Origin of the sequence: Coleofasciculaceae cyanobacterium (genome assembly GCA_036703275.1) — a bacterium.
Lineage (GTDB): Bacteria > Cyanobacteriota > Cyanobacteriia > Cyanobacteriales > Xenococcaceae > Waterburya.
On record DATNPK010000053.1, the window covers coordinates 1 to 56,703 of the forward strand.

The window sequence follows — 56,703 nt, forward strand, 5'->3', positions numbered from 1 at the left end:
CTGAGTTTGGGTAAAATCTGTATTTAAATCCGCGTATTTGTTTCATGCTATGATTTTACCATGAAACTTACTGCGTTGTAAATTTATCGCGCCTTATATCCAACGCTTAAAAGACGTTGGTTTTACGGCGTTTTCTATAAATTTACTATACTTACTATTTGTCGTTATTTCGCCAAGTGCCATGAAAACTGTGGGGAATGATCCCAGGTAGTGCTAAACGACACACGGGTGCTTCAGATAATTTGTCGCTTTGATAAATTCTGACTTCACTTTTATCGCTATTGCCGTCGTAGACTACGGTTAATAGCCAGCCATGTTCGGGGCGATCTTGACTGGGGACTAAAATTGGTTCGGAAGGATAGATGTTTTCTCCTAAATCGGCGATCGCCTGTTCTCCAGTTTCTCGATCAAAGCGAGCGATCGCATTAAATAATTCTTCGCCATGCTTTACGGCATCACGATGCACGTTGAGGTAGGTATAACGCCAATTTTTTCCGACTTTTGCGGGTGATACCAAGGGAAATTCACCACAGGCAGGCAATATCTGCTGATTACTAATTACTTTGGCAGTTTGAGGTTCGATTGTAAGTGACCATAAAGTTCCAGGTGCGGGAGTTTCGGTATAGCCAGAGGCAACTTCCTTTAAATACTGATTAGTATCAAAGTCTTCATAGCGCGTAAACTCAGTTACGACATTCCCGTCTGGGTTGACGTAACCGTTAGCAAAATGCCACTGAAACCAAGGATCGGTTTGACCACGACTGATTAAAGATAAACTATCGCGATCGAAGATTAGAATCTCAGTGCCTAATTCTGGTTTCCACTCCAAAGCATCACTGTAACTTTTTTGTCCTAACAGAATAGGAAGCAAGTTTACCCTTACTGGTGAGACTAAAAAGACGAGATATTCTCCAGCAAAACAAAAATCATGAATTAAAGGTAGTCCAGAGAGGGTATGAGAATTTTGTTGCTCTAGTTTGCCTGTAGAATTGCAGCGATAAAGATTGAGAGTAGCATTTGCTCCTGCACCTATTCCATGATTAAATATATTGCCCGTAACGGGATCGACTTTTGGATGAGCTGAAAAAGGTTGTTTGTCGGTTAACTTATCTAAGTTATCCATGCCGATAGTCGCTAAAGTTTCTAAATCTAAAGCGTGAGGTTTGCCTCCTTCCCACAAAGCCAATAAACGGTCTGGTAATGCTAAAACCGAAGTATTAGCTGCATTTTTAACTGGTTTGAGCCAATTATTCCAAAATGCTCCCGCAGCAGTCCTGCCATAGTTAGGATAAATAAAAGCTGCTGCCTCTTGCTCATCTTTATATCCTGGAGTTTGTACGTAGCGATACACCCCAACAGCTCCTGTATCGGTAAAATGGACTGCTAAAATAGCTCCATCGCCATCAAACCAATGTCCTACTCGTCGATCGCCTCTCGATAGCCTCGCAGGACCATTACGATAAAGTGAGCCTCGTAAATCAGAAGGTATTTCTCCTGCGATAATTGATAAAGGAGTTGAGTCAAATTCTGTGGCGGGTTCGGCGATCGCTTTAGACCAAGCTTTTAATTTAGATGCAGTTATCATCGGTTTTTTTAAAGTTTATATAACTAATTCAAGACAATCGCGATTAACGGACAGCGATATACTATCAATGGTAAGCAGTAAAAAAATGTATAAGCTCTCTTATTAGTCTGAGATTAGCTTAATCCAATACAACATACAAAATATGAATTCAGGAATCGATTTACAAGGAAGTTTTAGCGAAACTCTACAAGGGTTCGGGCTTTCAGCTGGTTTGGCTAAAGCGATTTGGCTACCGTTACCGATGTTGTTGATGATTATTGGCGCAACTGTTGGAGTTTTGGTAGTAGTTTGGCTGGAGCGAAAAATCTCGGCTGCTGCTCAACAGCGAATTGGACCTGAATACGCAGGGCCTTTGGGAGTATTACAGCCAGTAGCCGATGGCATTAAGTTAGTTTTTAAAGAGGACGTTATTCCTGCCAAAGCCGATCCCTGGCTATTTACTATCGGACCTATATTAGTTGTAATTCCCGTATTTCTGTCCTATCTAATTGTACCTTTTGGTCAGAATCTAATCATTACCGATATCAACGTGGGCATATTTATTTGGATTGCCCTCTCTAGTATTGCGCCCATTGGCTTGTTGATGGCAGGTTATGCTTCTAATAATAAATACTCTTTGCTAGGTGGTTTGAGAGCAGCAGCTCAGTCCATTAGTTATGAAATTCCGCTAGCATTATCAGTATTGGCGATCGTCATGATGTCCAATAGTCTTAGTACCATTGATATCGTCGAGCAACAGACAGGCTATGGCATTTTGGGCTGGAATATTTGGCGACAACCTGTCGGCTTTATTATTTTTTGGATTGCCGCACTAGCTGAATGCGAGCGTTTACCCTTCGATTTACCAGAAGCGGAAGAAGAACTAGTCGCTGGTTATCAAACAGAATATTCAGGAATGAAGTTTGCTCTTTTTTATCTAGGCTCTTACGTTAATTTAGTGCTATCGGCGTTAGTTTTTGCTGTTCTCTATCTCGGTGGTTGGGAATTCTTTATTCCCCTAGATCATTTAGCTGATTGGATTGGTGTTGCTGATACAACCCCTTGGTTGCAGGTATTGACTGCTTCTTTAGGCATTCTCATGACCCTGGTTAAAGCTTATTTTTTAGTATTTATTGCCATCCTATTACGTTGGACTGTACCCCGGGTTCGGATCGACCAATTGTTAGACTTAGGGTGGAAATTCCTCTTACCAGTTTCTCTGGCTAATCTTCTGATCACTGCTGCCTTGAAATTATCTTTTCCCGTAGCTTTTGGTGGTTAATTAGAGCAAAAAGGATTTAACTTAAAAATAAAGCACAGCAAACATCATGTTTAATATTCTCAAACAAGTACAAGACTATGCCAAAGAGAGTTGGCAAGCAGCAAAATATATCGGTCAAGGTCTTTCAGTAACCTTCGATCATATGCAGCGTCGTCCTGTCACCGTTCAATATCCTTACGAAAAAGTAATTCCTTCCGAACGCTATCGCGGTCGAATCCACTACGAATTTGACAAGTGTATTTCCTGTGAAGTCTGCGTTCGTGTCTGTCCGATTAACTTACCTGTGGTTGATTGGGAATTTGATAAAACAGCCAAGAAGAAAAAGCTCAATCACTATAGTATTGACTTTGGTGTCTGTATTTTCTGCGGTAACTGCGTAGAATATTGCCCGACAAACTGTTTATCTATGACAGAAGAGTATGAATTATCTTCTTATGACCGTCACGAGCTTAATTATGATAGTGTGGCTCTAGGACGCTTGCCTTATAAAGTAACTCAAGATCCAATGGTTACTGCTCTTAAAGAGTTTGCTTACTTACCTCAAGGTGTAGTCGATCCTCATGGCTTACCTGAAGGATCTCAGCGTGCTGGTAAACGCCCAGAAGATATTTTAGAAGAAATTGAAGCTGCTAAACCCAAAGAAGAAGTTGCCAGTGAGTAGCTGAAGCTGGTCTGAATAATTAACAAAATTAAGGACAACAAGCTTCATAACAATATCGATCGCATAACTATAACAAGAGGAAGAAAAAGTGAATTTAGCGGAAGGAGTGCAGATAGTTTCTTTTGGCATCTTGGGGGTGATGATGATTGGGACAGCCTTAGGGGTTGTCCTATTACCCAAAATTGTCCATTCTGCTTTTTTATTAGCTGGAGTGTTTATTAGCATCTCTGGTTTGTATATTCTGCTCAACGCCGATTTTGTAGCAGCAGCGCAGATCTTGATCTATGTCGGTGCAGTTAATGTGCTAATTTTGTTTGCCATCATGCTGGTTAACAAACAAGAGAACTATGCACAACTACCTGGTCGTAAGCTGCGTAAAGTGGCGACTGCGGTAGTCTGTTTTGGTCTGTTTGCTCTGTTGGGGACAATGGTTTTAGCAACGCCTTGGTCGTTGGATACTAGTTCTCCCATGATTGACAACACAATCATCGCTTTGGGCGAACATTTCTTTAGTGATTATTTGTTGCCTTTTGAGTTGGCTTCCGTACTACTATTAATGGCGATGGTAGGGGCAATTATTCTGGCTCGTCGCGATCTAATTCCTGAATCTTCAACTTTGCCAGAAAGCTTTACTACCGGCCTAACTTTGCCAGAGCGTCCTCGCGAATTAGCTAGCCTAAGTGGTGATAGCGAAGCGCTCGGCAACAAATAATTAAGGAGTGAGAATTAAATGCAACTAGAATATTTTTTGCTGTTAGCAGCAGCATTGTTTTGTATTGGAATTTACGGTTTAATTACTAGCCGTAATGCGGTGCGAGTTTTAATGTCAATTGAGTTAATGCTCAATGCCGTTAATTTAAATTTAGTCGGATTTTCTAATTATTTAGATCCAAGTAATATTAAAGGTCAGGTGTTTACGGTTTTTGTAATTACAGTAGCAGCAGCCGAAGCAGCTGTAGGTTTGGCAATTGTGCTAGCTATTTATCGTAATCGAAACACCATTGATATGGAACAATTTAATTTACTCAAATGGTAGTAGATAAATAAATTATTCATGGTCTAGCTTAAACTAAAAAAGCCGAGATAACTCTCGGCTAGTTTGAGATTTGCCAACAAGAGCGATCGCGCTTCGCCGAGATTCTATGACTGCGGCAATTTCTCTTAAACGTACAGTTAGTGAGGCGTTAATCGTAAACAACCACAGTGCAGTCTGCACTAGGCGCATTGGCGTAGTTTATGGAGATAGTCCTAAAATCTTATTTTAAAGAATAAGTACGGCTATGGCGGAAATGTTAAATTTCATAAGCTTTGGTTTCTCACAGACTAACCAACTGATTTTGAATACTGTGATTGAGGGCTTGGCGACATTTTCATACCCACACTCAGTAGCATCAGCATTTGTGTATCGTTCGGCTTACGCTGTTACGATTTTTGTCCGACATAGCTATAAATACTTATTTGGATAGCCAGCGCAAAAACGCTAATGTTCAAGCGATCGCCTTGGGCTCGATCCCATCTTGTCGAGCTAAATTTCAACTTTGCTCTACATAAATACAGGCTTTTCGATTTGCTTGCATTTAAAACTTACATTTAAAAATAGTTTCAGCCCCTGAAGAATGTAACATAGTTTCAGTAATAACCTAGACTACTCAGACCTCCATGTCGTTAGCCAAGCCTAAAAAACAGACGCTTAATTTATCGTTCTCTGCGCTCTTATTATGGTTGGGAATTTTCTCAATCGTAGTCTTTTTTCTGGCACCGATTCTCTGGCAAATACTTACCTCTGTGAAGGTTAACGAAGATATTTCGGCAATTCCTAATGTTTATTTGCCCAGCCAGATTACTGTAGAACACTACACTCAGCTGTTTAGCCGTCGTCCTTTTTTAATCTATATATTTAACAGTGCCTTAGTAGCCAGTATTTCTACTGTTTTATGCTTAGTTTTTGGTTCTCCCGCCGCCTATGTTTTGGCCAGAATGAATTTGCCAGGCGAAAAATTTATCCTGACAGGGGTTTTAATTATTACTCTGTTTCCTTATGTGCTGCTATTTTTGGGATTACTAGAAATAGTTAAAGCCGTGGGTTTAGGTAATAATTATCTCGCTCTGATTATTCCTTATACTGCTATCAACTTGCCTTTGACTATCCTAGTAATGAGAAGTTTTTTTCAGCAGCTTCCCAGAGACTTAGAGGATGCTGCCAAAATAGATGGTTACAAAACTTTGGGAATGCTAATTAACATTTTGCTGCCTATGACTTTGCCAGCATTAGCAACCACTGGTATTTTGACCTTTATTTTTGCCTGGAATGAATACATCTTTGCTCTGACTTTTATCACTGAAGAAGTGAAAAAAACTATTCCCGTAGCTACGGCACAATTGGGAGGAGCAAGTTTGTTTGATATTCCCTATGGACCGATCGCAGCTGCGACAGTTTTGGGTACTCTACCATTGGTGATTCTCGTCTTAATTTTTCAGCGTCAGATTGTTCAAGGGTTAACAGCAGGTGCAGTAAAAGGTTAAACCAACACAATTGACCACAGCTAAGCCTTTTATATGACAAGTCCTATTTGTGAAGTAGATCTAGATCCTTATGTATATATCCGAAAGCGATAAGGCAATCATTCGTCAGCTAATCGAAAAACAACTTCAGGCATTTCAACAAAACGATGAAGAAACAGCTTTTTCCTTAACTAGTCCAACTATCCAAAGAAAATTTGCTCAGCAAGATTTTATGAACATGGTGAGCGATAAATACGGCGCGATAATCAAGCCTCGCTCAATTATGTTTCGTGGGTTTACTTTGATCGACGATTTCCCTGCCTTAGTATTGACGATTATGGATCGAGAAGGTAGCTTAGCTCAAGCAATTTTTATCGTGCAACATCAACGAGACTATAGCTGGCGCATTCATGGTTATGAGCTTGTTTCTATAGATGAAAAAATAATTTGATTTGGATAGACTAGGTTGTCTGCTAATCGAACCAGGATAAGATTTTAGAGCGATCTTGCTCAAGACTAGCTATTTTAAGTTTATGCTGAGCGATAGTATCCTTTAGTTGCTCTAATCTGATGTGGGCAATAGCGATCGCTTTTTCTAATTCTTTCTCATATAGCTGACTTTCTCGTTCCAAAGCGACAATCAACTTTTGAACTGATTGGTCGATTACTAAACGAATCAAGTTTTGATAATTGCGATCGACAATTCGTTTAAGCTCTTTTGAATGTTGCTTTAGTTTTGCTGTTTTTATATTTTGACCAGTAATTAAATTAATGATTTGGAAAAACAGAATTGCAAATCCAATGTATTGCCCATTGCCAAAATATATCCAGGTCAACAAGTATATTGCTAAACCTGCTAACAGTGAAATAACTAAGCGAAACCAGCTACTTTGAGTAAAATGATAGTCAAAACTGATTCTACTGTTAAATTTTAAACAATTAGAATCAATGATCTGTTCCAAGTTTAAACTAGGATATTTTTCAGGAATAGCTAATACTGGTAATTCAATTTCTGAAGTTAGCAGTGGACTAATAATATTTAATTGAGCGTTAATTTTAGCTATTAAAGCCTGTAGTCCACCTTCTGCATAGACATAATTGATCTGTGACCATTGCCAAATCATCAGCTCGTCAACTTTTTGCTGGCATAATTCTATGATGTAATTATGAATATATTCAGCCTTAAATGAGTTAGCTAAAGTAAGGTAAATATAAGTATCTTCGGCTTCTTTAACAATCTTAGTTTGAGAGGTATAAATCATTTCTTGAACCCTAGAGATCAGACTATTTCCTAAAAAAGGATTGAGTAAATCAGCTTTAGAATGATTAATATCTAACTGTATTGCTTTGATTATTTGCTGTTTTAATTTATTTAACTGATTGATATTTTGTCTGAATTGTTGCTGATAGCAAGAAGGCTGTAAATTTTGTAAATACCTGCTTTTTAGGTACTTGACTTCTTGCCTAGCGTCTTTAATTTTATGATTAATAAAATGCTCAATAGTAGCCTTTGCTGTTTGCTTACTTCTAGCGGTAAGCCGATCCATAGCTAATTCTGACAGATCAACAAGTAACTGTTGATAGATGCCGATCTGCTGATAATTATTTAAGTCGATAAAATTATTTAATGGTAATTGCACCCGCTCTTCTAATGTATAATTTTGGGCTGTCAGCCAGTTTGATAAAGAAGCACCTTGTGTGTGTTTTTTTGGCTGTTTAACCAGAAGAACTAAGCTGATATTTTCTTGTCGAGCAAGCTCAATTAATCGCTGATGATGTTTAACAATATTGTGTTCAAAGTAATAGATTAAACAGATTAAATCGCAGTTTTGAACGATTCGGCGTAGGTTGGTAATTGGTGCTACAGCTTGAAACTCATACAGCGATCGCAGCTTGACGTTTGCTTGATTTTTTGCCTGGAGGTTGTTGGCTAAAGTTGCTGACGGGCTGACAATCTTGACTACTGGTTTGCTAGCAGTTTTAAGCTTAGCTACAGCTATATTTAAAGTTTTAATCAACTCCCAATAGGCAGGTTCAGCCTTAGCTTGCTGAGTCAGATAGCCCTTAGTTTGCTCGACATTACTAATGATCTGGCTAATTTCATCCATTAAGCTTCATTCAACCACCGCTGACGGGAGGAATCAAGACTATCTCATCTCCATCTTGGAGTACGGTATCAGATTCAACAAACTGCAAATTCACGCCAAAGCGCGTAACTTCTTGCCATTTCGCCAAATAAGGCTGTTGCTGAATTAAAGACTCTAAAACATTACCTACAGTTGTCTGTCGCGGAAACATCATATCTAATTCTGATGTCTTAAAAGCCTCTTGATAAATAGCAAACAGTTTAACTTTTATCTTTATATCTTCTTGCGCCATAAAACTTCTGATTTGTACAAGGCAGTACCTTGCCCCTAACTGACTTTTGACTTAATCTTCAACCTGATAGCCAAACTCTGCCAATCGTAACCGAGACTGTCGCCATTTAGGTTCAACTTTAACAAACAATTCTAAATGTACTCTGCCTGAAATTAGCTTTTGAATTTGTTGGCGTGCTGCTGTCCCGATAGTTTTTAGCATACTGCCTTTTTTACCGATGATGATACCCTTTTGCGAGCTACGTTCAATATTAATTGCCGCATTAACTTTGGTTAGGGTGGGTGTTTCTTCGATCTTCTCGATGGTAATTGCCACGGAATGGGGAATTTCTTGGCGAGTGTGCAATAAGATTTGTTCCCTAATTAACTCTGTCATGATAAAGCGTTCTGGTTGGTCTGTTACCAAGTCTGGAGGAAAGTAATAAGGACCAGTTTCTAACTGGTTAATTAAAGCCTGTTGGAGGTTTTCTGTACCTGTACCAGCAGTTGCGGAAAATTTAACTGTAGACCAATTAGTGTCGGCAATTAAATCGGCATAAGTATCATCAATAAACTGATAATTACCTGGCTGCAAATCAACTTTATTTAAGCCGAGAATTACAGGTGTACCTATTCGTTGAAGAATATCAAAAATAAAGCGATCGCCTGTTCCAGCTTCGGTCGAACCATCTACCACAAACAAAACTAGATCTACCGACTTAATTGCTGTTTTGGCATTTTGCACTAACACTTTTCCCAGTTCATGATGTGGTTTATGAATCCCTGGAGTATCGACAAAAATGATTTGTGCTTCAGACGTAGTGAGAATTCCCTGTAGTCGGTTACGAGTAGTTTGTGCCACAGGTGAAACGATGGCAATTTTTTGTCCGATCAAATGATTCATCAAAGTAGACTTCCCGACATTAGGTCTACCGATAATGGCAATAAAGCCAGACTTAAATCCGGCGGGGGCGATCGGGATCGTAGCAAGCTGATTATCTAAATTTAATTCTTGATTCATGAAGCGATAGGAGGTATTAAATTTATAGTTATAGTTAGTACTTTGGTTTGATTTTCATAATTCTGTAGAGTGGCAAAAATTAATCTGCTGACTCATTGCTCGTCTGCGATCGCCAATTTTTATTTACGATAAAGCTCTAGCTTACCAAAACACGATAACCACTGAACTAGCAATCGAGAATATCCATGACATATTCGCCTTGATTGACACATTGATTCGTAGATAGATCAAAGACTATTCCTTTCGTTTCGGCGCAAACGTCAACTATTTCTGGTGTTTTTCCCTGCTTATTAAAACTTAGAAGCTGATAAATGCGATCGCCAGGATTTACTCTAGTTTCTAGCGGTAATCTAGACTGAACCATTCCGCCTGTTGGCGCATAGTAGCTATTGATTCTACTTTTCGATATTAGGGTAACTTCCGTAGTCGTAATTTCCTCAGGCAAAGACAAAATCTGTTTGTGAGCTAAATAATTTTTAATTCCTGCTAGTCCTTTGGCTACCGACTTGGGGTTCATGACCATTCCTGCACCCAATTCCAAAGTCCAAGACTCTAGGTCAAACCTAACTTTTCTGCCTAAATTAGCCAACTCTTTTTCTAAAGCTAGCCATGGCTTGAGAAATGCCTCATCAAAGGCATCACCGTCATATTCATCCATTAGAACACAGTATTCCAGCAATAAATATTTGGTGCTAGCAATTCTTTCTTTAAAACCAAAAGTATAGTCAAGTGCCTGATTGCTGGAACTATGAATATCAATCACGTAATCTGCGTCTAAACATAAAGACTGTAGCTGATAACGATATTGACGGCTGATGGGGAGACTACTTGGTCGATTGATGCGGTCGAATTCTTTAGCCCATGCTTGTTTAATTTTAGCTAAATAATTACTACGGATAACTTCGGGAGTATGATTCAGCTGTGATTGAGCAAATTCGGTTAAATCTTCTACCTCTGTTTCATAATCCCAGAAAATACGATTCCAGTTTTTACCATCGTAGCTATTAAATCTTCCCGTCGAAAAAAAGTGCGATCGCTGATTTACGCCTAAAGGGTTACAAACAGGCACTAACCAAATCTCGCCCTGTAATTGAGATTGGTCTAAAGTCATTAAATCGGCAATTAATTGCTGAATTACGGCATTGCCAACAATTTCCGCACCGTGTAGATTTGCCTGGATATATGCTTTCTTGCCCGACTGTCTACCCACAAATTTATATATTTGTAAAGATAAAACATCACCAGAAGCCAGCTTAAATAAATCTATATTTGAGATCAGGGGAATCATGATGTTAAATTGGTGCAGATTCGGCAATATAGCAACAATTTAAGATAGCAAATTTATTACGACCAAGATTCTTGATCATATTGCTACTTGCCTAATAAAATCTGTAAGTTAGTTTGAATACTAGTAAACTGACACGGCTAATTTGAGGCATTAGAATTGTCCGCAGATAAACACAGATAATTTGTTGGTCTACCAACAAATTTTGGACTTTTGATAAGCATAGATAGCGATAGGCTTTCATGGTACTTTATTGCACTATTTTAGCTGTGTCAGTCTACTAGGTCAGATCTAGAAATTCTGTTTGGAGTGGAAAGTATTTTAAGGTTGAGGTTGAGGCGCAAAAACCTTTACAGCAGCGCGATATGAGTTCTGGTTATCAGACCAAAACTGCTGTAGCTCAAATAAATCCTTAGTATCAATTTGCAAATCCTCCGTGGGGAAATTTTGCATCGCCTCAATTACAGTCCAACCATTAGAATTATTGGGTAAGTCGGCAGCTTCAATTAAAGCCGAACGAACTGCATAAAACCCATTACGTTCAGGATGAGTCTTAATTACCGTACCCAACTGCTGCAAAAACTCTTCTCCCGCTAGGGTATTAGCAAATTGATGGATCGCCACGCGATCGCACGCAAAACGGTTGTTTAGCCAATAACGTAATTGAACTAAAGTTTGCTCGTCCACAAATTGAGAATAAAGGCTAAATTCACGACTCATCTCTCCTGTAGCTGCATATCTAGCCAAAGACTCGACCGAAATTTGGCCTTGAAACGGTCCATAAATTAACTTGACTTGTTCTGCACCCAAAGCCGATTTAGATTTAAAGGCTAAAACTGATAATCCTAGACTCAAAGTAATTAAGCAGCGTAAAACCAATGTTAATTTAAGATTTTGTTGAAGATTCATAATTCAAAATTCAAAATAGCGTTAACAAACGTTCCAAGAATCGAAATTTAAAATAGTTTGAATAATATTTACGTCGAAAAGATTATTACCAATACTTATTGTTCCCGATTAAAACTAAAACGAATCAGGCTAAATTAAACTGAGCGAAACTTTTATAATCTGGATAGTTCTATTTAAGAAAGTATGATGAATCAGTTTGAACAATTACGAACTTTAACAGTAGATATTGGCGGTAGTGGGATTAAAGTAATGGTTCTAGATCCTCAAGGTCAACCTCTTAGCGATCGCCAACGTCTTAAAACTCCCGATCCAGCAAAACCAAAACAGGTAATAGATACCATTTTGACCTTAGCCCAATCACAAGAGTTCGATCGCGTATCGGTTGGCTTTCCAGGAGTGGTGCAACTTGGTCTGATTAAAACTGCCGTTAATTTAGACCCTGATTGGCTGCAATACGACTTGGCTAGTAATTTGTCGCAGTTATTAGCCAAGCCAGTTAAGGTAGCTAACGATGCCGATATTCAGGGGTTTGGGGCGATTTCTGGCAAGGGAGTAGAGCTGGTGCTGACCTTGGGAACGGGATTTGGTTCAGCTTTATTTGTCGATGGTAAATTAGTGCCTAACTTGGAAATGGGACATCATCCGTTTCGTAAGAAAGAAACTTATGAACAGCAATTAGGTAGAGCAGCCTTAGAGAAAGAAGGGCAAAAGAAATGGAACGATCGCTTGGCAAAAGCCCTAGCTAATCTAGAACATCTGTTTAACTATGAACGGCTTTATATTGGTGGAGGGGAGACTAAAAATATTAACTTTACTTTGCCTGACAATGCCACCATTATTCCTAACATCACTGGCTTACTCGGCGGTATTAAACTTTGGACTAACTAAAGATAATAAGTAATAAGTAATGAGATTATCCTACGTACTTACAGACATTGAATGCTCAATGCTCAATGTTCAATGTTCAATGTTCAATGTTCAATGTTCAATGTTTAATGTTCAATGTTTACAGACTACTGCTCCAATTAATTGGTAATGGTAAGGGATTTTCTTGATTTTGTTCGACTTGAGGATTAATTTCAGTGGCTCGATCTAGCACGGCTTCAACGCGATCGTATATTTGCTGCGCTTCTGACAAAGAGTTGCCAATACTGGTTAAGCCTAACTTGCCAAATTCTGACAACGCACCCATAAGATGAAACACTGTTCCCGTCTGACTGCCACTATCAAAATGTAGTCTTTCCTGAGCAACAATATCCATCAAATCAGTAGGCAATAAACCCCGATACTGTTCTTTTTGTAAATTATCTGTAGCAATATAATATTTTTCCTGACCTTGCTGACTCAAGAATCTTCCTGTATCGTAATCAAACGTGCCGTTCGTCAACAATCTCAAGGTCATAAAGGGGTGGGTTGTGCCACCCTTACGTAAGTTAATTTCGATCGCCTGGATATCCCATTTTTTGGTTTCGGGATGCTGCACGACAATAAAATCTACTCCGTAACGTTCTATAGCACCTTTGGCTGCCAAGATTTCTCCTACTCTCAAGCCAAGTTCCTGTAGTTCATAGCGATAGTCAGCATCAGCCGGGAAATAGCACCCTTCGTAAACTTGTCCATTAGCACCGCCTAAAATTTGATCGTGGGTAGAGATAATTTCTACTTCTCCTGATGGTCGAATATAACCTTGAACACTAGGCGATCGTTTAATCTCTCCTTCGACAAAAGCCTCAACAATTGCCCCTAATTCGGGAATACGACGCGAAAAAGACAACCAGGTTTCTCCTTTCCCCTGAAAGCTCATTTTTTCTAACTGTTGACTCAAAGCAGCTTTGGTTTCTACTGCACTACATAGATTGGGAGCATAGTTTTGAATTGGTCTTAAGTCTAATACAGCGTTGCCTTCACCAGAGAAACCTTCGTTTAGCTTGACAACAATTCGTTGCAGCTTAGGCTGCCTTTGCCAGAGTAGCCATAGCTCTTCTAGCAAATCTGTCGCATTGGTAACGGTGTAGCTTCCGTCAGGATGAGGAATTTTCGCCTCGGCAAAAATTTGACGACTACCGCTTTTTGAACCCCAATTGAGTACTTCAGGAGATGCTGCCAATAGAGGAATGCCTAGTTTTAAAGATAGACGCTGCTCTAAATCTGTGGAATTGTAGCAAACCATGTATGATTTATTGGGGCGCAAAGCACGGTGAATTTTATCAACCAGCCGAGGACGGTCTAAAATCTTTTGGGTTAAAGGTTTGAGAGAACCATCGTAGGTGCTGATTAGTAATAAGCGATCGCGAGCATGAGAGAATGGAATTCCTGGCAATAGTTGCAGATAATAATCAATTACTATCGGACATAAAGGCAAAGCAGTAATATAAATTACCCTAGTTAAAGGATTGCGTAAGCGAATCAAAGAAAATAGCAACCTTTCTTCGTAGTGCAAAAATCCTGATACTTTATCTCCTACCTGCTGATCGACGCTAAAAGAAGGAATAACCAATATGTCGAAGTTATCTTGGTCGAAAATATCAATACTTTGCCACAGCTTCCCCTCCTCAGGTGATTTTGTCCATTCTCGTAGCTGATTTTGTAGCTGTCTAAAACGCTTTGCCGCTGCTTCTGAATGAAATGTATCTACCATGTTTAAGGAAAGTAACAACACTGTCAAGAAAACTCTAAGAATTATAGTAACTCGCTATGAATGTTGATTTTAATCTGTTGGAATAATTCATCATTAAAAAGTCCGAAAAGATTGATAGTAAACGCAACAATGCTTAACATAAGCTGGTTTATTAAAGATTTACTGGTCAAAAATGCCTTTATAGCAGTACAAAATTAGATTAGGACACAAAACCGACATCACGAGCTTTTGAGGAACCTCAAAAGACGTGTCCTCAACTATTGGCTCGTAAGTAGTAAGTAGTAAGTAGTAAGTAGCAATCAAATACAAGCGAAAAATTGTTACTTTTAGTTGAATAAATCTACCATGTTTTGGCTGTTTACTCGAAAGTTGAATGTAAAACCGATTAAAGGGTGGTATTGTTTTTGTGTGTTTAGAGATTTAATTCAAACTCATATTTATTGATAAATAAGCCAATTACTAGATCATGCATTTCTTGTGATTTTGAAAAGCAAATTGTTTTTCTCGCTAAACGTTTAATTCTAGTTCTCAAGCGAATATGTTTTTGCTCGCTCTTTTGAGTTTTCTTTTTACCAATTTCGTGTTTATCTTCTGACAGATGCCTTCTATAAGCTCCTAATCCATCAGTACAATGATGCTTGATTGCAAATGGTTCTAAAAGTTTCTTTAGTTCTAAAAATACTTTATCTTTTCTTCTGCCAAAGACATAAGCTAAGATTTTTCCTGTCAATCTATCTATGGCGTCCCACAGCCATCTTTGATTTTTCTTGTTACCCACGAAGCTCCACATTTCATCTAGCTCAGAATCTTCAATTCCTGCTTCAGAATCCTGTTCGATTTCTGACCTTAGCTTAATTTCTACTTCTATTTCTTCAGGATTGATTGTGTTTAAAAGAGGTTCATTTACTGTTTTGATGAACGGGGATTTTTTTTAAGTTCTTTAATTACTGTTTTGTACTGATATTTAGTACGCAAGCTGTATCTCTGATTCCACTTGCATTGTGCGACATTGACACTATTTTTTGCTTGACTTCTTTGGTTCTTCCTAGATGGAAATGATTGAGAATAAAAGTTCGACGTTTACATTCATAATTTTCGCAACGATATCTTTGTTTTCTATCTCTGTAAAACCCATGTTTGAAGACATTATCGGACTGACAATCACGACAAAGTACGGGAATAAAAGCTGCCATTATTTTTCAATTTATTTCCATCCTAACTATCTTAAGTTAATTTCTACTTTATCACCCTTTAACCACACAAAAGTTACATCACCCTTTGGGCAAATTAACTGGTTCTGAAGAACAATCATCAACCACAATTACTCCAAAGTCTTCTATAGTTTGAGCCAAAGCACTATTGACGGCGCGAAGTAACAACTTAGGACGATTATAGGTAGGAATTATGATGCTTAATAATATCTCTCTCATGATTTAGAGATTAATAACAATTTGTTGACTGTTGTCAACTAATTAATTGAAGTGAATACTACCTATCAAACCGTGAAAAATTTATTGAGAAACAGCGTAAGTTTGTTCGTCTCTGTTTTCTAGTTTAGAGTAAGCATTTTTGCTATTAGTAAACTCTTCATGATAGGAACGTTCAACATTGACATTCCAAAGATCGTGTTTCTCGCCCAAAATATTTTTGGCGGCTAGCAAACCAGTCAACATCGAATGATCGCTGTTATTGTAGCGATGCATTCCATTGCGACCAATAGTTTGCAGATTTTGGAAGGCTTGAATGTATTTTTGAATAATTTCTACGTTGCAACGATATTCATCGTCGTAAACAGGATAAGCTTTATATTGACGAATTACCGTGCCGTCTTCAATCTTAACTTCTGGATCTACTAGTCCCAAAGCCTTTACTTCACGGCTGGCTAGTTCGACTAGTTCGGCGTTAGACATTTCCCATAATTTATCACCTTCGTTGCAAAAATATTCCATTCCCAAACAAGTTTTGCTTTGGTCGGGAACCATTGCCTTGCTCCAGTTTTTAAAGTTTTGGATTCTACCAACCTTAAATTCAGGACTATGAATATAAATCCAGTTGTCAGGAAATAGATCGGCGCGATCTACTATTAGCGAAACAATTAGAAAATCGCGATATTTTAAGCTATTAGCAGCTTTGAGTACAGCTTCTGGTGGTGCAGGGTTGAGCTTCTTTAGTAGTAAGGATACGGGCATACTAGAAACATAGTTTTCTCCCCTAACTTTGCTAGTTTCACCGTTTTGCTGAATCGTAACCCCAGTAATGCGATCGCCATATCGTTCTACTTCGATTATTTCTGTATTAAGATGTACGGGAGAACCTTTGCTGTTTAATTTTTGCTGGAAACGCTCCCACATTTGACCTGGACCATATACAGGATAATTGAACTCTTTGATTAGAGTTTTAGTATCGTTGCTACCAAATAGAGCATTCGTAATAGCTTTTGTTAGCGACAGCCCTTTGATTCGCTGTGCTGCCCAATCAGCTCTAATTTCGGTACAGGGAATACCCCACACTTTTTCAGTGTAAGTTTTAAAAAAAGTTTCATATAAACGTTTGCCAAAGCGATTAGAAACCCACTGCTCAAAGTTTTCTTCCACCGGATTTGGTCTAACTTTGGCTTTGAAGTAGCTCCACATAATCAAGGTGCTATTAATCAAGCCTAGATTAGCTAAAGCGTTATATGGCTCTAAAGGATAGCTAAAAAATTTATTTTTGTAGTAAATTCTTGAGATACGCGGAACTTTGATAAATTCATTCCCCATTACTTCCTGCCAAAGCTGCTCTACTTCTCCTACCTTAGTAAAGAAGCGATGTCCACCGATATCAAAACGATATCCCTTGTAAGTTTCAGTCCGCGATATTCCGCCGACACGATCTGCTTTCTCAAACACAACTGATTTTTTGCCATGCTTACTTAATTCGTAAGCTGTAGTCAGACCAGCAGGCCCTCCACCAATGATTATCGTTTGATCAAGATTATTCATAATGTTGCGCTTAAATTCTTCTTTGCTTATGTTGATTATGTTTGTGTTGATTAACTTTTTTTGTAGAGACGATTAATTACCTGGTAATAACATATTCTGAGCGATGTCGCGATCGCAATTTTCCGACTGGGAATTAATTGTGGTAGATGATGGTTCTACGGATGAATCGGCAGCTATTGCTGATAAATTTGGCGCTAAAGTAATCCAAACCAAAGGTCGTGAAGGTCCTGGAGCAGCAAGAATTTGGGTGCAAAAATAGCACAAGGAGATTATTTATGTTTCATTGATGCAGACTGCGAAGTTTGTGAAGATGCGATCGCTAATTTAGCCCGAAAACTTCAGTTGCAACCAGAGATAGATGCGTTGTTTGGTTCATATGATGATGCACCCAAAGCCACAAATTTTGTGGCTCAGTATAAAAATTTAATGCATCATTATGTTCATCAACAAGGTAGCGAAGATGCCTCAACATTTTGGTCGGGTTTTGGGGTAGTAAAGCGGGAACTATTTTTAAAATTAGGTGGATTTGATATTGTGCGTTATCCTCGTCCTAGCATTGAAGATATTGAATTAAAATATCGCCTCAAACAAGCTGGAGCTAAAATTCACTTAGCCAAAGAATTACAGGTAAAACATCACAAAGCTTGGAAACTAATGGGTTTGGTTAAAACTGACGTTTTTGACCGTGGCATTCCTTAGACGAAGCTGTTACTGGACAACAAATCTTACGTAGTCAATGATTTAAATCTGCAAATCAGCAGTAGAATGAGCGTTATCGCTACCTATGGTTTAGTATTTTGTTTGTTAGCAAGTGTGTTTAATCCAGCAGCGATAATTGTTGGTCTAATTTTGGCGGTATTGCTGCTGTATCTAAACTGGGATGTTTATCGTTTAATTCTATAAGAAACGCGGCTTAGTTTTCGCCATTAAAGCAGTTCTCATACACTGGCTTTATTATTTTTACGGTGGATTATCTTTTGTTTTGGGAACTTGGTCACATTGGAAACCGCTTTTACTGAGTAATATTCGGTCGAGATAGAATTTTGAATATTTATTTTTAGAGCGAATACTCTAGTATTTTGCCTATTAATTTTTGTCCATTCAAAGAGCGAATCCTAAAGGACGACGCGGAGGACGCGACGTAAGGAGGACGCGACGTAAGGAGGACGCGACGTAAGGAGGACGCGACGTAAGGAGGACGCGACGTAAGGAGCTAATCCTTTAGGGCTAATCCTTTAGGGCTAATCCTTTAGGGCTAGTCTATCACGGATAAGCTAGCGCGTCACACGTATAGGGCATATGCGCCAAGAAGCCAAAAGTTAAGAGCTAAAAGCGATGAACGCTCATAATGCTATCTAACCAATGATATAAGCCATATTTTGGCTATCTATAACCATAGTATGAGAGTTGAATGTGTAATTCATACTACTATATAAATGTAACTTAACAATTTGCAAGCAATATATATGAATATCAATCATTTTACACAAATGTCCAAAAGACTATTAATATTGACTAGCGTTCTTGGCTTGGGAGCTTTATCTGTATCTCCCGCGTTAGCCAATAATAACAACTCAATGGAATCCTCTACCGAAATGGAAGAGATGCCAATGAGCGAGTCTAGCGCAGAAGCTGGGAACATAGTAGAGGTAGCTTCAGGCAACGAATCCTTTAGTACTTTGGTCACAGCGATAGAGGCAGCAGGATTGGCGGATACGCTATCTGGTTCGGATTCTGACTACACAGTTTTTGCCCCAACGAATGAAGCCTTTAATCAGTTACCAGATGGTACATTAGAATATCTATTACAACCTGAAAATCAAGAGGTATTACAGCGTGTGCTTTCTTATCACGTCTTACCAAAACAAGTAGGATCGAGTGAAATTTCTGGTGGTGAAATAGAATCTCTTGACGGTGGATTAGTCACTGAAGTCACCGACGAAGGAGTCATGGTGAACAATGCTAGCGTTGTTACTCCAGATATCGAAGCGAGTAATGGAGTTATTCATGGTGTAAATCGAGTTTTATTACCAGCAGATTTACAAAGTACCTTGGCTTCTGAACTAGGGGTAGCAGAAACCGAGTTTTATCAATAATCAGTAAACCTCTGGCAAAAATAGCGATCGCCAAGTGCGATCGCGTTCTTATCTTTAAATCAACTATTTTTTTTACCGAGTTATTTATAGCCAATCAAAAAATAAATAATCTCAAAAATGAATCAGTTCAATATATTAGGTAATCGTAAAAGCCAAAGTAATTTGGAAATTTCTACATCGATCATGGCTTTAGCAGTTTTAATTGGTGGTATATCATTCTTTCCTCGCCAAGCATTAAGCCAGCCAAAAAAGCAAATATTAGTCGCTCAAAATACCCCAAGTATAAGAGCAGCGAGCGCGCAAGCAGAAACGCTTTATCTAAATAATGATCGCACCTATGCTTATAACTTAATTGCTCAAGAAGAAGGATTTATTGGTGATGTAGCTATTCCAGTTGGTGCAACTATAGTCGGTAAATATGTCCCCGCTGAAGGTGGATTACGCTATGTCGCTGAAGCAGTAACCTATGATGACTATAGCTATACGATTGATGCTTCTTCAGAAATAATTAAAGATGTTAAAGATCCCCGTGATACCCTCAGCGGGCGCGATTGCTGAAGATGCGGGTATTGGTGCAGCGGGTGGCACTATCTTAGGTGAAGTTCTAGGCGATGCAGGTGCAGCAGAAATTATTGGGGGTGCAGCCGCAGGGGCAGCAACGGGTAATCTTACTGCCGATCGAGTTGTAGTTGTAGAACCAGATTCGGCGATCGCTCTATATGAATAAACTATGAACGCGATGAGGCAGTCCTATAATGACGCTTAACACGATCCATGTCGTTCGATAGATTCAAAGAATAACACCGCTTTGTAGAATTAAGCCAAATAAAATTATGCTCAGCGTCTAACTTTGGCTATAATAATGGATCGTGGAATATATTCTGAGGTAAATCATGGGTCGTAAATGTCAAATAACGGGTAAAAAAGCCAACAACGCTATGGCGGTATCTCACTCGCACCGTCGTACTAAAAAATTGCAGGACGTTAATTTGCAGTGGAAAAGAGTATGGTGGGCAGAAGGCAATCGTTGGGTAAGATTGCGTTTATCCACTAAAGCAATTAAGACTTTGGAAAAAAGAGGCATTGGTGCAATGGCAAAAGAAGCTGGTCTTAATCTTAATAAACAATAAATTAAATTTGCATAACGATTAGGTTTATTCTCACTCTTAATTGCCAGAAAACGGTATTAAACGAAAATTTAGCAGTCTCATTTCTAACTGTATGCTTTCGGGTTAAGGTCTTAAGTTAGTATTTGAAGACTGCATTTACTCTACCCTACACCCTAAGTAAACCATTTAACTTGCCATGCTCAATCAATTTGCTATATAACGCTAAAATAGTTAAGAACTCTTAAGCATTGTTAAGCACTGTCTGTATGTCTCCCTCCCGCAAAGGTATCCAAGCTAACGGTAAAGTCAATAAAGTACAGCCCGAATCCTTAGAAGAAAATGTGATTCGTATTAAAGGTGCTAGACAGCATAATTTAAAAAACATTGATCTTGAGTTACCTCGTAACAAGCTAATCGTATTTACTGGAGTTTCAGGTTCAGGTAAATCTTCTTTGGCATTTGATACTATTTTTGCGGAAGGTCAAAGACGCTATGTCGAATCTCTTAGTGCTTACGCCAGACAGTTTTTAGGACAGTTAGACAAGCCCGATGTCGATGCGATTGAAGGATTGAGTCCTGCTATTTCCATCGATCAAAAGTCTACTTCTCATAATCCTCGTTCGACAGTAGGGACAGTTACCGAAATTTACGACTATCTTAGATTACTGTTCGGTAGAGCTGGTGAGCCTCATTGTCCGAAGTGCGATCGCTCAATAGTGCCACAGACGATTGATGAGATGTGCGATCGCATTATGGAATTGCCCGATCAGACTAAGTTTATGATTCTTGCTCCTGTGGTGCGGAGTAAAAAAGGGACACATAAGCAATTATTGTCTAGTTTGACTTCTCAGGGATTTGTCAGAGTCAAAATTGATGGAGAAGTTAGACAGTTAGACGACTTAGTTGAACTAGATAAAAACTATAAACATGATATTGAAGTCGTAGTAGATCGTCTAATTAAAAAATCAGGAATAGAGGAGCGTTTAACTGATTCTCTCTCGACTTGTCTGCGTTTGTCAGATGGCATTGCCGAGATTGATCTGATGAGCGCGCCAGGTACTCAAGCACAAGACAAGCCAGCCAAGATTATTTTTTCGGAAAACTTTGCCTGTCCCGAACATGGTGCGGTAATAGAGGAACTATCACCTCGTTTATTTTCCTTCAATTCACCCTATGGTGCTTGTCCCGACTGTCATGGTTTAGGAAGTCATCGGACATTTTCACCTGAATTGGTTGTTCCAGATTGGACTCAACCATTATATAGTGCGATCGCGCCTTGGTCAGATAAAGATAATTCTTACTATCTTTCTTTATTACATGGCGTAGGACAGGCTTTTGGTTTTGAAATTCAAACTAAGTGGTCACAGCTTAGCGAAGAACAGCAAAACGTAATTCTCTATGGTGCTGAAGAAGCTGTTTACTTCCAGTCCGATAGTCGCGGTAGTCAACCTAAGGGCTATCATCGGCACTATTCAGGTGTGCTTAAAATGTTGCAGCGCAACTATCAAGAAACTAACTCCGACTCGGTTAAAAACAAGCTAGAGCAATATTTAGTCAATCAGCCCTGCGACACCTGTAAGGGACAACGCTTAAAGCCAGCATCTCTATCGGTCAGTTTAGGTCAATATCGCATTAATGATTTAGCGGGTGTACCGATTCGCGAATGCTTAGACAGAGCAAATGATTTAAAACTTACCAACCGCCAGGCATTGATTGGGGAACTAGCATTAAAGGAAATTAGATCTCGTCTGCAATTTTTACTGGATGTCGGTTTAGACTATTTAACTTTAGACCGCGCAGCCATGACTCTATCTGGAGGAGAAGCCCAAAGAATTAGATTAGCTACTCAAATTGGCGCAGGATTAACTGGTGTACTCTATGTCTTAGATGAACCCAGTATTGGTTTGCATCAACGGGATAACGATAAATTGCTAGGCACGCTCAAAAAATTGAGAGACTTGGGTAATACCTTAATCGTCGTAGAACATGACGAAGATACGATTCGTGCTGCCGATAGTTTGGTGGATATTGGTCCTAAAGCAGGGGTACACGGAGGCGATATTGTAGTTCAGGGCAATTTAACCGCTTTACTCAATTCAGAAACTTCGCTTACGGGGGCATATTTATCAGGCAAAAGAGTCATTGCTACTCCAGAGGAGAGAAGAAAAGGCAAAGCCTTTGGTATCACGCTCAAAGACTGCCATCAAAATAATCTGCAACATATTGATGTCGAGATTCCTCTAGGTAAATTCGTCTGTATTACTGGTGTATCGGGTTCGGGTAAATCTACTTTAGTAAACGAACTATTACATCCTGCTTTAAAACATCATTTGAGTCGCAAAACACCTTTCCCTAAACAGCTAGGAGAAGTTGATGGTTTGGAGGCGATCGATAAAGTAATTACTATAGATCAATCTCCCATTGGTCGGACTCCTCGTTCCAACACCGCTACCTATACAGGAGTATTTGATGCCATCCGCGCCATTTTTGTCGAAACCATTGAAGCAAAAGCCAGAGGCTATAGCGCAGGACGTTTTTCCTTTAACGTCAAAGGTGGGCGCTGTGAAGCCTGTAGCGGACAAGGAGTAAACGTAATTGAAATGAATTTCTTACCCGATGTTTATGTTCAGTGTGATGTCTGCAAAGGGGCTAGATATAATCGCGAGACTCTTCAAGCTAAATACAAAAATTATTCTATTGCCGATGTTTTGGATATGACGGTAGAGGAAGCCTTAGAAACTTTTAAAAATATTCCTCGCGCTTCCAATAGACTGCAAACTCTGATGGATGTTGGCTTAGGCTATGTCAAGTTAGGACAACCAGCCCCAACCTTATCTGGCGGTGAAGCCCAGCGAGTCAAATTAGCCTCTGAACTATCTCGTCGCGCCACTGGTAAAACTCTTTACCTAATCGATGAACCAACTACCGGCTTATCTTTTTACGATGTCCATCATCTATTAAACGTGCTGCAAAGGCTGGTAGATAAAGGTAATTCTTTAATTGTAATCGAACACAACCTAGACGTAATTCGCTGTTCTGACTGGATTATCGATCTTGGTCCAGAAGGAGGAGATAAAGGCGGGGAAATTATTGCTACAGGTACACCTGAAGAAGTAGCCCAAAATGAGAAGTCTTATACAGCAAAGTATTTAAAACAAGTCCTGCAAAAATACCCTATTGCTGTTGATTCAAACTTAACTAATTAGTCTAAAGGCTTGAAGTTGAAATCTAAACCCTGTTACTTTTAACAAAACCAGTAGTCTTACATTTTAATAATTGCATGATGCTATCAGACTCATTTTCGGAAAATGTCTTTTGTCCAGTGGTTCACATAACAAGATTGTTTGATTTATGGAAAAGCTCGGTTTAATTAATCTTGCTCAACCAAAAGAACAATCGGTTTTATTTATTACTCTTGATTCTTGTCGTTACGATACTTTTTTAATCGCTTCCGCTCCTAACTTGAAAGCTCTAGAAAAATTGTATAGAGCTATGGCACCTGGCAATTTTACCTACAGCTCTCATGCTGCTATGTTTGTTGGCTTTACTCCAGGAGTATCAACTAAATTTGAACCTTATGTGAATTCTAAATATGGCAAGATTTTCAAGATATTGAATGGAGGTTTAGCTGGAAAAGCAGAACATTTCATTCTTACAGGACGCAATATTATTGATGGCTTTAAACGCAGGGGATATCTAACCATTGGTTCGGGTGCTGTAGGCTGGTTTGATCCTAAAACTGAAACTGGACAATCTTTGATACAAGACTTTGAAGCTTTCTTTTATCCAGGTAACACTTTTTCTTTAGACAAGCAAATTCAACAAATTTCCCAGTACCTTGAAAATCTTTCCCAACCAGTTTTTGTCTTCTTAATGTGGGCGAGACTCATGTTCCTTACTATTACCAAGGAGCATCGTGGAGTGCTGAAGATAATCCCTGTATTCCCTTCGGTAGTAACAATCGTCGAGATGAATGTATGCAAAGACAAAAGATTTGCTTACAATATGTAGATCGGTTACTACAACTGTTATTAACCTCCTTTCGAGGCGAAACTATTTTAGTTTGTGCAGATCACGGGGATTGTTGGGGAGAAGATGGTCTTTGGGAGTATGGTTTTTACCATCAAAAGCTACTTCAAATACCTCTTATTTTTAGACTAGGAGCAAGTATCGATAGCGAAGGAAATACAATAAAATGATACTAAATAATTAACGATTTAAGAAGTTTAATATCTCTTCATTTGCTTACGTAAGTATATATTTATTTCACGACAATTCATATTAGACGTTAATGTTAATTAATATTTAGGACACTATTATTTATTTCCTCTAAAATTTATATATTAAGCATAGGGAAATTAGAGAGTAGGGAGATAGTAGATATCCATTAATCTCTATCATTCCTTTAGTTTTCCTTCGACTTATAGGCTGATCCACATTTAGCTTGCATAATTCTGAGGTTTAATTTTTATATATATAGTAATTTCAATTAACTTCCGTATGATTTGACAATATCATAGAGGGTAGTATCTGGAGTTGAATAAATGCGCCTCTTCTTAAGAATGGCAAAGTCTTGCTCAACAAGTCGATTGCACAAGCTGCTTACGAAGCAGCGTGCCTCGACTTCAATACGGTTTAAATCAGGGGAATAAGGAGGCAAAAATAAAACTGAATGACCAGCCTCGTGAGCGATTTGATATACATCATTCTGGCGGTGAAATGGAGCATTATCAAGAATCAAAGTAGAATTAGGCTTTAATTCAGGAATTAGATGATCTTGAAGCCATTGATTAAACCATAGAGCATTAGTACTACCTGAAAACAGGACTGGAGCTAATAATTTCTTGACTCTATTTGCCGCAATTAGACTAGTTCTTGTTCCTCGTCTACCATTTCGCTCACAATGAGACTTTTGTCCTCTTTTCGACCAAGCATAGGGACGATATGTATAAGCATCAAAACCAGTCTCATCTATATATACCAAGTCTTGTGAACTCTGCTGGATAATAATTTGACGTAAACTTCTTAAGAAGATAATTCGTAATTTATGTTTTCGTTCACTGTATCTGAGAGTTTTTTTTTCTAGTCAATTTCATTTGACGATTAGCGTACCAAATTGCGCTCTCTCGGACTCCAAAATGTTGCGCCCGCTCTCTCAATAAAGCATCTGGAAATTCTTGTATATGGCGTGAAAGAGCTGACCAGTCTAGTTTTCGGCTTCTTTTTATCGCTTTTGGAGTCAAATCGTCTCGTTTACACTAATTATTTACACACCATAAACTTACTTCATATCGTCTTGACGCTTCTGCTTTAGAACCACCTTTACGAACAAATTCGACTACTCGCTTCCGTAAATGAATACTATAGGTCATTTAAGATCGTATTTTCTTGAATCTAACTCTCATTATTTCATATGTTTCTTATTTGAAATGACTATAAGAGCATTAATGAAAAAACAAAAAATAGCCTTAAGTTATGCCAAAATGTCTTGTTGGTATATGATACTCAAAGTCCTGCTCCCATAGCTTTAAAAAAATCTTGGCAATCTTATTCAGCAACAGCCATCAGCAACACCATAATTAGTTGACTTAACTCCAACAGCGATCGCGCTTGTTAGTTCTACTGCCCAATAAATCAATCTTGAATGCTTTGACATATAAATTGGTCGATGTATTGCCAAACGCCGCGATCGGCAATTAATTGCTCAACGGCTTTTTTGTATTCAGCTTGCAGCAGTTCTTTCTGTGCTTGAGACAAATTTAATAATGGATTTCCTCTCGGATAAAATTCTTGTTCAATCCGCACCGAACCATAGGGCTGATTCCTGACCTCTTTTTTACTCCTCATACCAACTAGAACGCCAAGCAGCTTGAGCCTCAATTACAGCAGCCTCTTGCTGAATTGCTTTGTACTTGCTGTTAAGTTTTTTAATTTGACCGATTAAATTACGAATCTGACCTCTTTTTGCATTTAACAGGTGATCGGAAAATTCAACTTCTGCCAAACGCAAACGCAATAAACTAATACTCTCAGGATTTTTAGCCGACGTAGACTTTTTATCCCGATCCGTTTCAATTGTCAGATGAAGAATATGAGGAATATTAGGCTGCTTATAATTATTTCTCACTCCTTTAGCCGAGTCTGCTTGAATCGCTACATCAATAACTTTGTTAGGAATGCGATCGGGAAGTATTTTTGACTCTTGAAGATATTTATTAACTCTTCTCGAGGTAACATCTAATGCTTTTTTAATGTTTCTTTCTATCTGTTTGTGCCATAAGATTAAATGCTCAGGGTTTTCAAAGTCAATCTGTTCCTTCAATAGTTCTTCTGAAGAGGTATTGAGATTAAGATCTTCAGAAGAAGTGGCATCTATTTGAATAAATTCAACATTTTCTAAATTTTCTAAATTTCCTAATTCAGTCTTAACTAGTTCGAGATCAATTTCACTCACACTATCTTCTCGATCGTCTGTTCTTCTTTTCGGCTTAGGTAAATTTTTAATTAATTCCGCCATTAAGTTGAGGTCAATTGGTTCTGGCTCTAGTTCTTTTTGTTCAATAATTTTAGTTAGGTTTGGTTCTAGTTCCAAGCCCAAGCGTCTAAGGTTTTGCTGTAGATCTTGCTTTTCGCTTAAAGACAAGTCCAGAAATGATTGAGGATAAAGTTGAGTACAAATTTGATAGCTAGCCAATATGAGCTGCTGTTTAAGTGACTGACTTAGTAGATCTAAGTAGTTCCGATGTAGCTCTTCAAGCTCAATTGCTATGTCGGCTACTGTTAATTTTAAATTTCTTAGGTCTTGTTTAACTTGCTGAATCGATTTTGTCATCCTATGTTCAGTTATCCCCATGGACATTTACTCAAGACTTTGAAATAACCTCTAAGCAGATGGCTAGTTCATCTTAGTTCTATCTTTTAAAAAAAGCAAAAGCCGTAGATATGCCAGTCAAACCCAAATAAAATAAAATTTCTTGGAGTTTAATTCAGCCTACGACTAGTTTTCTTGGTAATCTATTGCCGCTAATTATTTTTTTCCTGTCTGAGCCGCTACTTCATCAGCAAAGTTGGATTCTTCTTTTTCAATTCCTTCCCCTAATACAAAGCGGACAAAACGACGAACCTGAATGTTTTCTCCCAATTGGGCAACACTTTGTTTTACTAACTCTTCAACAGTAATACTTTGGTCGCGAATATAGGGCTGAGGTAGCAAAGAAATTTCGTTCAAACGCTTGTCAATTCTACCAGAAACAATTTTCTCTTTAATGTTCTCTGGTTTTCCGTCTAGGTCGTCTCGACCCATTTCAATCTCTTTTTCTTTGGTGACGATTCCTTCAGGAATATCTTCTACCCTAACGAATTCTACATTAGGACAGGCTGCAATCTGCATCGCCACATTTTTAACTAATTCTTGAAACTCTTCACGACGAGCTACAAAATCTGTTTCGCAATTAACTTCGACCAAAACGCCAATGCGTCCGCCAGTGTGAATATAACTTTCAACTAATCCTTCGGCTGCCACACGACCTTGTTTCTTATCAGCAGAAATAGTTCCTTTTTGGCGCAACCATTCTATGGCTTTGGTCATGTCGCCGTCGTTTTCTGTTAACGCTTTTTTGCAATCCATCATCCCCGCGCCAGTTTTTTCGCGGAGTTCCTTGACTACTTTTGCCGATATGCTTGCCATATTTTTTACTGTTTCAATTCAATTTTAGTGACGACAAAATAATTTTAAATTATGTTGGCAGGGGCTTAAAGCTTTAAACCCCTGCATCTGGTTTGGTGGTGAACCCAGATTTATTCTTCGCTATCAGAGACGGATTCTGATTCAGAAGCTTCTTCTGCTACCGCTTCTTCTTCTGCATCAGGGTAATCTTCTACATCGATTCCTTCTTCTAGTTCGTCGTAATCATCTTGATTATCTAGTTGACCATGACGACCTTCATAAATTGCATCAGCTAACTTACCAACAATTAACTTGATTGAACGGATAGCGTCATCGTTAGCAGGAATAGGTACATCAGCAACCAAAGGATCGCAGTTAGTATCTAAGATAGAAACTACGGTAATACCAAGCTTTTGACATTCAGCGATCGCATTATGTTCGCGCTTTTGATCGATAATAACTACGATATCTGGCACTTTGCGCATCATTTTGATGCCGCCTAGATATTTTTGCAGCTTGCCCATCTCACGGCGCAGCACTGAAGCTTCTTTTTTTGGTCTTCTGTCTAGTGCGCCACTGTCTTCGAGGTTTTCTAGTTCCTTTAGTCTTTCTACTCTAGTTTTGATCGTTTCCCAGTTGGTTAACATTCCACCCAACCATCTTTGGTTGACATAGAAAGCTCCGCAACGAGATGCCTCTTGGGCAATAATTCCAGCCGCTTGACGTTTGGTACCGACAAACAAGACTCTTTTGCCACGCTCAGAAGAAGAGCGCATATAGTCATAAGCCGATTCCATTAACTGCGCTGTTTGCACCAAGTCAATGATATGTACACCATTACGAGCAGTATAAATGTACTGAGACATTCGAGGATTCCAGCGACGGGTTTGATGACCGAAGTGAACCCCAGATTCTAAAAGTTCTGCGAGAGAAACTACTGGCATATTTTTTTTACTCCTATTTCGGGTTAATCCTCCATCCAGGGACATTTTCTCGATGTGAAAACACCCGAAATCCTGAATGTGTGAATTGTTTTTTTACTGCGTATTTAGTTTAACACTATTGTTTGTCTGGTTTTCCAAGTTTTTGAGAATTTATTCTGTCAACTATTTTCGGCTTGGTTAAAAACAAAAATTGCCACCTTAAGCAATTAAGATTAAGGCGTTGCATCCGGGCGGGATGATCTGATAATAATGAGGAATGAAATGTCCAAATTGTCAGTCTAATTTTGAGGAAAAATAAACGCGATCGCTGGCTTTTAATTGGAGGCGATCGCGCTTCCAGGATGAAAGTGAGAATGAATTCATAATGAGATATATCAAAGGTTTAACAAAAGATACTTGAAAATTGACTGATTTTTCACTAATCAACCAGGTAAAATCTTCAGCCTGACTAGCAATAAACGAAGCAGCTTTCTTGGGTAAGACTATGGTAGTATCTTCGAGACTGCTAAGACTATTAGTATCTACTGAATCCACGTTTATGGTCACAGTACTCATCATACTAGGGACTGTTATACCAGTCAGGGTTAGCCCAAGAGTATCTGAGTCGACATCCTCATCTATACTAAGAGCCACAGACTTTAATTGCAGACATACACCACTAAAAATCGTCTTGAAATCGTTCTGCATTCAACATAATATCGAGCAAGACACCCGAATCTCCCACAAAAGCTAGTCCTTGTTCATCTTCTTTTTGTCCTGGTCCTTCACCAATGATGAGTAGGTCCGCTTTTTTCTTTTTGCTATATCTACCAGCCACCACCTGAATGCGAGATTTTGACAGTCCGTAAGCCTGACAACTATTGGTGTATTGTTCTAAGCCACATTGAGATTAAACTTCAAGCCACCAGAATCTTTTCCTAGAAGCGATTTTGACCTGTATTTAGCCATAAAAAATTAACTGGAGTAATTACCTAGTTAATTTGTGCCGTAAGGCAATATGTTTATAAGGTCTAAAGACTGTTAACCAGAACTACAGCGACTCCCAAAAAGAGACGTTGATGAATCATATCTTCTACCGAATCATTCTTCCAATTTACGGGAGTAGGGGGATGCAGGGTATACCAGATTGGTATAGGCGATCGCGTAGAAATTTCTGATTGTCCAGGACATTAGAATTGGGCAAGTCCGTTTAAGGTTGAGGCGATTGAAGGAAATTGGGTAGCATTAGAAATGGTGGATGAGTTGATTGAAATTGGTCGCCTAGAGAAGTGTCAAAAAGCAAATTGTTAAGTAATGGGTGAAGCAAAACGAAGAAAACAAAAATGGGGTTGGAGGTATGGTCAACCTCTGGGTTTAACCACTGAAAAAAGAATCAATCTAATTTCTAACAATATCTTGGCATTAATTTCAGATCATTTTGAGACTTGTGGTTACTACCTGTAGTCAATATTAGCCAAACATGCTTCTAAGTCTAGTATTTCTGCTTTGCCTTGGGATCGATACGATCCTCATCCCACTCAATTAAGTTTATTTTAGCTGGATAATTATTAAAAACTGTAAAGTTTATCCTTAAAAAAGAAATATGAAATTTTTATTAAGTTTATAATTGTGGAAGCAGGTTATTAAAGAGCAAACTCAATCTTACTGAGTTAGCTCTTTATACCTTTACGACTCAATTAAGATATTGCTTAACAGTTCTATTGATATGGTGTTAGGGGCATTGTTTGGCTGACTCTGCCTCTAAATTTTTGTCTAAATAAAGACGGTTGGACTCAGAAATAGCTAGAAGCGGTATCTGTACTAAAAATAAAACTTTAAACTAAAGCATTCACTTCTCAAAATTGATGCTTTACAAAAATATACAATCGCTCAAACTATTGGCAGCTCTTTAAACAAGCCAACTGAATTAATTATTTTCAACAAAACAGGATGGTTTTCAGCTAAAAGCAATTGTAAAATGGGGGTTATAACCATGAAGAGTAATTAGGAATCAGCTAACGCTCTTTATATTTACGACTCGAATTAAGTATTGCTTAACGGTTCTATATGGTTGGTGTTAGGGGTGTTGTTTGGCTGACAATGCTCCTAGTTTTTTGGTGTTTTTTTGGTGTTTCCAACTAAAATACAGGTTAATTGGAATCGCGATGTAATGTCTTCCGTAAATATACTAGTTTTTTCCCCTAATTTAACCATTTATATTTAAAGCTTTAATAAATTTTTGCGTAGTTTAGCCGATTAGCTTCATTTAATCTTTATCAAACTTAGAAGCAAACTCTGATAAATCGGCTTTTTCGTATATTTCAAAAGGTTGATGTATCCAAGGATTATCGGGTAAGTAGTCCACATAAAAGTTAGGTATTTCTATCGAAGTACTTTTGTACCAAATTACGGCGGTACGAAGGTCGGTGATATTTTGAGCATACTTAGTTTTGAGCCAGGTTATCGATTCTGCCAAACTAATTCCCGAATCTACTAAATCGTCTACTAGTAGGACGCGATCGCCCAAAGGTTGAATAGTAGACAAATGTTCGGATAATTTAATTTTTCCACGCTCTTGATTGTTTTTTCCCCCGTATGAGGCAGTAGATAAAATAGCCAAAGGTCGATCGTACAGCCGACAAAGAATATCTCCTACTCTTAAGCCTCCTTTTGCCAGACAGACAATCTGATTGAACTGCCAATTAGATTGATAAATCTTGACAGCTAAATTTTCGATTTTATGATGATATTCTGACCAAGTTACATATAAATCTGTCATACAAAATAGGAACTTAAAAAAATTGAATACTAACGATAAGCTGATAGATCGCGAAAAGCTTAATTTTACTACTAAACTGGCTTATGGTTCAGGGGATATGGGACCCGCAATTACAGCAAATATTTTAGTATTTTTTTTGCTATATTTTTTTACTAATGTGGCGGGATTACCTGCGGGATTAGCTGGCAGTATTTTAGCTATTGGTAAGATTGGTGATGCAATAAATGATCCAATTGCTGGAATATTAAGCGATCGCACCCGTACTCGTTGGGGGAGGCGCATTCCCTGGATGCTGTTTGGCACAATTCCTTTTGGGATCTTCTTTTTTTTGCAGTGGATTGTACCTCAATTCAGTAACGATACCACCGTTAACAATTGGTGTCTGTTTGCTTATTACGTAGTTATTGGAATTCTGTTTAACATCGCTTATACAGTCGTTAATTTACCCTACACAGCCTTAACGCCCGATTTGACTCTAGACTACAATGAACGAACTAATCTCAATAGTTTCCGCTTTGCCTTTTCCATTGGCGGTAGTATCCTATCTCTAGTTCTGGCAACCTTTATTTTTCAAGCTTATCCTGATGATCCCAAGCAACAATATTTAGTTTTGGGTGTAGTTACTTCCCTCATCTCCGTTGTGGCTATATTTTGGTGTACCTTTCGTATCCAGGAACGCGGTGCATCGCCAATTTTAAACCAGCAGGGCAAAAAAGTTTTCGGTTTTGTTTTGGCTGTCATCGGCGCAATCGGGTTGGTTTATGGCATTGCTCAATTAACCAATGACACGTCAAACGGTAGTTTATACGGCATCTGTGGTATTTTATTTGGCTTAGAATTTATCGCCTTTGCTTTAACTCTCATCTTTGCCAAAACAGAATCTCATCTCAGTAGTTCCGAAGCAATTGCCATCAGAAATAAGGCTGATAGCGTTCCGACAACGCCGATCAAGGAACAGTTAAAAATAGCTTTTGCTAACAAAGCGTTTCTCTATGTAATTGGTATTTACTTGTGTTCTTGGTTAGCAGTTCAATTAACAGCTTCAATTTTGATTTACTTTGTAGTAAGCTGGATGGGCATGAATGAAGCTGCTTTTCCGATCGTGGCGATCGCCGTTCAAGGAGTAGCTTTAGTAATGTTGTTTTTCTGGCAATTGGTCAGCGAAAAACTTGGCAAAAAAGGTGTTTACTATTTGGGCATGATCATTTGGATTATTGCTCAGGCAGCATTATTCTTGATTCAACCAGGTCAAATTACTCTACTTTATATCGCGGCAATTATGGCTGGTGTTGGTGTATCTGTTGCCTACTTAATTCCTTGGTCGATGATTCCTGATGTGATTGATTCAGATGAACTGAGTACGGGTGAGAGAAGAGAAGGAATTTTTTATAGCTTCATGGTATTGCTACAAAAATTCGGTTTAGCTTTAGCTTTATTTTTAGTTGGTCAAGCCTTAGAATTTTCTGGTTTTATTCAACAGATACCTGGGGAACCGATTCCCGTACAGCCTGAAAGTGCCTTACTGGCTATCCGAATTGCGATCGCGCCTCTGCCAACAGTGTTTCTAATTATCGGCTTGGTTTTAACTTATTTCTATCCTATTACCAAAGAAGTTCACGCTGATATTCGCTTGCAGTTACAAGCCAGAAAAGAGCAAGAGATGAGATAACGATATTTGTTTTGGGTTTCTTAAATAGTACTAAAATTATTTTATTCTTAGCTGTTGGTATGAAATGGCATTTACTTATTTACGTCGAGTTTATCTAGGAGATACTGATGCAGCAGGAGTAGTTTATTTTGCCAAGGGACTAGAAATCTGTCACGAAGCCTATGAAGAGTCTTTAAGCAAAGCGAGAATTAGCTTGATGCAAATGATTAATCAAGGAAAAACCGCCTTACCAATTGTTCATGCAGAGATAGATTTTCTGCATCCGCTTTTTTGTGGCGATCAATTGCAGGTAAGCTTAATTATTAGTCAAGTCGATTATAGTGAATTTGCGATCGCCTATCAAATATTTCCTGTGAATAATTTAGACCAAATTTTAGTAAAAGCTCAAACCAGACACGTTTGCATCAATCCTCAGATTAGAAAGAGAATAGATTTACCCCAAGCAATACTTGAGTGGGTGAACTACTTTTAAGCAAGGAAATTAATCATGAAGACGGTAATTATTACAGGGGGAAATAGCGGATTAGGTTACTATTGCGCTCAAAAACTGGCTCAAGATTCTAACTGGTACATAGTACTTGCCTGTCGCGATCGCCTAAAAGCAGATCGAGCAGTTAAAAACATCCAGGAAATAAGCGATAGTCAGCAAATAGAAGCAATGACCTTAGATCTGGCTTCTTTAACTTCAATTCGCGCTTTTAATAGCGAATTTACTAGTCGTGAGTTACCTCCACTAAGTGCCGTAGTGTGCAACGCGGGAGTACAGTTTATCCAAAGGCAAACTTACACTAAAGAAGGTTTTGATACTACCTTCGGCGTGAATCATCTAGGGCATTTTTTGCTGGTTAATCTACTTTTAAAACAGTTGGTAGCACCAGGCAGAATTATCTTTGTTAGCAGTGATACTCATGACAGTAGCAAGACTACGGGGATGCCTGCACCTTATTGGCGCGATCCGCAGTTGATGGCTCATCCAGAACAAGATTCTGCACTTAAAAGTAAAGACATTGGTACAATCGGTCGTATTGCTTATACTACTTCAAAGCTTTGTAATGTTCTCTGCGCCTATGAATTATCTCGTCTTCTCCAGCAACAACAGATCAGCACAGAATCTAACCCAATTACCGTCAATGTATTTAATCCTGGGTTAATGCCAGGTTCAGGTTTGGCAACTGACTATACCGCCGTTGCTAAGTTTGTTTGGCATAATATCCTGCCGATTCTTAGTAAGTTTATTCCTAACGTTAACACGATGGAACAGTCGGCAGAGGGGTTAGCCAGATTGATCGCAGATCCTGAATTAGCCAACGTAACAGGCAAATATTTTAGCGGATTTAAAATGATGAATTCATCCATTGAATCTGGCGATCGAGCAAAAGCAAAACAGCTATGGAATGCCAGCGTCGAATTAACGCAACTAAAGCCTCAAGAAACTATTTTACAATTATCTGCGAGTAATCTCTAAATTACTGGCTCAAATAGCTATAACCTGATAACCTGATGGATGCTTTGCAAATTAATCGTGACTGTTAACTAAGCGTTAACTGATATGGCAACTACTACCTGGACAAGAAGACACATACTTTCTCTAATTGATTTCACATCTGAGGAATACGAAACAGTTTTACAGACTGCTGCCAGTTTTCAGAAGGTACTATCAGGCAGAACCAAGAAAGTTCCTGCACTCCAGGGAAGAGTTGTTGCCAATATGTTTTTTGAAGCATCTACCCGCACCCGCAGTAGCTTTGAGTTGGCAGCCAAAAGGCTCTCCGCCGATATTTTAAACTTTTCTCCAGGCAATTCTTCTTTAACTAAAGGGGAAACAATCTTAGACACGGCAAAAACCTATTTGGCGATGGGTGCAGATATTATGGTGATTCGCCATCAACAGGCAGGAGTTCCCCAAATTATCGCTCAAGAAATGGATCGACTCAATTCTGGAGTAACTATTCTCAATGCAGGAGATGGTTTACATCAACATCCTTCCCAAGCTTTGTTAGATTTATTTACCCTGACTACTGTCTTAGATCCCGATAATCCTCGTTTAGAATTACTCGAAGGAAAAAAAATTGCCATTGTCGGTGATATTCTCCATTCTAGGGTAGCTCGGTCTAACATTTATAGTCTGACTACAGCAGGGGCAGAAGTACATCTGGCAGCACCAGCAACCCTCTTACCAAAGGCTTTTTTAGATATGGTGAACCAAAATCAGAGTAAACTATTTCTCCATTGGGAATTAAACCCCGCCTTAGAAGACGCAGACTTTGTGATGACGCTACGACTCCAAAAAGAACGCATGACGGCTAATTTTATCCCTAGCCTACGAGAATATCATCAGCTATTTGGAGTGACCCGCGATCGCCTAAAACTATGTCATCCTAATGTTAAGGTACTACATCCTGGCCCCACAAATCGCGGTGTTGAAATAACTTCCGATTTGATGGACGATCCTAATCTCAGTCTAGTTTCTAAGCAAGTTACTAGCGGTGTGGCAACTCGTATGGCGTTGTTATATTTAATTGGTAATAGTCACGAAAATTAGCAATATGAGCTTTTAGCAATTATGTTGCCAGAAATTGAACCACAATCCGATAGTATATATTTACTATATTAGGCTTAACATCAATCTTAGCTAAAATTGATTTCCCTTGATACTAATCAAATAAACCTTCTACAGTTTGCCTAAAGGCAATTAAAGCATGGTTTTGAGGAAAGTGTTTTAAATCTTCGAGTAATTGATCGGATATTTCGGCTGAAACGATCGTTTTTACTTCGATATTAGTGTTATAACCAGCCATATCTCCCATCCGTCTGCCATGTCTACCTGCACCCTGGGCTGGAATAATCGTATATCCAGAGACATTTAAGGTTTGCAGTAACTTAATTAGGCGATCTTGTAAAACCGCTTCACAGATAATGGTGACGAGAATTCCCTGGTTGAAAGAAGAAGACATAAAAACTCCAAAAATATTTTATTAGTTATTACAAATGGGTATTAACAATTGAAACTTGGCGATCGCCTTAAAGTTTGTCATCCTAATGTTAAAGTACTCCATCCTAGTCCAACTAATCGCGGTGTTGAAATAACTTTCGACTTGATGGACGATCCCCATCTTAGTCTAGTCTCTTAGCAAGTTACTAGCGGTGTGGCAACTCGCATGGCGTTGTTGTATTTGATTGGCAATAGCAACGAAAATTAATAGTAAAAGTGGTTAATCTACCCAGTTTTCTAACTTTAATCCCGGTACCAGACTAAATTCTCTTACATTATTGCTTACTAAAGTTGCTTGCATACTTAAAGCATGAGCAGCTATTAAAGTATCTAGTGAACCAATAGCAGTACCTTGCTTTTCTAACGTAGCTCTAATTACACCATAAACATTAGCTGCTGTGAAATTAAAATCTACTATTACTAAAGGAAGTAAAAATTGCGTAAGTGCCTGTTGGTTTTTTGGGAAAAATTGGCTTTTTTGAACTCCAAACTCAAGTTCAGCAACAGTAATTGACGATATACCAATATCTCCTAATTGATAAGTATTAAATTTCTGCAATACCTTTTTTGGCTTTCGCTTAATAATATAGATGCAGATATTGGTATCCAGTAAAACTTTCATTCAAAGACATCTTTTCTCGCTTGTGCTTGGGGTTGCTGACGCTCATTCATAAAATCCGCGGAGAATTGTTCTAGGCTATCAAACAATGTCTCCCAAGAATCTTCAACAGGGAGTAATACCACGGCATTGCCCACTTGCTTAATTAAGACTTTATTTCCCGAAAAACGATATTTTTTGGGTAGTCTGACTGCTTGACTATTACCATTTTGAAATAGTTTTGCGGTATCCATTTTGGATTGAAGATATAATATATATTTTTAGTATATACTTTGCTGAGATACCAAGGCGAGAAAATTAAAGCGATCGCGCCTTGCTATTAATAAACAGTGATTTGACTGTAATTACTTGCGATCGATTTTCTGAATGTCCAATCTAACTTCCGAACAACAAGCAGCAGCCTATGCACCCTGTAGCGTGGTCATTACGGCGGGGGCAGGGACAGGTAAGACACATATGTTGGCGCAAAGATATCTTTATTATCTGCGTGAGAGAAACTTATCGCCTTTGGAAATAGTTGCAGTCACGTTTACGGAAAAAGCTGCTACCGAATTGCGATCGCGTATCCGAACTTTAGTCAGCCAAGAGTTACCCGAACGTTTGGATCTGATTGCCGAGTTGGAAGCTGCACAAATTAGTACAATTCATGCTCTTTCAGCGCGAGTGTGTCAAGAACACTTTCAGGTAATTAATCTTCCTGCCGATTTTCAAGTATTGGATGATTTAGAGGGGCAAGTTTGGTTAGAAGATGGGCTAAGAGAAGCAATAACTCAATTATCTCCAGAAGTTTTTAACGCCATCCCTTATTCTTTGCTACAAGAAGTTTTAAAACAATTATTAGACGATCCTTACACGGCTAATAAAGCCATAGGTCAAGGTATTCAAGACTGGAATAAGCTGATTACTAAGGCTCGAACTCTAGCAGTGAAAACCATAGTCAACGATTCCGTATGGCAGGCTACTTGGGAAATATTAGAACAGCATCAGGGACAAGAAGGGGATAAATTAGAAGTAATTCGCAATTCTGTATTAGAAGCGATGGAGGATTTAGAAGATGCAGAAAATATCGATAGTGCGATCGCAACTATCGATCGAGTCAACCTACGTGTTGGTAGTCCCAAGAATTGGCAAGATATCAAAACCGTTAAAGATGCGTTAAAAACTTTAAGAGAAAGTGTTAGAAAAGTCATTAGTCAAGGGCTACTAGATTTAAAATTAGGTGCTGCCGATGAACAGCTAAAATTAACGCTTCCTAGCTTAAGCGAAGCCTATCGGGAAGTTACGGATTATCTCAGCCGACTTAAGCTACAAAGAAAAGTACTTACCTTTAACGACTTAGAATTATATGCTCTACAAGCCTTGTCAAAGGTTGAGGTACAAGACTATTATCATCAGCGATGGCAGGTATTTTTAATTGATGAATTTCAAGATACTAACCCGACTCAGGCAGAGTTACTTAACATCCTCACGGCTAAAGCTGAATTAACTGTTGTAGGAGATATTAAGCAGTCGATCTATGGTTTTCGGCGAGCAGATATTCGGGTTTTCCAGCAATTTCGCGATCGCATTTTAAGTGACAACGGTAAGGAAGTCAGACTCAGTACTAGCTTTCGCACTCATCAAACTTTAATTAATAGTTTTAATCAAATCTTTGCACCCCTACTGGCAAAAAATCATCAAGATTTAAACGCTGTTCGTAAATCAACTCTTCAAAGTGAGGCAGATGAGGAATTGAATTATTTGCAAGTATTAGTTATTGGCGATCCTTTGAGTAAAGAGGCAGAAGAGAAACCAGCTAAACCCAACAAAGCCCAACGCCAGCGAGTAGAGGCACATAGTCTAGCAGCAAAAATTAAACAGATGCTAGAACAAAAAACTCCTGTATTAGATCGCCAAACCAGACAGATACGCCCGATTGAACCTAAAGATATTGCTATTGTGACTCGTACCTGGCAACCATTGGAAATATATAGTGAAGCTATAGCTGCAATAGGCATTCCTGTCGCCCCGGCGGGAGAAGGCAATTTGTTGGCTACCAGAGAGGCGAAAGATGCCACCGCACTGTTACGTTTTTTGGCGAATCAAAAAGATGATATTGCTTTAGTAGCAGTGTTGCGGAGTCCTTTTTTTGCTATTAGCGATCGCCTATTATTTCAAGCGCGTGAATTGTTTGAGCAACAAAAAAAGGATCGAGATAGTTGCTGGTGGGATGAAATACAAAAATCTCAGTTGGCAGAATTAGAACGTCCGATCGAAGTATTGCAGCAGCTATTAAAATTCCGCCAATTGGAAGTGCCATCTCGGATCTTACAGCTTGCAGATCGATTAACAGGTTATACGGCGGTAATTGCGAACTTGGCTGGGGCAGAAAGAAGACTGGCGGATCGAAAAGGTTTTCAGCAGTTGGTTAAAGATTTGGAACAAGGGACTTACGATCTATTTGGAGTAGTGCGTCGTCTGAAGCGGTTAACTGAACAAAAGGTTGCTGTACCCCGCCCCATATTGGCAGTGAATAACGCTGTTTCGTTAATGACGATCTATGCTGCTAAAGGTTTAGAGTGGGCTTTAGTGATTGTGGCAGATCTAAGTCAAGAACGTTTTAAGTCTTATCCTGCAATACATTTTGATGCTCAGTTAGGGGTTGCGGTAAAAAGTAAAAATGAGCGAGGAGAAATTCAAAAACCAGTGCTGTATAGCTGGCTGGAGTATTTACAAACAGAAAAAGAGCGTCAAGAAGCTGTCAGAGTGTTATATGTAGCGTTGACGAGAGCTAGAGATTATTTAATCTTGAGCGCGGCTGAACCTTATAAGGGAGAGTTAAATCGCTTACAGCGTGGTTTATCCACTGTAAATGTACCGACTGTTACTATTCCCTATACAAATCTTAAAGCTTTACCTCCCGTACCACAAACTCCTAACATCTCAGAATATTTACCACCACTGTTATTAACCGATCTAGGTTCGGGACTATCAAAACTTCCCGTTACCGCTTTGACTGACTATGCTCGATGTCCCCAACGGTTTAAGCTACGTTTTATTGATGGACACCCAGGTTTAGGAGAAGGTATAGCTTATGGAATGCAGATTGGAACTCTGGTGCATAAAGCCCTAGAACATAATATTACCCGACCTCAAGATTTATTACCATTTGCGGAAGGAGACTGGTCACAGTCAGTGTTTGACGAAGCGATTGCTTTAGCTCAAAGATTCTTTCAATTACCCGTATATCAACACCTGCGCCATACCGCCGTAGCCAAAGAAAAACAGATCGACTTTAAGCTCGATCAAATCACTTTTAATGGCGTGATTGACCTTGTGGGTGACAATTGGGTACTAGACTACAAAAGCGATCGCATCATGCAGCCCGAAGATCATCGTTTTCAACTCTGGGTATATGCCACCGCCCTAAAATACCCTAACGCACATATTGTTTACCTACGTCACGATCAAATTCACAGTTTTACGAACAGCGACCTAGCCGAAATTGCCGTCGAAGCACATAGTTTATCACAGCAAATTTCTCGGGGTAACTACACTGCCACCCCGACTATGAAAAAATGCGCTTACTGTCCCTACCTGGCTTTTTGCAACGATGCTATGATTTAGGCTTCGTCGTAGGCTTCAATATCTAGAAGATGGAAATAAGGCTCGGCTAATTCTTCCCTTTGAAAGGCGATCGCTCTAAGTAGATGCCAGTCTTCTAATGCTTCAAAAGGGGTGTCATATTCGTCCTGTTCCAAACGACCAGCAATCGTAGCTACTTCTTCTTCCGTAATTCCCACAATATCTTGCTTGGTCAACTTTAAAGTAGTCATAAGCTATATACCTCAATCAAAGTTTTAGAAATATGAGATACCCCTTAAATATATATTGTATCTCAATTTATTGATAATTTAGTATTTTCAAGCACGTTTTAATTTTATTTTCGCACTTAACCAGAAAAATATAAAAATTAAGCAACTTTTATTAAAAACATAATGTTGTAAATTGCTTGATTTATTGTAATAAGAATTAGTAAAAATACTTAATTTAAAATAAATCTGCCTAATTTAATACTTATAGTACGTAAAATCCGTGAAATAACCGATTTGAATAAAACAAAAGTTAATTAGACTGAAAATGACTATGTATTTCTCTAGATATTAATCCTGAGTAAAAATACCAATTTAAAGTATTTCTGCTCTGCCTTGAATATTCAGCCAATTAAAATATTAAAGTTGTTAAAATTATTATTGTGAAAAAAAATCGGATTCTAACCACAAATAATCATCAACTTGAGTCAGCAGAAAATAACTCAATAGATAAATTAGCAGAACTTGAAGATTTCGCTGCTGCTATAGCTCATGATCTGCAAGCACCGTTGCGATCGCTCTTTATGTTTACTGAGCTATTGGCTAAAGAATATCAAAATGAATTAGATGAAAAAGCGCAGCAATATCTAGATCGTATTACTAATAGTGGCTCTCGAATGCAAAAACTCATTGAAAACTTACTGGCTTACTCCCGCGCTGGTACAGGTGAACAAACTTAGATCTTGGTCGATCTCAATCAGGTATTAAATCAGGTTACTAAAGATTGACAATCAGCGCTCGCCACTGACTCAGAACGTTCTGCTTTACGTAAATCTTCTTGACACCAAAAACCAAACTGAGCAATTCCAGGCTCGAGCGGGCTAACTATTTCGTTATGACCATTAGTTGCTCATTTTGGTGCAGCAGCCATAGGAAACTGCCCATTGACATATAAATTACGGATTGAGCGCAAACCTAAGCGATCTAAAGCACGTCGCCGAATTGGAGTTCCCCCCAGCTTAGAAATTACCCAGCCTACTTGATTCCCCGCCCAAAGAGGAATGCCGCGATCGTAAATAAAATGAGCATGAACGGGCGATCGCAAAAATACTCCTTGTTGTTGGGCTATTTGAGGTAGTTTATTCCACAATAGCTGAGCAATACAGGGCAGATCGGCAAGAGCAGGATGACGAAATGCCAACATAAATCTGGTTTTTCCCTGTTGAAACTGATTATATAAATCAATTAACTCCGAAGCATTGTCAATCTCAACGTTAATAATGTTGTGGTTGTAGCGTAACCAAAATGGTATTATTCCTTTGGCTATTCTCCAGACGATAGGGTTATAAGTAGGAGGAATAAACTCCAAAGAGGGCTGAGCTTGGATCATTATGATTAACTCGATTATCTGAGCTGGTGTATTTCCTGCCTCAGTTTAGTCTTTTTTATTCATAGCACCAATACCTTGAAACAGCATGAATAAACCACTAACAACAATCAATAGAGCAACTACTCCAAATGCTACATCTGTCCAGTTGGTATTTTCCATTTGCTTTTTTAAAATGAATATAGAATACTAAAACATTATCTGCTAGTTTTCTACTTATATTGAATAAGAATGTTTCGAGTTATAACCCCTGGTTTTGAGGCGCAGTATGATCGTTGGACAGATGCCTTGAATAAGGCTAATTCTTTAATACCAAATTGCCAAGGTCTATTTAAAGATGTGCGTATTTATTATCAAAATAATTTAATTTGGCTTTACAGCCGTTCTCATAAATATCCTCAATACATCGGTGCGGGTGTTTATGATAAGTTAGCTCAGTTATTTATAAGAGAAGCAATAGAAGAATCAGCCAGCAATGATTTAGAAGAAGAAAATCAATAATGATTTAAACTATGAGATATAAAAGTTTTTTCGTAGTTTATAGCTTTTATATCTTAGCGTTTTTAATTCAATAAAATGTCACAATATAAAAATAAGTATTAAAGAAGTAGCTCAAAAGTATAGATTAAAAATTAGGTTTAAAAATTTAAATACCATTGCTAAATCTGTCTTGTCAATACTGATATTGATAACGATACTATTCTCAACAGCGCGACTGATACTTTTCGCCACTTATACAAGTTTATTGACGTTCTGCTGACCATTAATAGCAATATTAGGCTTAATAAGATACATTCAGGTCAAATGAAATCAGGATTTAATCTTTATGGCAACATCTCCACCTCGTTTACTTATAGCAGCCAGCGGTACAGGAGGACATTTATTTCCAGCGATCGCTCTTGCCCAGCAGCTATCAGATTACAAAATAGAGTGGTTGGGTACAGCAAATCGTCTGGAAACCAGTCTAGTACCGAACGATTATCCTCTCAATATCATTTCCGTCGAAGGATTTCAGCAGAAGTTTAGTCTCAATTCGCTCAAAATTATTTCTGGCTTTATTGCATCTATTTTTCAAACCCAGAAGTTAATCAAAGAACATCAAATTGATGCGGTGTTTACTACGGGAGGATATATAGCTGCCCCAGCGATCTTGGCTGCCCGTCTACAAAAAAAACCAGCAATAATTCATGAATCTAACTATATCCCTGGTAAGGTTACCAAGTTTCTCAGTCGTTGGTGTGATGCGGTAGCGTTGGGTTTTTCGGGAACAGCCCAGTATTTGCCTCAGACAAAAACAGTTCATGTTAGTACCCCAGTGCGATCGCAGTTTCTGATGCCCCAACCTTTGGATCTAAATATTCCTGATGATGCGGTGATGATTTTGGTTGTAGGTGGTTCACAGGGGGCGGTAGCGGTGAATAAACTAGTGCGAGAGGCAGCCCCAGCTTGGTTTGATTTGGGTGCTTATGTAGTTCATCTGACAGGTAAAAATGATCCTGATGCCAATAGCCTAGAGCATCCACACTATATTGCTATTCCTTTTTCCGACAACATGGCGGGATTATTACAAAGAGCAAATTTAGCGATCGCTCGCTCAGGGGCGGGAACAATTACCGAACTCGCCTTTACTGGTACTCCTGCGGTATTAATTCCTTATCCTTATGCAGCAGAAGATCATCAAACATACAACGCTAAAGAATACCAAGATGCTGGGGCAGGAGTAATATATCAACAGTCAAAACTTACTGCCAAAATATTAGCAGAACAAGTATCCCAATGGTTGCGATCACCCGAACAACTACAGAAGATGAGCAATAAAGCCAAAGCTCTAGCCGTTACCGATAGTGCAGAAAGGCTAGCTACACTTGTTCGTAGTTTGGTAATCAGCACGGTTAAGCCGCAGCGAGATAATTAGTAATCATTCAATCAATGGCTGGCTTAGTTGATCTTTAGTCGATCTATGTTAATAACGTTTGGCAGGGTCAAGTCTTAGTAAGTGATAATAAATCTACAATCAATAATAATTATATTAGTCTGACAACATCATTAAGAGCGATCGCTATGACAACAGTTGAAACTCAAGCTCAAGCAGCTTCTGGAATGGATGCGTCCAAAAAAGGTTTGCCCGTCACTATCATCACTGGTTTTTTAGGCAGCGGAAAAACTACTCTACTTAATCATATTCTGACTAATCAAGACGGAATTAAGACCGCAGTTTTGGTTAATGAGTTTGGTGAAATCGGTATAGACAATGAATTAATTGTCTCCACTGACGAAAGCATGGTTGAGCTAAACAACGGCTGTATTTGCTGCACGATTAACGAAGATTTAGTCAATGCAGTCTATAAAATTCTCGAGCGAGAAGAAAAGATTGATTACCTAGTTGTAGAAACAACTGGGTTAGCCGATCCGCTTCCTGTAGCACTAACTTTTTTGGGTACAGAATTACGCGATATGACTCGTTTAGACTCAATCGTCACGATGGTAGACTGTTCCAACTTCAGCCTGGATTTATTCAATAGCGAAGCAGCTTTGAGTCAAATTCAATATGGTGACGTGCTTGTGCTTAATAAAACCGATTTAGTAGATGAAGCTGATGTCGATGCCCTAGAAATTAGAGTCAGAGATCTTAAAAAAGACGCTCGCATTTTGCGGACACAAAAGTCTCAGGTGTCACTTCCCTTAATTTTAAGCGTTGGTTTGTTTGAGTCAGATAAATACTTTGAGCAAACTGAATCAACAGAACATCAGCACGATCATGAACATCATCATGACCACGATCACCACGATCGCCACGATCATGAACATCATCATGACCACGATCGCGATCATCACGAGCATTCTCATCACTTGGAAAACGACGGCTTTTCTTCAATTTCATTTCAGTTTGATCGACCTTTTAATATTCGTAAATTTCAGTACTTTTTAGATAATCAGCTTTCTGAAAGCATTTTCCGCGCTAAAGGAATTCTTTGGTTTGATGAAAGTCCTAAGCGTCATGTTTTTCACTTAAGCGGTAAAAGGTTCACTTTAGAAGACGAAGAATGGAGAGGCGAACCAAAAACTCAGTTAGTTTTAATCGGTCAAAATTTAGATCAAAAGACACTGCGCCAACAAATTGAAAATTGCGTTTGTTTACCAAAAAGCGATCGCGGTAAAGGATTTGGCAAGTAATTATTAATTAAGCGAATAAATGCGAGTTGTTGTCCAGCGAGTAAAATCTGCTTCCGTTAGGGTTAATCGCCAAATTATTGGCAAAATTGGTCAAGGATTGAATCTTTTGGTGGCAATTTCTGCTACCGACACCGAAGTTGAACTCGACTGGATGACTCGCAAATGTCTCGAGTTACGTTTGTTTCCGGATCGAGATAAACTCTGGAGTAAGTCTGTAATGGATATTCAGGGGGAAATTTTAGTAGTCAGCCAATTTACCCTCTATGGCGATTGTCGTAAAGGTCGTCGCCCTTCCTTTAGTAATTCTGCTGCACCCAATATTGCTGAACCCCTTTACGATCTGTTTGTTGACAAACTCCAGCAAAGTGGTTTAGCGATCGCCACTGGTCAATTTGGTGCAACGATGGAAGTCAACATTGAAAATGATGGCCCAGTAACTCTTGTTTTAGATAAATAACGTCATTATTTTTGAAAATTGTCCCCCAAATAATATTGCTTGACCAAAGAATTGCTATAAAGTTCTTCTGCTGTTCCAGAGGCTAAAATTTGACCATCTCGCATCACGTAAGCGCGGTTAGTAATTGCTAGGGTTTCACGAAAGTTATGGTCGGTGATTAAGATACCCATTTGGCGATCGCGCAATTGAGCGATAATTTCCTGGATCTCAGCTACCGCAATCGGATCGACCCCAGCAAACGGCTCATCTAGTAACAAATATTTAGGTCCATTTAGCCCCGCTGCTAAGGCTCTGGCTAATTCAGTCCGTCTTCTTTCTCCCCCTGAAACCAGCGAACCCAAAGTATGTGCAACTTTCTCTAGGCGAAATTCTCTTAATAGCTGTTGCAGCTTGACTGGTCGAGCAGGACGAGGTATTCCTGTTTGTTCCAAAACCAACAAAATATTATCTTGAACGCTGAGGTTACGAAAAATACTTGCCTGCTGAGTCAAATAACCCATACCAAGACGCGCTCGTTGATGAAGAGCTAATGATGTTATGTTGCGTTCGTTTAGCTTAACTGTTCCATCATTAGGCTTAACCAAGCCCGTAGCAATATAAAATGTAGTTGTTTTTCCTGCACCATTAGGACCGAGTAAACCGACAATTTCTCCTGGTAAAACTTGGAGATTTACCCGATTAACAATATTCCTTTTGCCATAAGATTTGTGAATGTTATCTAAAACTAAGGCCACAGCTTTTTCAGTAATCAGTAATCAGTAATTATTCTTTGGGTTCAGTAATAATATAGGTAGATTCTACCTGGCGATCGCTTTGAGGAGTTGCGATAAAGCGTCCTTCATCGATCAAATAGGTCATTTCTTCGGCACGCATACTATTTCCTTCTTGAATTACGTAGACATCTCCTGTCAAAATCAAACGACGTTCACGGCTGTAATATTGTGCTTGGGCAGCAGTAGCCTGAATTTGTCGAGCTGGATAGTTGATTTGGACGTTGCCTCTAGCAGTAATGATACCTGTTTTAGCATTAGATTCTTGGATATCTGATTTAAGGGTAATCGAACCTGACTCAATAGATTGGGCCCCAGAAACCAGAGGAGAAGTAAGTACAATTACATTAAGCATAGTAGCTAAAATTAGCCTGAAACAACGATTATAAGCAGACAATATAAAAGTCATAAATATAAAATTCAGTCGATTTGAGTAACTATAATTCGGTTCTGATATTAACAATTTCTGAGACGTTGCTTATTTTAGAGAAGTTGCATCGCGATCGCCAAAATTATGAAGCTAAGAGTTGAAACTTTTACTGTTCACAAAAAATTTGCACTCCAAATTAGCCGCGGTACTACGGCTAAAAATACTAACATCTGGCTACGCATCTACCAAGAAGATTTTGAAGGCTGGGGGGAAGCATCACCATTTTCAATTGTTAAAAACCAGACTCAAGACACTACCAATTTGTTACTAGAATTGGAGCAGATTATTCCTCAGCTAGAGCAGTTTCATCCCCTGCAACGTCAAGAGATTAAGACCAAACTACAGCAGCTTCACGTTTCTTCGGCGATTCAAGCCGCAATAGATATGGCTCTTTATGACTGGCTGGGAAAAAAAGCGGGTTTACCCCTCTGGCAAATCTGGGGCTTAAATTGCGATCGCACTGTACCAATATCCGTCACCATTGGTATTAGTACTCCAGAAGCAGCCGTCAACAGACTCAAAGACTGGCAAAATACCTTAGAAGTCAAGATGCTTAAGCTCAAGCTAGGCAGCCCTGAAGGAATAGAGGCAGATCGAGCAATGGTCAAGGCAATCCGTAAATCAGCACCCCAAACTAGACTTACCGTAGATGCTAATGGAGGCTGGAGCTTTGATGATGCGATTGATATGTCTCATTGGCTGGCCCAACAGAGAGTAGAATACATAGAACAGCCTCTACCCGTAGTCCAAGATGATCGGCTAGCAGCTTTGTCACAGCGATCGCCTCTACCAATTTTTGTCGATGAAAGTTGCTTTACTAGTGCCGACATTCCCCGACTGGCAAACTCCGTTGCCGGAGTCAATCTGAAAATTATGAAAACAGGTGGGCTAACGGGCGCAATGCAGGCAATCCAGGTTGCTCGAGCCTGTGGCTTAAAAGTTATGTTTGGCTGTTATTCCGATAGTAGTTTAGCAAATACTGCTATGGCTCATCTTGCTTCCTGGGCAGATTATCTCGATCTAGACAGTCATTTAAACCTGACTGACGACCCATTTCGTGGCGCAACTATAGAAGCAGGACGTTTATTACCCAACAATCAACCAGGATTAGGAGTAACTCATCATGTTGACAGCTAATAGTCGGGTGGCAATTTTATTAACAGGTGGAATCAAAGGTCATCATGGCAAAACTGGATTAGCTTTTCTGCGCTATAGTCATAGCCAGATTGTGGCGGTAATCGATCCTGACAGCACGGGAGCTTCATTGACTGAATTAACAGGAATCGAACGAGATGCACCTATTGTTGAAGATACTCAGGCAGCTTTGGCATATAATCCCGATGTATTATTGATTGGCATTGCCCCCTCTGGAGGAGAATTACCTGCTGACTTAAAAGTAGAGATTGAGACCGCAGTAGCAGCAGGACTTTCGATTTTTAATGGTCTGCACACCCCACTTAAACCTAGTTTTCCCGATCTACAGCCAGGACAATGGATTTGGGATTTGCGTCAAGAGCCTTCAGGCTTATCTATCGGCAAAGGCAAGGCGCGATCGCTCACTGCTCAAAGAATTTTAACAGTGGGTACAGATATGGCGATTGGCAAAATGTCTACTAGCCTAGAACTTCATCGCACAGCATTATCTTTTGGAATTAAAGCCCAGTTTATCGCGACAGGACAGGCGGGAATTGCGATCGCCGGTCAGGGAATTGCCTTAGATGCAGTACGAGTAGATTTTGCGGCGGGGGCAGTAGAAAAAACCGTTTTAGAGCTGGGACAGCATCAAGACTTGATTATTATTGAAGGCCAGGGTTCTCTCTTACATCCAGGCTCTACTGCTACTTTGCCTTTAATTCGAGGCAGTCAGCCCACTGGCTTAGTTCTGGTTCATCGCGCGGGAGCAAAACACATTCGCGATCTCAGTGATGTTTTAATTCCTCCTTTACCTGAAGTGATCCAACTCTACGAAACCGTAGCTAGTGCAGGAGGAACTTTCGATCGGGTAAAAGTTAAGGCGATCGCTCTTAATACTTCAGGTCTAAACACCACCGAAGCTAAAGCAGTAATCGAATCTACCGTCGAGTTAACTGGACTACCCTGTAGTGATGTGGTCAGATTTGGCGCAGCATCATTATTACCTGCTATTTATGCCCAATAAATATTGATAATTGCTTTTTTTAAGGCAACTATGTTATGCTATTAATAACGTCGCGGGATAGAGCAGTCTGGTAGCTCGTCGGGCTCATAACCCGAAGGTCGGTGGTTCAAATCCGCCTCCCGCCATTTTAACAAATATTTCAGCTAATATCACCCAGTAGATAGATTGTTTGGCTCTAATAAAATCTAGTATCATTTGATACTTAAAAGGGGTCTACGAGCAGGTACTTTAGATAGATATATGTCCGCGAGATTAAGGTCATAGGCAGGAATTAAGGTTATAGGCGAAAATGCCAAATTATAGATCTTAACTTCCTGAGTCAACCGCTACTTAGGACAGGCTAAATCTATAGCTAGTAAGAGGATTAATGATTAATGGTAGCGATGGGTGTATTTCCAGCTATCTACTCTACTCTCTCTCCCCAAGCCTTAATCGAAGGGGTGTTGACGAAGTATGAACTAGGAGCGATCGATCGATGTTTGTTTTGGAATCGCGGCCTTAGCGATATTTATCTCATAGAAACAGACAACAAGCCATATATTCTTAAAGTTTCTCATCACCATTGGCGTTGTAGGTCAGATATTCAGTTTGAACTGGAGTTTCTGGATTTTCTACACCAGCACAGTTTACCTGTTGCCAATCCGTTAAAAACTCAAAAAGGTCGGCTGTTTGTGACGATTCATGCCGTAGAAGGCGATCGCTATGCAGCACTTTTTCCCTATGCTCCTGGAGAAGTACCCCAAGGCGATCTAAATACCGCTCAAAGCGCAATTATGGGGCAAACTTTAGGACTATTACATCAAACATCTTTAAAGTTTAAGAATGCAACCCCCCGCCAAGTTTTAAATCTCGAATACTTGCTAGACGACTCTTTGGCAATAATTAGTCCTTACTTACGCAACCGAAATCAAGATCTAGCTTATGTAGCGGATACTATCAGCAAAATTAAGCAGGAGTTAATCTGTCTAGAACAAACATCTCCTCTTTGGAGCGTTTGCTGGGGAGATCCTCATAGTGGCAATGTCCACTTCACAGCCGAGAATCAAATTACTCTATTTGATTTCGATCAATGTGGGTATGGCTGGCGCATTTTTGATCTAGCTAAATTTCTGCAAGTCTCTTTAAGGGCAGGGATTAGCCGTCAGGTTAGGGATGCTTTTTTCCAAGGCTATCAACAGATACAACAATTAACCGATGCTGAAACTTCATCTTTGCAGGCTTTAACTCAAATGGCTCATATTTGGGCTTGGGCGATTAGCATCAACGCCTCAACAATTCATAATTGGTCTAAATTAGATACTTTCTACGTTAATAAGCACTTAAATCAGTTGAAAAAGCTGAGTAGTCAAGAGTGGCAATTGTTTTAATTTAGATTGCTGTGATGCAACTTTAGGTAGTTTTTCGGCTCTAGGTTCAAGCTGTTTTTTGCTCCATAGGCGATCGCTCTCTAAGGCGTGTTCCAATTAATAATCTGCTCCTCAGACAAAGATTAAATCCGAATACACCAAACAATCATCTAGTTACTTAAATCAAGGGCGATCGCCTAAATCGCTAATTTTTTCTCGCTCCTTGCGCCCTTATTCCTTTAATCCCTCGTACTTTTTATGCGATAATTCATAAAAGAAAGATATTTTAATATTTGCTTAATATAAAGCAATGAATGAGCCAGCTAAAGAAGAACAATCAGTACCAGAAGAAACTCTATCAAAAGAGAATATTCTAGCTAAAGAGAAAACTTTAGCAGAACAAGCTCCGCCGAGTTATGAATGTCGCACTTGTGGCTATGTCTATGTGCCATCTAAGGGAGATAATCAAAGTAATGTTCCTGCGGGAACTCTTTTTACCGATTTACCTAATGACTGGCGTTGTCCAGTCTGTGGAGTTCGCAAGACTCAGTTTGTCAATGTCGGCGCACAGGGCGCACCTTCTGGCTTTTCTGAAAACTTGAACTATGGTTTGGGAGTTAATCGTCTTACTCCTGCTCAAAAAAACATCTTGATTTTCGGTGCATTAGGTTTAGGCTTCTTGTTTTTTCTGAGTCTGTATAGTTTAAATTAGTAAATCTGTACCTCAAGACTAATGTGGGAAAAGATTCTGCTAAAAATCTTTTCCCTTAGCCTGCTGTTTATCTAATGGTCAAACATTGCTTTTATCTGCCTCAATCAGTCACAAAACGTTTATGATATTGATTAAAAAATTAAAGCAAGTAGTTATTTTATTTGCTGTCTGTATATTTTGTATTAGTTGTAGTCAAGTTCCCTCCACTGTAAATAACCCCTGGAAAATACTTTCTTTACCCTCTGAAGCAATTTTTTCGGATGTTGCTTTTACCAGCGATCCTAATCGTGGTTGGCTAGTTGGTACTCAAGCATCCCTGTTTGAAACCGTCGATGGAGGAGAAACCTGGACGCAACAAGCGATCGAGCTAAACAATGAGAAAGTAGCTTTAGAAGCCATCAGCTTTGATGATGATGAAGGCTGGATTGTTGGTCAACCCTCAATTTTGCTGCACACTGAAGATGGTGGGGATAGTTGGTCACGCATTCCTTTAAGTTCTAAGCTGCCTGGTGCACCACTTGATATTATTGCTTTAGGTAAGTCTACCGCTGAAATGGTGACAAATTTAGGAGCAATTTATAAAACTGAAGATGGTGGCAAAAACTGGAAAGCTTTAGTTGAAGGCTCAGTTGGGGTAGCTAGAAGTATTCATCGTTCTGATGACGGTAGATACGTCGCGGTTTCTGCCAAAGGGAACTTTTTCTCTACTTGGCAACCTGGTGCAACTGAATGGACTCCTCATCAGCGTACTTCATCGCGCCGACTGCAAAACATGGGCTTTAATCAAGACGGAAGCCTCTGGTTATTGGCTCGTGGTGGTCAAGTAGAATTTAGCGATACAGAAAATTATGATGAGTGGGGCGAACCTCTCTATCCTGAATTTTCTGCTAGCTGGGGCTTTTTAGACGTTGCCTATCGTACTCCCGAAGAAATTTGGTTGGCGGGAGGAAGTGGTAATCTATTAGTTAGTCCTGATCGCGGTCAAACTTGGGCTAAAGATCGCGATGTTGAGGATGCTCCCTCTAATTTTTATAAGGTAGTATTTCTCTCTCCCGAAAAAGGCTTTGTCTTGGGCGAACGAGGAACACTGCTGAAATATGTCCCCGAAGCTGGTGTTGCTGCTTAATTACTAGATCTTAGTTGTAGGTAGCTACCCTTGTTTCGTATTATATAAACAGAACTTCAAAAAATTTAAACATTTAATTAAGGAGAAACACAACATGGCAGGTGATACTGGAGAACGTCCATTTTCTGACATTATTACTAGTGTGCGCTATTGGGTAATCCATAGCATTACGATTCCCATGCTATTTGTAGCAGGATGGTTATTTGTCAGTACTGGGCTTGCTTATGATGCTTTTGGAACTCCTCGTCCTAATGAGTACTTTACTCAAGAGCGAATTGAAGTTCCCGTAATTAGCGATCGCTTTGATGCTAAAGAGCAAATCAAAGAATTTAATCAATAAAAATACTTGACAACGATAGGTAAAACATTATGACAGGTAATAGCCCCAATCAGCCCATTTCTTACCCCATCTTTACTGTTAGATGGTTAGCAGTTCACACTTTGGCAGTACCCACTGTCTTTTTTCTAGGCGCGATCGCCTCCATGCAATTTATACAACGATAGGAATAACCAATGGATAGGAAACAAAACCCCAACAGACAAGCAGTAGAGCTAAATCGTACTTCCCTTTACTTGGGATTACTTCTGATTGCTGTTCTAGGCATTCTGTTCTCTAGTTACTTCTTTAACTAAATTAACTAAGCGAACAGCTTTTCAATCGATTTAAACTTTAATAGCAAGAGGAGACTTAATAATTATGTTTGCAAATGGAAGAATTCCTTTGTGGATTGTTGCCACAGTAGCTGGCATAGGTGTCATCACAGTTGTTAGCATCTTTTTCTACGGTTCTTATACTAGTGTTGGTTCAGGAATGTAAGATTCTACCCAATCGCTTTTAACCGCGTCAGGCGGAGTATGGTTCACTCCTAAATTAAGCACAAAAAAACCGCTTAGGATTTTATCACTAGGCGGTTTTTAAAAAATTAGTAGACCAAGACAAAAATTATTACTGCGTTTTTCAACAGCACGGTTGGATATGCGCCACCTGCGGGCGCATCCCTCGCGCTCAAATCAGTAGACCACAATAATAAAATTTAAAAAAGCTAAAAGTGAGACAGTTGCGTCGCAAACTGTCGAACCCGAAGGGCTATTAGCTATTAGCGCAGCGCGTACGCGGACGTGCCTCCAGGCACTAATCCTTTAGGGCAGATCGTCCCGTCGTGTTTTGGGTAAGAATATTCTTACCCAAAAGCCGACGAGTCTTACGACGACGCAGCATTGCAAAGCTTTGCGCAGCTACGAACTAACTAATTGAAAACGGCTGTAATTTGTCTTTGGTCTAGACCAACAAAGTTAATTACGCATTAACCATTATTGAAGCTAGTTTTTCCCTCGTGTACCGTTTTGACCCACTTCAATCTTTTGGGACGGACGGACATTCTAGCAGTAACGCTAAGCATAACTATTTGCCAATGCACCATATAAACTAAACCGAGTAGGGATTGTCTGATAGTATTTAGCAACAGTGGCAAATCGATCGCTTTTCCTGATGCGGTTTGGATACGAATTAAACCGCGAAAAATGCCAATAAAGCCCCAGGTAAATAGTAAAGCAGTTATCGGACTCAGAAGCGGTAAACGATGGCGAGCGAGCGCCATAATACCATCTGGTACATTAGCTGCGGGTACGATGTATTGCAGCAGCATCCAACATAGTAAATCTATTCTCTTGCCAAATCCCATTGGCGTGCGAAAAATATATCGCCAGTAGTCGAGATAGCGTTGATAACCACCTTCTGCCCAGCGGTTGCGTTGATGCCATAAAGAACTGGCTTTAGTTACTCCTTCTTCTAATACTGGTGGGGTAAGGAGAAAGCCGATTTTCCAGTTGTCTAGATGTAGGCGAATGGTTAAATCTAGATCGTCAGTAATTGTTTCTTCATTCCAACCACCACAACTATGTAAAGCAGCCCGACTGACAAACTGACCGTTCCCTCTTAATTCGCCGATACCGCCCACGGCAATTCTTTGTTGTTGAACATAACTATCTAATGCCATCTCGGCTGCTTGCCCTTTCGTCCAGAAGTTTTCTCCTGAATTGGCGATCGCTTTTCTAACTTGGACTGCCCCCATATCTCGATTGTTAAAAAGAGGAACAACCTTTCTCAATAGATCGCTCGTGACTTTGGCATCGGCATCAAAAACACCAATAATATCACCAAAAGTTTTGGGAATTACCTGGTTTAACGCGCCTGATTTACCACCACCAGCATTAGCAGCACGATGAACAACTTTAAGTTGAGGATATGCTTGAGCTAAGCGGTCTAAAATAGCAGGAGTATTGTCTGTACTGCGATCGTCGATCGCCCAAATTTCGTACTTATCTTCAGGATAATCGAGACTACATAGCATTGCTACCAGATTGCCGATCACGACTTCTTCATTTTTTGCTGCCACTAGTAAAGATACCTGAGGCGCATTAGCTAGATCGTCATCGGAGAGGATCGGCGGAATTCGATCTGGTTGAGTAAACAAATAGCGTAATATTTGCATACCGGCAAAAATAGTAAAGCTCAAAACCAGCCAGATTCCCCAGCTAATTAAATGCAATAAAATAGTAATTATCCAGATTGCCATTAATAAGAAAGCTGCTTTCTGTCTACGCCCTGCCAATCCCTGAAAAAAGTCCGCTCTAAACTCTTCTTCGGCAACTTCTGGGTCGGATAGTTCTGATAAAAGAGAATTAATGGGATCGAATTCTGTTTTGGATTCTTCTTTGGACCAATAATTCTCTGCCATAATTATGTTTTTAAATCTGTCTTATGCTCAAGATTTTAAGCGATTACCTTTCAGGTACGCTTTGCGATCGCAATTGGAATTTCTAAATTAATATCTAAACTATTGTCAATCGTGCTGGCTCAATTGTAGCGAAAAATGTAAACTTTCTTGGCTAAAATTTAAGACTTGGGGAGGTTAATATGCCGTTTTTGGGTTTCAACGTTGCTTTTTGGTTAAATTAAGTAGCGGTGGTATTTTAATTTTCTTAAATTTAGTTAAAGTTATAACAACAATGATGACGAGCAGTTTGATAACGGGGTTAGCGATCGCCTTAGCTTCAGTATTATGGGTCGAGTTGGTCAGAGACTTGTATCATACTCTATCTCATCTGTGGCAACCTTTATATCGTCTCCATGTCTGGCATCACAAAGTTTTTCGTCGCGATTTATCTGTAGTTAGTGATACGATTTATCGTCAGGCACATTGGTACAATGATGTACCAGAATCATTGATCATGTTGCTGTTTAGTATTCTACCCTGGGGCGTAGTTTATACTTGGGGTATTGCTCCGCAGTGGTTGGCCTGGACGGGATCTTTATATACTTTAAGCTTCTTGCTCAGCGCGATCGCTCGTGGACTGGGTATTCCACTGGTGGACGAACTGACAGACGTAACTCATCGCCCAGGAGAATTTACTAGCCTACCCTCACGTTGGTTTGTTAATCGTTCCTATCATTGGCGACATCATTTTGATAACCAGGATGCCTATTTTTCGGGAACTTTAACCCTGGTGGATAAGATTATGGGAACAGCACTATCTTTAAAAAATAAACGCATTGCTGTTACAGGAGCATCGGGTACTTTAGGGCAAGCTTTATTGACTCAGCTACACTTGGCGGGGGCAAAAGTTACCGCCCTAACTTCTTCTGATGCTGAGATTATCTTAGATCTTGCAGGGGAAAAAACCCCAATCAAAACGGTGTATTGGCAGATTGGGCAGGAATCGGAATTACTGACCCACTTAGACAAAATTGATATTTTAATTCTCAATCATGGGGTCAACGTTCACCGACAGAGGGATCAAGCTGCGATCGCCAAATCTTATGAGACTAACACTTTCTCGACTTTGCGCTTAATCGAATTATTTTTTCAAACAATTAAAAACGATCGCGACACCATCACCAAAGAGGTTTGGGTTAACACCTCAGAAGCCGAGGTAAATCCCGCTTTTAGCCCTTTGTATGAACTAAGTAAAAGAACTACGGGAGATTTAATTACTTTGCTTCGTTTAGATGCTCCCTGTGTGGTAAGAAAGCTGATTTTAGGGCCTTTTAAGAGTAAGCTTAATCCTGTTGGAGTTATGTCTGCTGATTGGGTAGCCCGACAAATTGTTAATTTAGCTCGCCGAGATATCCGCAACATTATTGTGACGATTAATCCTCTCACCTTTATCTTATTTCCGCTCAAAGAGTTTTTTGTTGCCAACTACTTTAAATTTTTTAGTTCTTCTAAAAAATTGAGTCAAAAGTAAAAACTATAAAAGGAAATTCTAGTATAAAAAGTATTGACATTGATTATCTGA

The 56,703-nt window shown here is 39.3% G+C and carries 63 protein-coding genes, 1 tRNA gene and 1 pseudogene; 38 read left to right on the top strand and 27 right to left on the bottom strand.

Features of this window, described 5'->3' with window-relative positions; all coding sequences use genetic code 11:
• Positions 1–154 precede the first annotated feature (154 nt).
• The gene (locus tag V6C71_09315) at positions 155–1,585 is read right to left on the bottom strand and encodes a carotenoid oxygenase family protein (protein HEY9768682.1); all 1,431 of its coding nucleotides are present in this window, start codon (positions 1,583–1,585) and stop codon (positions 155–157) included.
• Between the two features lie 142 nt (positions 1,586–1,727).
• On the opposite strand from V6C71_09315, the gene nuoH reads away from it, so the two are divergent.
• The 4 genes from nuoH (at position 1,728) to nuoK (ending at position 4,543) form a co-directional block, all read left to right on the top strand.
• Positions 1,728–2,846: an NADH-quinone oxidoreductase subunit NuoH gene (gene nuoH / locus V6C71_09320; GenBank protein ID HEY9768683.1), complete on the top strand. Its 1,119-nt coding sequence runs from the start codon at positions 1,728–1,730 to the stop codon at positions 2,844–2,846.
• Positions 2,847–2,892: 46 nt separating this feature from the next.
• Positions 2,893–3,507: an NAD(P)H-quinone oxidoreductase subunit I gene (gene ndhI / locus V6C71_09325; protein ID HEY9768684.1), complete on the top strand. Its 615-nt coding sequence runs from the start codon at positions 2,893–2,895 to the stop codon at positions 3,505–3,507.
• An 88-nt stretch (positions 3,508–3,595) separates the two neighbouring features.
• Complete coding sequence (locus V6C71_09330) at positions 3,596–4,219, top strand: NADH-quinone oxidoreductase subunit J (GenBank protein ID HEY9768685.1); 624 nt, start codon at positions 3,596–3,598, stop codon at positions 4,217–4,219.
• Positions 4,220–4,237: 18 nt separating this feature from the next.
• A complete protein-coding gene (nuoK, locus tag V6C71_09335) occupies positions 4,238–4,543 on the top strand; it encodes an NADH-quinone oxidoreductase subunit NuoK (protein HEY9768686.1) in 306 nt (101 codons plus the stop codon).
• A 33-nt stretch (positions 4,544–4,576) separates the two neighbouring features.
• On the opposite strand, the gene V6C71_09340 is transcribed toward nuoK, so the two are convergent.
• A complete protein-coding gene (locus V6C71_09340; protein HEY9768687.1) occupies positions 4,577–4,732 on the bottom strand; it encodes a hypothetical protein in 156 nt (51 codons plus the stop codon).
• A gap of 497 nt (positions 4,733–5,229) precedes the next feature.
• On the opposite strand from V6C71_09340, the gene V6C71_09345 reads away from it, so the two are divergent.
• Together V6C71_09345 and V6C71_09350 are read left to right on the top strand one after the other, a co-directional pair.
• Positions 5,230–6,030 carry a carbohydrate ABC transporter permease gene (locus V6C71_09345; protein HEY9768688.1) on the top strand — a complete coding sequence of 267 codons (801 nt, stop codon included), beginning with the start codon at positions 5,230–5,232 and terminating at the stop codon, positions 6,028–6,030.
• 70 nt (positions 6,031–6,100) lie between these two features.
• Positions 6,101–6,460, top strand: coding sequence for a DUF4864 domain-containing protein (locus V6C71_09350; protein HEY9768689.1), 360 nt, complete (start codon positions 6,101–6,103; stop codon positions 6,458–6,460).
• Positions 6,461–6,482: 22 nt separating this feature from the next.
• Here the strand turns inward: V6C71_09350 and V6C71_09355 are convergent, their stop codons facing one another.
• From V6C71_09355 to V6C71_09375, 5 genes are all read right to left on the bottom strand, one after another.
• Positions 6,483–8,117, bottom strand: a complete 1,635-nt coding sequence (locus V6C71_09355; GenBank protein HEY9768690.1) for a hypothetical protein — start codon at positions 8,115–8,117, stop codon at positions 6,483–6,485.
• Positions 8,118–8,127: 10 nt separating this feature from the next.
• On the bottom strand, positions 8,128–8,388 hold the full coding sequence (locus V6C71_09360) for a MoaD/ThiS family protein (protein ID HEY9768691.1): 261 nt from the start codon (positions 8,386–8,388) through the stop codon (positions 8,128–8,130).
• Positions 8,389–8,439: 51 nt separating this feature from the next.
• Positions 8,440–9,387 (bottom strand): GTPase Era, encoded by a 948-nt coding sequence (gene era, locus V6C71_09365; protein HEY9768692.1) that lies wholly within the window; start codon positions 9,385–9,387, stop codon positions 8,440–8,442.
• Positions 9,388–9,553: 166 nt separating this feature from the next.
• Positions 9,554–10,675 carry a succinylglutamate desuccinylase/aspartoacylase family protein gene (locus V6C71_09370; GenBank protein ID HEY9768693.1) on the bottom strand — a complete coding sequence of 374 codons (1,122 nt, stop codon included), beginning with the start codon at positions 10,673–10,675 and terminating at the stop codon, positions 9,554–9,556.
• Between the two features lie 318 nt (positions 10,676–10,993).
• Positions 10,994–11,581, bottom strand: a complete 588-nt coding sequence (locus tag V6C71_09375; GenBank protein HEY9768694.1) for an alpha/beta hydrolase — start codon at positions 11,579–11,581, stop codon at positions 10,994–10,996.
• Positions 11,582–11,764: 183 nt separating this feature from the next.
• On the opposite strand from V6C71_09375, the gene V6C71_09380 reads away from it, so the two are divergent.
• The gene (locus tag V6C71_09380) at positions 11,765–12,469 is read left to right on the top strand and encodes an ROK family protein (GenBank protein HEY9768695.1); all 705 of its coding nucleotides are present in this window, start codon (positions 11,765–11,767) and stop codon (positions 12,467–12,469) included.
• A gap of 118 nt (positions 12,470–12,587) precedes the next feature.
• On the opposite strand, the gene V6C71_09385 is transcribed toward V6C71_09380, so the two are convergent.
• The 4 genes from V6C71_09385 to V6C71_09400 all read right to left on the bottom strand — a co-directional run bounded on the left by V6C71_09385 (position 12,588) and on the right by V6C71_09400 (position 17,200).
• Positions 12,588–14,240: a peptide ligase PGM1-related protein gene (locus tag V6C71_09385; GenBank protein HEY9768696.1), complete on the bottom strand. Its 1,653-nt coding sequence runs from the start codon at positions 14,238–14,240 to the stop codon at positions 12,588–12,590.
• A gap of 391 nt (positions 14,241–14,631) precedes the next feature.
• Positions 14,632–15,135 (bottom strand): IS1 family transposase, encoded by a 504-nt coding sequence (locus V6C71_09390; protein HEY9768697.1) that lies wholly within the window; start codon positions 15,133–15,135, stop codon positions 14,632–14,634.
• A 355-nt stretch (positions 15,136–15,490) separates the two neighbouring features.
• Positions 15,491–15,649: a glycosyltransferase gene (locus V6C71_09395; GenBank protein ID HEY9768698.1), complete on the bottom strand. Its 159-nt coding sequence runs from the start codon at positions 15,647–15,649 to the stop codon at positions 15,491–15,493.
• 81 nt (positions 15,650–15,730) lie between these two features.
• Entirely contained in the window at positions 15,731–17,200 is a 1,470-nt protein-coding gene (locus tag V6C71_09400) for an NAD(P)/FAD-dependent oxidoreductase (protein HEY9768699.1), read from the bottom strand.
• Between the two features lie 103 nt (positions 17,201–17,303).
• Between V6C71_09400 and V6C71_09405 the strand changes: the two are divergent.
• The 8 genes and pseudogenes from V6C71_09405 (at position 17,304) to V6C71_09440 (ending at position 24,416) form a co-directional block, all read left to right on the top strand.
• Positions 17,304–17,899, top strand: a pseudogene (locus tag V6C71_09405) (glycosyltransferase family A protein).
• A 66-nt stretch (positions 17,900–17,965) separates the two neighbouring features.
• Entirely contained in the window at positions 17,966–18,103 is a 138-nt protein-coding gene (locus V6C71_09410) for a hypothetical protein (protein HEY9768700.1), read from the top strand.
• Between the two features lie 587 nt (positions 18,104–18,690).
• Positions 18,691–19,296: a fasciclin domain-containing protein gene (locus V6C71_09415; protein HEY9768701.1), complete on the top strand. Its 606-nt coding sequence runs from the start codon at positions 18,691–18,693 to the stop codon at positions 19,294–19,296.
• A 117-nt stretch (positions 19,297–19,413) separates the two neighbouring features.
• Positions 19,414–19,854, top strand: coding sequence for a hypothetical protein (locus tag V6C71_09420; GenBank protein ID HEY9768702.1), 441 nt, complete (start codon positions 19,414–19,416; stop codon positions 19,852–19,854).
• The gene (locus tag V6C71_09425) at positions 19,826–20,023 is read left to right on the top strand and encodes a hypothetical protein (GenBank protein ID HEY9768703.1); all 198 of its coding nucleotides are present in this window, start codon (positions 19,826–19,828) and stop codon (positions 20,021–20,023) included. Before V6C71_09420 ends, V6C71_09425 begins: the two co-directional genes overlap by 29 nt.
• 166 nt (positions 20,024–20,189) lie before the next feature.
• On the top strand, positions 20,190–20,426 hold the full coding sequence (rpmB, locus tag V6C71_09430) for a 50S ribosomal protein L28 (GenBank protein HEY9768704.1): 237 nt from the start codon (positions 20,190–20,192) through the stop codon (positions 20,424–20,426).
• A 245-nt stretch (positions 20,427–20,671) separates the two neighbouring features.
• On the top strand, positions 20,672–23,611 hold the full coding sequence (gene uvrA, locus V6C71_09435; GenBank protein ID HEY9768705.1) for an excinuclease ABC subunit UvrA: 2,940 nt from the start codon (positions 20,672–20,674) through the stop codon (positions 23,609–23,611).
• 145 nt (positions 23,612–23,756) lie between these two features.
• On the top strand, positions 23,757–24,416 hold the full coding sequence (locus V6C71_09440) for a hypothetical protein (GenBank protein ID HEY9768706.1): 660 nt from the start codon (positions 23,757–23,759) through the stop codon (positions 24,414–24,416).
• Positions 24,417–24,894: 478 nt separating this feature from the next.
• Here the strand turns inward: V6C71_09440 and V6C71_09445 are convergent, their stop codons facing one another.
• The 7 genes from V6C71_09445 to V6C71_09475 form a co-directional block, all read right to left on the bottom strand.
• Positions 24,895–25,443, bottom strand: a complete 549-nt coding sequence (locus V6C71_09445; protein HEY9768707.1) for an IS630 family transposase — start codon at positions 25,441–25,443, stop codon at positions 24,895–24,897.
• A 596-nt stretch (positions 25,444–26,039) separates the two neighbouring features.
• Positions 26,040–26,252 carry a hypothetical protein gene (locus tag V6C71_09450; GenBank protein ID HEY9768708.1) on the bottom strand — a complete coding sequence of 71 codons (213 nt, stop codon included), beginning with the start codon at positions 26,250–26,252 and terminating at the stop codon, positions 26,040–26,042.
• Positions 26,242–27,237 carry a hypothetical protein gene (locus V6C71_09455; protein ID HEY9768709.1) on the bottom strand — a complete coding sequence of 332 codons (996 nt, stop codon included), beginning with the start codon at positions 27,235–27,237 and terminating at the stop codon, positions 26,242–26,244. The genes V6C71_09450 and V6C71_09455 overlap by 11 nt, the downstream gene beginning before the upstream one ends.
• A gap of 195 nt (positions 27,238–27,432) precedes the next feature.
• A complete protein-coding gene (tsf, locus tag V6C71_09460) occupies positions 27,433–28,092 on the bottom strand; it encodes a translation elongation factor Ts (protein ID HEY9768710.1) in 660 nt (219 codons plus the stop codon).
• A gap of 110 nt (positions 28,093–28,202) precedes the next feature.
• Complete coding sequence (gene rpsB / locus V6C71_09465) at positions 28,203–29,015, bottom strand: 30S ribosomal protein S2 (protein HEY9768711.1); 813 nt, start codon at positions 29,013–29,015, stop codon at positions 28,203–28,205.
• A 273-nt stretch (positions 29,016–29,288) separates the two neighbouring features.
• On the bottom strand, positions 29,289–29,702 hold the full coding sequence (locus tag V6C71_09470) for a hypothetical protein (GenBank protein HEY9768712.1): 414 nt from the start codon (positions 29,700–29,702) through the stop codon (positions 29,289–29,291).
• A complete protein-coding gene (locus V6C71_09475) occupies positions 29,674–29,832 on the bottom strand; it encodes a uracil-DNA glycosylase family protein (protein ID HEY9768713.1) in 159 nt (52 codons plus the stop codon). Before V6C71_09475 ends, V6C71_09470 begins: the two co-directional genes overlap by 29 nt.
• Positions 29,833–30,308: 476 nt before the next feature.
• Here V6C71_09475 and V6C71_09480 point away from each other — a divergent pair, with 476 nt between their 5' ends.
• Positions 30,309–30,458 (top strand): hypothetical protein, encoded by a 150-nt coding sequence (locus tag V6C71_09480; GenBank protein HEY9768714.1) that lies wholly within the window; start codon positions 30,309–30,311, stop codon positions 30,456–30,458.
• An 802-nt stretch (positions 30,459–31,260) separates the two neighbouring features.
• On the opposite strand, the gene V6C71_09485 is transcribed toward V6C71_09480, so the two are convergent.
• Positions 31,261–31,773, bottom strand: coding sequence for a phosphoribosyltransferase family protein (locus V6C71_09485; GenBank protein ID HEY9768715.1), 513 nt, complete (start codon positions 31,771–31,773; stop codon positions 31,261–31,263).
• Positions 31,774–31,795: 22 nt separating this feature from the next.
• On the opposite strand from V6C71_09485, the gene V6C71_09490 reads away from it, so the two are divergent.
• From V6C71_09490 to V6C71_09505, 4 genes are all read left to right on the top strand, one after another.
• On the top strand, positions 31,796–33,442 hold the full coding sequence (locus V6C71_09490) for an MFS transporter (GenBank protein ID HEY9768716.1): 1,647 nt from the start codon (positions 31,796–31,798) through the stop codon (positions 33,440–33,442).
• Positions 33,443–33,506: 64 nt separating this feature from the next.
• A complete protein-coding gene (locus tag V6C71_09495; GenBank protein ID HEY9768717.1) occupies positions 33,507–33,914 on the top strand; it encodes a thioesterase family protein in 408 nt (135 codons plus the stop codon).
• Between the two features lie 15 nt (positions 33,915–33,929).
• Positions 33,930–34,907: an SDR family NAD(P)-dependent oxidoreductase gene (locus tag V6C71_09500; protein HEY9768718.1), complete on the top strand. Its 978-nt coding sequence runs from the start codon at positions 33,930–33,932 to the stop codon at positions 34,905–34,907.
• Positions 34,908–34,991: 84 nt separating this feature from the next.
• Positions 34,992–35,984, top strand: coding sequence for an aspartate carbamoyltransferase catalytic subunit (locus V6C71_09505; GenBank protein ID HEY9768719.1), 993 nt, complete (start codon positions 34,992–34,994; stop codon positions 35,982–35,984).
• A gap of 112 nt (positions 35,985–36,096) precedes the next feature.
• On the opposite strand, the gene V6C71_09510 is transcribed toward V6C71_09505, so the two are convergent.
• Positions 36,097–36,396 carry a DUF3240 family protein gene (locus V6C71_09510; GenBank protein HEY9768720.1) on the bottom strand — a complete coding sequence of 100 codons (300 nt, stop codon included), beginning with the start codon at positions 36,394–36,396 and terminating at the stop codon, positions 36,097–36,099.
• Between the two features lie 48 nt (positions 36,397–36,444).
• Between V6C71_09510 and V6C71_09515 the strand changes: the two genes are divergently transcribed.
• Positions 36,445–36,573 carry a hypothetical protein gene (locus V6C71_09515; protein HEY9768721.1) on the top strand — a complete coding sequence of 43 codons (129 nt, stop codon included), beginning with the start codon at positions 36,445–36,447 and terminating at the stop codon, positions 36,571–36,573.
• 81 nt (positions 36,574–36,654) lie between these two features.
• Here the strand turns inward: V6C71_09515 and V6C71_09520 are convergent, their stop codons facing one another.
• Both V6C71_09520 and vapB read right to left on the bottom strand, forming a co-directional pair.
• On the bottom strand, positions 36,655–37,056 hold the full coding sequence (locus V6C71_09520; GenBank protein HEY9768722.1) for a type II toxin-antitoxin system VapC family toxin: 402 nt from the start codon (positions 37,054–37,056) through the stop codon (positions 36,655–36,657).
• Entirely contained in the window at positions 37,053–37,286 is a 234-nt protein-coding gene (gene vapB / locus V6C71_09525; protein ID HEY9768723.1) for a type II toxin-antitoxin system VapB family antitoxin, read from the bottom strand. Before vapB ends, V6C71_09520 begins: the two co-directional genes overlap by 4 nt.
• A 133-nt stretch (positions 37,287–37,419) precedes the next feature.
• Between vapB and V6C71_09530 the strand changes: the two genes are divergently transcribed.
• The gene (locus tag V6C71_09530; protein HEY9768724.1) at positions 37,420–40,659 is read left to right on the top strand and encodes a UvrD-helicase domain-containing protein; all 3,240 of its coding nucleotides are present in this window, start codon (positions 37,420–37,422) and stop codon (positions 40,657–40,659) included.
• Here the strand turns inward: V6C71_09530 and V6C71_09535 are convergent.
• Entirely contained in the window at positions 40,656–40,868 is a 213-nt protein-coding gene (locus tag V6C71_09535) for a DUF2555 domain-containing protein (GenBank protein HEY9768725.1), read from the bottom strand. The genes V6C71_09530 and V6C71_09535 overlap by 4 nt on opposite strands.
• A 419-nt stretch (positions 40,869–41,287) precedes the next feature.
• On the opposite strand from V6C71_09535, the gene V6C71_09540 reads away from it, so the two are divergent.
• Entirely contained in the window at positions 41,288–41,584 is a 297-nt protein-coding gene (locus V6C71_09540) for a histidine kinase dimerization/phospho-acceptor domain-containing protein (protein ID HEY9768726.1), read from the top strand.
• A gap of 170 nt (positions 41,585–41,754) precedes the next feature.
• Here the strand turns inward: V6C71_09540 and V6C71_09545 are convergent, their stop codons facing one another.
• Positions 41,755–42,234, bottom strand: coding sequence for a hypothetical protein (locus V6C71_09545; GenBank protein ID HEY9768727.1), 480 nt, complete (start codon positions 42,232–42,234; stop codon positions 41,755–41,757).
• 228 nt (positions 42,235–42,462) lie between these two features.
• On the opposite strand from V6C71_09545, the gene V6C71_09550 reads away from it, so the two are divergent.
• The 4 genes from V6C71_09550 (at position 42,463) to dtd (ending at position 45,862) form a co-directional block, all read left to right on the top strand.
• Positions 42,463–42,732 (top strand): hypothetical protein, encoded by a 270-nt coding sequence (locus V6C71_09550; protein ID HEY9768728.1) that lies wholly within the window; start codon positions 42,463–42,465, stop codon positions 42,730–42,732.
• Between the two features lie 325 nt (positions 42,733–43,057).
• A complete protein-coding gene (gene murG, locus V6C71_09555) occupies positions 43,058–44,146 on the top strand; it encodes an undecaprenyldiphospho-muramoylpentapeptide beta-N-acetylglucosaminyltransferase (protein HEY9768729.1) in 1,089 nt (362 codons plus the stop codon).
• Positions 44,147–44,292: 146 nt separating this feature from the next.
• Positions 44,293–45,405, top strand: coding sequence for a GTP-binding protein (locus V6C71_09560; protein ID HEY9768730.1), 1,113 nt, complete (start codon positions 44,293–44,295; stop codon positions 45,403–45,405).
• 19 nt (positions 45,406–45,424) lie between these two features.
• On the top strand, positions 45,425–45,862 hold the full coding sequence (gene dtd, locus V6C71_09565) for a D-aminoacyl-tRNA deacylase (protein ID HEY9768731.1): 438 nt from the start codon (positions 45,425–45,427) through the stop codon (positions 45,860–45,862).
• 5 nt (positions 45,863–45,867) lie between these two features.
• On the opposite strand, the gene lptB is transcribed toward dtd, so the two are convergent.
• Together lptB and V6C71_09575 are read right to left on the bottom strand one after the other, a co-directional pair.
• Positions 45,868–46,596, bottom strand: coding sequence for an LPS export ABC transporter ATP-binding protein (gene lptB, locus V6C71_09570; protein HEY9768732.1), 729 nt, complete (start codon positions 46,594–46,596; stop codon positions 45,868–45,870).
• A gap of 28 nt (positions 46,597–46,624) precedes the next feature.
• A complete protein-coding gene (locus V6C71_09575) occupies positions 46,625–46,987 on the bottom strand; it encodes an LptA/OstA family protein (protein HEY9768733.1) in 363 nt (120 codons plus the stop codon).
• 159 nt (positions 46,988–47,146) lie between these two features.
• Between V6C71_09575 and V6C71_09580 the strand changes: the two genes are divergently transcribed.
• The 10 genes from V6C71_09580 to V6C71_09625 all read left to right on the top strand — a co-directional run bounded on the left by V6C71_09580 (position 47,147) and on the right by V6C71_09625 (position 53,221).
• Positions 47,147–48,199, top strand: coding sequence for a dipeptide epimerase (locus V6C71_09580; GenBank protein ID HEY9768734.1), 1,053 nt, complete (start codon positions 47,147–47,149; stop codon positions 48,197–48,199).
• Positions 48,186–49,220 (top strand): DUF1611 domain-containing protein, encoded by a 1,035-nt coding sequence (locus V6C71_09585; protein ID HEY9768735.1) that lies wholly within the window; start codon positions 48,186–48,188, stop codon positions 49,218–49,220. Before V6C71_09580 ends, V6C71_09585 begins: the two co-directional genes overlap by 14 nt.
• A 51-nt stretch (positions 49,221–49,271) precedes the next feature.
• Positions 49,272–49,345 (top strand) — tRNA-Met (locus tag V6C71_09590).
• A gap of 258 nt (positions 49,346–49,603) precedes the next feature.
• The gene (locus tag V6C71_09595) at positions 49,604–50,587 is read left to right on the top strand and encodes a phosphotransferase (protein ID HEY9768736.1); all 984 of its coding nucleotides are present in this window, start codon (positions 49,604–49,606) and stop codon (positions 50,585–50,587) included.
• A 289-nt stretch (positions 50,588–50,876) separates the two neighbouring features.
• A complete protein-coding gene (locus V6C71_09600) occupies positions 50,877–51,278 on the top strand; it encodes a rubredoxin (GenBank protein ID HEY9768737.1) in 402 nt (133 codons plus the stop codon).
• 121 nt (positions 51,279–51,399) lie between these two features.
• The gene (locus V6C71_09605) at positions 51,400–52,404 is read left to right on the top strand and encodes a photosynthesis system II assembly factor Ycf48 (protein ID HEY9768738.1); all 1,005 of its coding nucleotides are present in this window, start codon (positions 51,400–51,402) and stop codon (positions 52,402–52,404) included.
• 94 nt (positions 52,405–52,498) lie between these two features.
• Positions 52,499–52,744 carry a cytochrome b559 subunit alpha gene (gene psbE, locus V6C71_09610; GenBank protein HEY9768739.1) on the top strand — a complete coding sequence of 82 codons (246 nt, stop codon included), beginning with the start codon at positions 52,499–52,501 and terminating at the stop codon, positions 52,742–52,744.
• Between the two features lie 29 nt (positions 52,745–52,773).
• Positions 52,774–52,908, top strand: a complete 135-nt coding sequence (psbF, locus tag V6C71_09615) for a cytochrome b559 subunit beta (protein ID HEY9768740.1) — start codon at positions 52,774–52,776, stop codon at positions 52,906–52,908.
• Between the two features lie 9 nt (positions 52,909–52,917).
• Positions 52,918–53,037 carry a photosystem II reaction center protein L gene (locus tag V6C71_09620; GenBank protein ID HEY9768741.1) on the top strand — a complete coding sequence of 40 codons (120 nt, stop codon included), beginning with the start codon at positions 52,918–52,920 and terminating at the stop codon, positions 53,035–53,037.
• A gap of 64 nt (positions 53,038–53,101) precedes the next feature.
• Positions 53,102–53,221 carry a photosystem II reaction center protein J gene (locus tag V6C71_09625; protein ID HEY9768742.1) on the top strand — a complete coding sequence of 40 codons (120 nt, stop codon included), beginning with the start codon at positions 53,102–53,104 and terminating at the stop codon, positions 53,219–53,221.
• 487 nt (positions 53,222–53,708) lie between these two features.
• Here the strand turns inward: V6C71_09625 and V6C71_09630 are convergent, their stop codons facing one another.
• Positions 53,709–55,142, bottom strand: coding sequence for a glycosyltransferase family 2 protein (locus V6C71_09630; protein HEY9768743.1), 1,434 nt, complete (start codon positions 55,140–55,142; stop codon positions 53,709–53,711).
• Positions 55,143–55,413: 271 nt separating this feature from the next.
• Here V6C71_09630 and V6C71_09635 point away from each other — a divergent pair, with 271 nt between their 5' ends.
• Positions 55,414–56,652 carry a bifunctional sterol desaturase/short chain dehydrogenase gene (locus tag V6C71_09635; protein ID HEY9768744.1) on the top strand — a complete coding sequence of 413 codons (1,239 nt, stop codon included), beginning with the start codon at positions 55,414–55,416 and terminating at the stop codon, positions 56,650–56,652.
• Positions 56,653–56,703 lie beyond the last annotated feature (51 nt).

Bases quoted from the DNA above. Each gene is read 5' to 3' on its own strand.
- V6C71_09420 (HEY9768702.1), top strand. From the start codon at position 19,414: ATGAATCAGTTCAATATATTAGGTAATCGTAAAAGCCAAAGTAATTTG.
- V6C71_09375 (HEY9768694.1), bottom strand. From the start codon at position 11,581: ATGAATCTTCAACAAAATCTTAAATTAACATTGGTTTTACGCTGCTTA.
- V6C71_09520 (HEY9768722.1), bottom strand. From the start codon at position 37,056: ATGAAAGTTTTACTGGATACCAATATCTGCATCTATATTATTAAGCGA.
- V6C71_09580 (HEY9768734.1), top strand. From the start codon at position 47,147: ATGAAGCTAAGAGTTGAAACTTTTACTGTTCACAAAAAATTTGCACTC.
- V6C71_09455 (HEY9768709.1), bottom strand. From the start codon at position 27,237: ATGACAAAATCGATTCAGCAAGTTAAACAAGACCTAAGAAATTTAAAA.
- V6C71_09410 (HEY9768700.1), top strand. From the start codon at position 17,966: ATGAGCGTTATCGCTACCTATGGTTTAGTATTTTGTTTGTTAGCAAGT.
- V6C71_09550 (HEY9768728.1), top strand. From the start codon at position 42,463: ATGTTTCGAGTTATAACCCCTGGTTTTGAGGCGCAGTATGATCGTTGG.
- V6C71_09400 (HEY9768699.1), bottom strand. From the start codon at position 17,200: ATGAATAATCTTGATCAAACGATAATCATTGGTGGAGGGCCTGCTGGT.
- V6C71_09605 (HEY9768738.1), top strand. From the start codon at position 51,400: ATGATATTGATTAAAAAATTAAAGCAAGTAGTTATTTTATTTGCTGTC.
- V6C71_09505 (HEY9768719.1), top strand. From the start codon at position 34,992: ATGGCAACTACTACCTGGACAAGAAGACACATACTTTCTCTAATTGAT.
- V6C71_09440 (HEY9768706.1), top strand. From the start codon at position 23,757: ATGGAAAAGCTCGGTTTAATTAATCTTGCTCAACCAAAAGAACAATCG.
- dtd (HEY9768731.1), top strand. From the start codon at position 45,425: ATGCGAGTTGTTGTCCAGCGAGTAAAATCTGCTTCCGTTAGGGTTAAT.
- V6C71_09560 (HEY9768730.1), top strand. From the start codon at position 44,293: ATGACAACAGTTGAAACTCAAGCTCAAGCAGCTTCTGGAATGGATGCG.
- V6C71_09585 (HEY9768735.1), top strand. From the start codon at position 48,186: ATGTTGACAGCTAATAGTCGGGTGGCAATTTTATTAACAGGTGGAATC.
- V6C71_09450 (HEY9768708.1), bottom strand. From the start codon at position 26,252: ATGAGGAGTAAAAAAGAGGTCAGGAATCAGCCCTATGGTTCGGTGCGG.
- nuoH (HEY9768683.1), top strand. From the start codon at position 1,728: ATGAATTCAGGAATCGATTTACAAGGAAGTTTTAGCGAAACTCTACAA.
- rpmB (HEY9768704.1), top strand. From the start codon at position 20,190: ATGGGTCGTAAATGTCAAATAACGGGTAAAAAAGCCAACAACGCTATG.
- V6C71_09340 (HEY9768687.1), bottom strand. From the start codon at position 4,732: ATGCGCCTAGTGCAGACTGCACTGTGGTTGTTTACGATTAACGCCTCA.
- V6C71_09485 (HEY9768715.1), bottom strand. From the start codon at position 31,773: ATGACAGATTTATATGTAACTTGGTCAGAATATCATCATAAAATCGAA.
- V6C71_09500 (HEY9768718.1), top strand. From the start codon at position 33,930: ATGAAGACGGTAATTATTACAGGGGGAAATAGCGGATTAGGTTACTAT.
- V6C71_09480 (HEY9768714.1), top strand. From the start codon at position 30,309: ATGGGTGAAGCAAAACGAAGAAAACAAAAATGGGGTTGGAGGTATGGT.
- vapB (HEY9768723.1), bottom strand. From the start codon at position 37,286: ATGGATACCGCAAAACTATTTCAAAATGGTAATAGTCAAGCAGTCAGA.
- V6C71_09395 (HEY9768698.1), bottom strand. From the start codon at position 15,649: ATGAGAGAGATATTATTAAGCATCATAATTCCTACCTATAATCGTCCT.
- V6C71_09355 (HEY9768690.1), bottom strand. From the start codon at position 8,117: ATGGATGAAATTAGCCAGATCATTAGTAATGTCGAGCAAACTAAGGGC.
- V6C71_09595 (HEY9768736.1), top strand. From the start codon at position 49,604: ATGGGTGTATTTCCAGCTATCTACTCTACTCTCTCTCCCCAAGCCTTA.
- nuoK (HEY9768686.1), top strand. From the start codon at position 4,238: ATGCAACTAGAATATTTTTTGCTGTTAGCAGCAGCATTGTTTTGTATT.
- V6C71_09470 (HEY9768712.1), bottom strand. From the start codon at position 29,702: ATGCAGAACGATTTCAAGACGATTTTTAGTGGTGTATGTCTGCAATTA.
- V6C71_09315 (HEY9768682.1), bottom strand. From the start codon at position 1,585: ATGATAACTGCATCTAAATTAAAAGCTTGGTCTAAAGCGATCGCCGAA.
- V6C71_09370 (HEY9768693.1), bottom strand. From the start codon at position 10,675: ATGATTCCCCTGATCTCAAATATAGATTTATTTAAGCTGGCTTCTGGT.
- ndhI (HEY9768684.1), top strand. From the start codon at position 2,893: ATGTTTAATATTCTCAAACAAGTACAAGACTATGCCAAAGAGAGTTGG.
- V6C71_09530 (HEY9768724.1), top strand. From the start codon at position 37,420: ATGTCCAATCTAACTTCCGAACAACAAGCAGCAGCCTATGCACCCTGT.
- V6C71_09545 (HEY9768727.1), bottom strand. From the start codon at position 42,234: ATGATCCAAGCTCAGCCCTCTTTGGAGTTTATTCCTCCTACTTATAAC.
- V6C71_09415 (HEY9768701.1), top strand. From the start codon at position 18,691: ATGTCCAAAAGACTATTAATATTGACTAGCGTTCTTGGCTTGGGAGCT.
- V6C71_09495 (HEY9768717.1), top strand. From the start codon at position 33,507: ATGGCATTTACTTATTTACGTCGAGTTTATCTAGGAGATACTGATGCA.
- tsf (HEY9768710.1), bottom strand. From the start codon at position 28,092: ATGGCAAGCATATCGGCAAAAGTAGTCAAGGAACTCCGCGAAAAAACT.
- V6C71_09625 (HEY9768742.1), top strand. From the start codon at position 53,102: ATGTTTGCAAATGGAAGAATTCCTTTGTGGATTGTTGCCACAGTAGCT.
- V6C71_09575 (HEY9768733.1), bottom strand. From the start codon at position 46,987: ATGCTTAATGTAATTGTACTTACTTCTCCTCTGGTTTCTGGGGCCCAA.
- V6C71_09630 (HEY9768743.1), bottom strand. From the start codon at position 55,142: ATGGCAGAGAATTATTGGTCCAAAGAAGAATCCAAAACAGAATTCGAT.
- V6C71_09620 (HEY9768741.1), top strand. From the start codon at position 52,918: ATGGATAGGAAACAAAACCCCAACAGACAAGCAGTAGAGCTAAATCGT.
- V6C71_09600 (HEY9768737.1), top strand. From the start codon at position 50,877: ATGAATGAGCCAGCTAAAGAAGAACAATCAGTACCAGAAGAAACTCTA.
- psbE (HEY9768739.1), top strand. From the start codon at position 52,499: ATGGCAGGTGATACTGGAGAACGTCCATTTTCTGACATTATTACTAGT.
- V6C71_09510 (HEY9768720.1), bottom strand. From the start codon at position 36,396: ATGTCTTCTTCTTTCAACCAGGGAATTCTCGTCACCATTATCTGTGAA.
- V6C71_09635 (HEY9768744.1), top strand. From the start codon at position 55,414: ATGATGACGAGCAGTTTGATAACGGGGTTAGCGATCGCCTTAGCTTCA.
- psbF (HEY9768740.1), top strand. From the start codon at position 52,774: ATGACAGGTAATAGCCCCAATCAGCCCATTTCTTACCCCATCTTTACT.
- V6C71_09350 (HEY9768689.1), top strand. From the start codon at position 6,101: ATGTATATATCCGAAAGCGATAAGGCAATCATTCGTCAGCTAATCGAA.
- V6C71_09360 (HEY9768691.1), bottom strand. From the start codon at position 8,388: ATGGCGCAAGAAGATATAAAGATAAAAGTTAAACTGTTTGCTATTTAT.
- uvrA (HEY9768705.1), top strand. From the start codon at position 20,672: ATGTCTCCCTCCCGCAAAGGTATCCAAGCTAACGGTAAAGTCAATAAA.
- era (HEY9768692.1), bottom strand. From the start codon at position 9,387: ATGAATCAAGAATTAAATTTAGATAATCAGCTTGCTACGATCCCGATC.
- rpsB (HEY9768711.1), bottom strand. From the start codon at position 29,015: ATGCCAGTAGTTTCTCTCGCAGAACTTTTAGAATCTGGGGTTCACTTC.
- V6C71_09380 (HEY9768695.1), top strand. From the start codon at position 11,765: ATGATGAATCAGTTTGAACAATTACGAACTTTAACAGTAGATATTGGC.
- V6C71_09535 (HEY9768725.1), bottom strand. From the start codon at position 40,868: ATGACTACTTTAAAGTTGACCAAGCAAGATATTGTGGGAATTACGGAA.
- murG (HEY9768729.1), top strand. From the start codon at position 43,058: ATGGCAACATCTCCACCTCGTTTACTTATAGCAGCCAGCGGTACAGGA.